Annotated in this window: 42 protein-coding genes and 1 tRNA gene; 26 read left to right on the forward strand and 17 right to left on the reverse strand. The window is 69.9% G+C overall.

Translation table 11 applies throughout. The features are described from left to right. The 6 genes from CKO43_RS13510 to CKO43_RS13535 form a co-directional block, all read left to right on the forward strand. Nucleotides 1-818, forward strand: an 818-nt coding sequence (locus CKO43_RS13510) for a FecR family protein (protein ID WP_242481166.1), incomplete at its 5' end; no start/stop codon positions are given. A 115-nt stretch (nucleotides 819-933) separates the two neighbouring features. Beyond that, a complete protein-coding gene (locus tag CKO43_RS13515) occupies nucleotides 934-3,339 on the forward strand; it encodes a TonB-dependent receptor (RefSeq protein WP_200378967.1) in 2,406 nt (801 codons plus the stop codon). Between the two features lie 5 nt (nucleotides 3,340-3,344). Beyond that, nucleotides 3,345-4,283 carry an alpha/beta hydrolase-fold protein gene (locus tag CKO43_RS13520; protein WP_200378968.1) on the forward strand — a complete coding sequence of 313 codons (939 nt, stop codon included), beginning with the start codon at nucleotides 3,345-3,347 and terminating at the stop codon, nucleotides 4,281-4,283. Continuing rightward, nucleotides 4,280-4,564: a hypothetical protein gene (locus tag CKO43_RS13525; protein ID WP_200378969.1), complete on the forward strand. Its 285-nt coding sequence runs from the start codon at nucleotides 4,280-4,282 to the stop codon at nucleotides 4,562-4,564. Before CKO43_RS13520 ends, CKO43_RS13525 begins: the two co-directional genes overlap by 4 nt. Continuing rightward, entirely contained in the window at nucleotides 4,551-4,841 is a 291-nt protein-coding gene (locus tag CKO43_RS13530) for a hypothetical protein (RefSeq protein ID WP_200378970.1), read from the forward strand. Before CKO43_RS13525 ends, CKO43_RS13530 begins: the two co-directional genes overlap by 14 nt. Nucleotides 4,842-4,849: 8 nt before the next feature. Beyond that, nucleotides 4,850-6,484, forward strand: a complete 1,635-nt coding sequence (locus tag CKO43_RS13535; protein WP_200378971.1) for a PepSY-associated TM helix domain-containing protein — start codon at nucleotides 4,850-4,852, stop codon at nucleotides 6,482-6,484. A 90-nt stretch (nucleotides 6,485-6,574) separates the two neighbouring features. Here CKO43_RS13535 and CKO43_RS13540 read toward each other — a convergent pair whose 3' ends face one another. Continuing rightward, complete coding sequence (locus CKO43_RS13540; protein WP_200378972.1) at nucleotides 6,575-6,934, reverse strand: hypothetical protein; 360 nt, start codon at nucleotides 6,932-6,934, stop codon at nucleotides 6,575-6,577. A gap of 193 nt (nucleotides 6,935-7,127) precedes the next feature. On the opposite strand from CKO43_RS13540, the gene CKO43_RS13545 reads away from it, so the two are divergent. Beyond that, the gene (locus CKO43_RS13545) at nucleotides 7,128-8,420 is read left to right on the forward strand and encodes a lytic murein transglycosylase (RefSeq protein WP_200378973.1); all 1,293 of its coding nucleotides are present in this window, start codon (nucleotides 7,128-7,130) and stop codon (nucleotides 8,418-8,420) included. Between the two features lie 392 nt (nucleotides 8,421-8,812). Here the strand turns inward: CKO43_RS13545 and CKO43_RS13550 are convergent, their stop codons facing one another. Further along, on the reverse strand, nucleotides 8,813-9,076 hold the full coding sequence (locus tag CKO43_RS13550) for a helix-turn-helix domain-containing protein (RefSeq protein ID WP_200378974.1): 264 nt from the start codon (nucleotides 9,074-9,076) through the stop codon (nucleotides 8,813-8,815). Nucleotides 9,077-9,143: 67 nt separating this feature from the next. Next, nucleotides 9,144-9,767, reverse strand: coding sequence for a TetR/AcrR family transcriptional regulator (locus CKO43_RS13555; RefSeq protein ID WP_200378975.1), 624 nt, complete (start codon nucleotides 9,765-9,767; stop codon nucleotides 9,144-9,146). Nucleotides 9,768-9,874: 107 nt separating this feature from the next. Between CKO43_RS13555 and CKO43_RS13560 the strand changes: the two genes are divergently transcribed. The 3 genes from CKO43_RS13560 to CKO43_RS13570 all read left to right on the forward strand — a co-directional run bounded on the left by CKO43_RS13560 (nucleotide 9,875) and on the right by CKO43_RS13570 (nucleotide 13,873). After that, nucleotides 9,875-11,662: an MBL fold metallo-hydrolase gene (locus CKO43_RS13560; protein WP_200378976.1), complete on the forward strand. Its 1,788-nt coding sequence runs from the start codon at nucleotides 9,875-9,877 to the stop codon at nucleotides 11,660-11,662. A gap of 104 nt (nucleotides 11,663-11,766) precedes the next feature. Next, nucleotides 11,767-12,855 carry an alkene reductase gene (locus CKO43_RS13565; protein ID WP_200378977.1) on the forward strand — a complete coding sequence of 363 codons (1,089 nt, stop codon included), beginning with the start codon at nucleotides 11,767-11,769 and terminating at the stop codon, nucleotides 12,853-12,855. Nucleotides 12,856-13,369: 514 nt separating this feature from the next. Then, complete coding sequence (locus tag CKO43_RS13570; protein WP_200230552.1) at nucleotides 13,370-13,873, forward strand: endonuclease V; 504 nt, start codon at nucleotides 13,370-13,372, stop codon at nucleotides 13,871-13,873. A gap of 169 nt (nucleotides 13,874-14,042) precedes the next feature. On the opposite strand, the gene CKO43_RS13575 is transcribed toward CKO43_RS13570, so the two are convergent. The 4 genes from CKO43_RS13575 to CKO43_RS13590 form a co-directional block, all read right to left on the reverse strand. After that, nucleotides 14,043-14,117: transfer RNA gene (locus tag CKO43_RS13575), tRNA-Val, on the reverse strand. Nucleotides 14,118-14,166: 49 nt separating this feature from the next. Then, nucleotides 14,167-14,871, reverse strand: a complete 705-nt coding sequence (dnaQ, locus tag CKO43_RS13580) for a DNA polymerase III subunit epsilon (RefSeq protein WP_200378978.1) — start codon at nucleotides 14,869-14,871, stop codon at nucleotides 14,167-14,169. Beyond that, nucleotides 14,868-15,674, reverse strand: coding sequence for a prolipoprotein diacylglyceryl transferase (gene lgt, locus CKO43_RS13585; protein ID WP_200378979.1), 807 nt, complete (start codon nucleotides 15,672-15,674; stop codon nucleotides 14,868-14,870). Before lgt ends, dnaQ begins: the two co-directional genes overlap by 4 nt. Before the next feature lie 263 nt (nucleotides 15,675-15,937). After that, nucleotides 15,938-16,237, reverse strand: a complete 300-nt coding sequence (locus CKO43_RS13590) for a TIGR04438 family Trp-rich protein (RefSeq protein WP_200230546.1) — start codon at nucleotides 16,235-16,237, stop codon at nucleotides 15,938-15,940. 62 nt (nucleotides 16,238-16,299) lie between these two features. On the opposite strand from CKO43_RS13590, the gene CKO43_RS13595 reads away from it, so the two are divergent. Then, nucleotides 16,300-16,608 (forward strand): c-type cytochrome, encoded by a 309-nt coding sequence (locus CKO43_RS13595; protein WP_200230545.1) that lies wholly within the window; start codon nucleotides 16,300-16,302, stop codon nucleotides 16,606-16,608. Between the two features lie 183 nt (nucleotides 16,609-16,791). Here the strand turns inward: CKO43_RS13595 and acs are convergent, their stop codons facing one another. Further along, the gene (acs, locus tag CKO43_RS13600) at nucleotides 16,792-18,774 is read right to left on the reverse strand and encodes an acetate--CoA ligase (RefSeq protein ID WP_200230544.1); all 1,983 of its coding nucleotides are present in this window, start codon (nucleotides 18,772-18,774) and stop codon (nucleotides 16,792-16,794) included. A gap of 172 nt (nucleotides 18,775-18,946) precedes the next feature. Between acs and CKO43_RS13605 the strand changes: the two genes are divergently transcribed. Genes CKO43_RS13605 through CKO43_RS13615 form a run of 3 tightly spaced genes read left to right on the forward strand, consistent with a single transcriptional unit; the run spans nucleotide 18,947 to nucleotide 21,734 of the window. Continuing rightward, nucleotides 18,947-19,549, forward strand: a complete 603-nt coding sequence (locus tag CKO43_RS13605) for a YqhA family protein (protein WP_200230543.1) — start codon at nucleotides 18,947-18,949, stop codon at nucleotides 19,547-19,549. A 19-nt stretch (nucleotides 19,550-19,568) separates the two neighbouring features. Then, entirely contained in the window at nucleotides 19,569-21,095 is a 1,527-nt protein-coding gene (locus tag CKO43_RS13610) for a fumarate hydratase (RefSeq protein WP_200230542.1), read from the forward strand. 15 nt (nucleotides 21,096-21,110) lie between these two features. Then, nucleotides 21,111-21,734, forward strand: coding sequence for an L-threonylcarbamoyladenylate synthase (locus CKO43_RS13615; RefSeq protein ID WP_200378980.1), 624 nt, complete (start codon nucleotides 21,111-21,113; stop codon nucleotides 21,732-21,734). 46 nt (nucleotides 21,735-21,780) lie between these two features. Here the strand turns inward: CKO43_RS13615 and CKO43_RS13620 are convergent, their stop codons facing one another. The 3 genes from CKO43_RS13620 to plsY all read right to left on the reverse strand — a co-directional run bounded on the left by CKO43_RS13620 (nucleotide 21,781) and on the right by plsY (nucleotide 24,131). After that, entirely contained in the window at nucleotides 21,781-23,007 is a 1,227-nt protein-coding gene (locus CKO43_RS13620; RefSeq protein ID WP_200378981.1) for a hypothetical protein, read from the reverse strand. Between the two features lie 87 nt (nucleotides 23,008-23,094). Continuing rightward, a complete protein-coding gene (locus tag CKO43_RS13625; RefSeq protein WP_200230536.1) occupies nucleotides 23,095-23,439 on the reverse strand; it encodes a RidA family protein in 345 nt (114 codons plus the stop codon). Then, nucleotides 23,436-24,131 carry a glycerol-3-phosphate 1-O-acyltransferase PlsY gene (gene plsY / locus CKO43_RS13630; protein ID WP_200378982.1) on the reverse strand — a complete coding sequence of 232 codons (696 nt, stop codon included), beginning with the start codon at nucleotides 24,129-24,131 and terminating at the stop codon, nucleotides 23,436-23,438. Before plsY ends, CKO43_RS13625 begins: the two co-directional genes overlap by 4 nt. A 262-nt stretch (nucleotides 24,132-24,393) precedes the next feature. On the opposite strand from plsY, the gene CKO43_RS13635 reads away from it, so the two are divergent. Further along, entirely contained in the window at nucleotides 24,394-24,945 is a 552-nt protein-coding gene (locus tag CKO43_RS13635; RefSeq protein WP_200230529.1) for an excisionase family DNA-binding protein, read from the forward strand. On the opposite strand, the gene ybaK is transcribed toward CKO43_RS13635, so the two are convergent. Then, the gene (ybaK, locus tag CKO43_RS13640) at nucleotides 24,946-25,440 is read right to left on the reverse strand and encodes a Cys-tRNA(Pro) deacylase (RefSeq protein WP_200230526.1); all 495 of its coding nucleotides are present in this window, start codon (nucleotides 25,438-25,440) and stop codon (nucleotides 24,946-24,948) included. A 10-nt stretch (nucleotides 25,441-25,450) separates the two neighbouring features. Further along, nucleotides 25,451-26,512, reverse strand: coding sequence for an aldo/keto reductase (locus CKO43_RS13645; RefSeq protein ID WP_200378983.1), 1,062 nt, complete (start codon nucleotides 26,510-26,512; stop codon nucleotides 25,451-25,453). 58 nt (nucleotides 26,513-26,570) lie between these two features. Here CKO43_RS13645 and CKO43_RS13650 point away from each other — a divergent pair, with 58 nt between their 5' ends. Genes CKO43_RS13650 through CKO43_RS13660 form a run of 3 tightly spaced genes read left to right on the forward strand, consistent with a single transcriptional unit; the run spans nucleotide 26,571 to nucleotide 27,911 of the window. Then, a complete protein-coding gene (locus CKO43_RS13650) occupies nucleotides 26,571-27,125 on the forward strand; it encodes a DUF2975 domain-containing protein (protein WP_200230521.1) in 555 nt (184 codons plus the stop codon). A gap of 2 nt (nucleotides 27,126-27,127) precedes the next feature. After that, a complete protein-coding gene (locus CKO43_RS13655; protein WP_200230519.1) occupies nucleotides 27,128-27,355 on the forward strand; it encodes a helix-turn-helix domain-containing protein in 228 nt (75 codons plus the stop codon). After that, entirely contained in the window at nucleotides 27,345-27,911 is a 567-nt protein-coding gene (locus CKO43_RS13660) for a hypothetical protein (protein ID WP_200378984.1), read from the forward strand. The genes CKO43_RS13655 and CKO43_RS13660 overlap by 11 nt, the downstream gene beginning before the upstream one ends. Here the strand turns inward: CKO43_RS13660 and CKO43_RS13665 are convergent. Continuing rightward, a complete protein-coding gene (locus CKO43_RS13665) occupies nucleotides 27,902-29,620 on the reverse strand; it encodes an acyl-CoA synthetase (protein WP_200378985.1) in 1,719 nt (572 codons plus the stop codon). The genes CKO43_RS13660 and CKO43_RS13665 overlap by 10 nt on opposite strands. A gap of 138 nt (nucleotides 29,621-29,758) precedes the next feature. Here CKO43_RS13665 and CKO43_RS13670 point away from each other — a divergent pair, with 138 nt between their 5' ends. Beyond that, nucleotides 29,759-30,880: an HD-GYP domain-containing protein gene (locus CKO43_RS13670; protein ID WP_200378986.1), complete on the forward strand. Its 1,122-nt coding sequence runs from the start codon at nucleotides 29,759-29,761 to the stop codon at nucleotides 30,878-30,880. Here the strand turns inward: CKO43_RS13670 and CKO43_RS13675 are convergent, their stop codons facing one another. Then, nucleotides 30,881-31,369 (reverse strand): GNAT family N-acetyltransferase, encoded by a 489-nt coding sequence (locus CKO43_RS13675; protein WP_200378987.1) that lies wholly within the window; start codon nucleotides 31,367-31,369, stop codon nucleotides 30,881-30,883. Nucleotides 31,370-31,429: 60 nt separating this feature from the next. Between CKO43_RS13675 and CKO43_RS13680 the strand changes: the two genes are divergently transcribed. The 6 genes from CKO43_RS13680 to CKO43_RS13705 all read left to right on the forward strand — a co-directional run bounded on the left by CKO43_RS13680 (nucleotide 31,430) and on the right by CKO43_RS13705 (nucleotide 38,663). Beyond that, complete coding sequence (locus CKO43_RS13680; protein WP_200230508.1) at nucleotides 31,430-32,350, forward strand: alpha/beta fold hydrolase; 921 nt, start codon at nucleotides 31,430-31,432, stop codon at nucleotides 32,348-32,350. A 107-nt stretch (nucleotides 32,351-32,457) separates the two neighbouring features. Beyond that, nucleotides 32,458-33,562 (forward strand): peptide chain release factor 2 gene (gene prfB / locus CKO43_RS13685; protein WP_200230506.1). Its coding sequence is split into 2 segments (ribosomal slippage): nucleotides 32,458-32,538 and nucleotides 32,540-33,562, totalling 1,104 coding nucleotides; the frame shifts between segments, so codons are not numbered across the junction. Continuing rightward, nucleotides 33,562-34,236: an HAD family hydrolase gene (locus tag CKO43_RS13690; RefSeq protein ID WP_200378988.1), complete on the forward strand. Its 675-nt coding sequence runs from the start codon at nucleotides 33,562-33,564 to the stop codon at nucleotides 34,234-34,236. The genes prfB and CKO43_RS13690 overlap by 1 nt, the downstream gene beginning before the upstream one ends. Beyond that, nucleotides 34,229-36,886 (forward strand): aminopeptidase N, encoded by a 2,658-nt coding sequence (pepN, locus tag CKO43_RS13695; protein ID WP_200378989.1) that lies wholly within the window; start codon nucleotides 34,229-34,231, stop codon nucleotides 36,884-36,886. Before CKO43_RS13690 ends, pepN begins: the two co-directional genes overlap by 8 nt. Continuing rightward, entirely contained in the window at nucleotides 36,883-37,893 is a 1,011-nt protein-coding gene (locus tag CKO43_RS13700; protein WP_200230499.1) for a class 1 fructose-bisphosphatase, read from the forward strand. The genes pepN and CKO43_RS13700 overlap by 4 nt, the downstream gene beginning before the upstream one ends. An 83-nt stretch (nucleotides 37,894-37,976) precedes the next feature. After that, nucleotides 37,977-38,663, forward strand: a complete 687-nt coding sequence (locus CKO43_RS13705; protein WP_200230497.1) for a response regulator transcription factor — start codon at nucleotides 37,977-37,979, stop codon at nucleotides 38,661-38,663. A gap of 10 nt (nucleotides 38,664-38,673) precedes the next feature. On the opposite strand, the gene CKO43_RS13710 is transcribed toward CKO43_RS13705, so the two are convergent. Both CKO43_RS13710 and CKO43_RS13715 read right to left on the reverse strand, forming a co-directional pair. Further along, complete coding sequence (locus CKO43_RS13710) at nucleotides 38,674-40,080, reverse strand: sensor histidine kinase (RefSeq protein WP_200378990.1); 1,407 nt, start codon at nucleotides 40,078-40,080, stop codon at nucleotides 38,674-38,676. A 299-nt stretch (nucleotides 40,081-40,379) separates the two neighbouring features. Beyond that, on the reverse strand, nucleotides 40,380-41,024 hold the full coding sequence (locus CKO43_RS13715; protein ID WP_346728255.1) for a TetR/AcrR family transcriptional regulator: 645 nt from the start codon (nucleotides 41,022-41,024) through the stop codon (nucleotides 40,380-40,382). 84 nt (nucleotides 41,025-41,108) lie between these two features. Between CKO43_RS13715 and CKO43_RS13720 the strand changes: the two genes are divergently transcribed. After that, the coding region (locus CKO43_RS13720) for a TolC family protein (protein WP_200378991.1) at nucleotides 41,109-41,937 on the forward strand (829 nt) is incomplete at its 3' end.

Raw genomic sequence — 41,937 nt, forward strand, 5'->3', positions numbered from 1 at the left:
CACGCGCCAGGCCGCGCGCGGCCTGGCGCGTGCAGCGCACGCTGGGCGCGGTGCTCGCGCTGGCCGCGCTGGGCGTGGGCTGGACGGCCTGGGACCGGTGGTCGATGCAGCCGCGTTTCGAGCAGCACTACGCCACGCAGCGCGGCCAGCAGCTCGCCGTGACGCTGCCCGACGCCGCCGCCGACGGCAGCCGCGTGCGCCTGGACACCGCGACGCGGCTGGACGTGCGCCTGTACCGCGACCGGCGCGAACTGCGGCTGCACGAGGGCCGCGCGTCCTTCGCCGTGCACGCCGACGCCCAGCGCCCGTTCCATGTGATCGCCGGCACGCTGGACGTGGTCGTCACCGGCACACGCTTCTCGGTGCGCCACACGCGCGAGGGCCTGGACGCCGGGCGCACCGTGGTCGAGGTCGAAGAAGGCCGGGTGCGTGTCGCGCCGCAGGCCGCTGACGGCGCCGGGCAGACCGCCACCGTGGAACTGCACGCCGGCCAGATGTTGAGCTCGTTGGCCGACGGCGCCCCGGGCCCGGTGCACCCGCTGCGCAGCGCGGGTGCGGCCGCCTGGCGCGAAGGCCGCATCGCCTTCGAAGGCGTGCCGCTGGCCCAGGCGCTGGCGGAGTTCGAGCGCTACGGCCGCACCGGCGTCGTCGTGCGCGACCCGGCGGTCGGCGCGCTGCCGGTCGGTGGCAGCTGGCGTGTCGGCGACGCGCAGCACTTCGCCGCGACGCTGCCCGAACTGCTGCCGGTGCGGCTGCAGCTGCGCGACGGCGTGCTCGAGATCGTCGCGCGGCCGCCGCCGGCGGGTCACGCGAAATAACGCGAAAAATTCTCATTCGCGACGTGAGGGTTGGGTGCTGCCGTGCGTCTGCATCGGCAGGAGCGGGGCGGCCACCGGGTGTCCCGCGATCGAGAACCGACCGAGGACTGTTGCGATGCGCCGAGCGCGATTCACCCCTGCCCCCCTGGCCCTGGCGGCTGCTGCCGTCGTCCTGAACCTGGCGACCACCCTGCCCGTGCAGGCCCAGGCCAGCACCACCGCGGCCGCGCCGCTGACGCTGGATCTGCCGGCGCAGCCGCTGGGCCAGGCCCTCAACGAACTGGCCCGCCGCGCCGACCTGCAGCTGAGCTTCGCGGCCGAAGCCGTCGCCGGCAAGACCGCGCCGGCCGTCTCCGGCCGCCTGACGCCCGCGCAGGCGCTGGACCGGCTGCTCGCCGGCAGCGGCCTGGCCGCCACCGTCGACGGCCAGCGCGTCGTCGTCAAGCCGGCCGACGCGTCGCGCGAGCAGGCGCTGCCGGCGGTCAAGGCCAGCGCCGGTGCGCTCCCTGGCGATCTGCCGGCGGCGCACGCCGGCGGCCAGGTGGCGCGCGGCGCACGCGTCGGTGCACTCGGCAACCTGTCGGTGATGGACACGCCGTTCAGCACCGTCGCCTACACCGCCGAGCTGATCGCGCAGCAGCAGGCGCGCACCGTGGCCGAGGTGCTGGTCAACGACCCGGCGACACGCTTCACGACCTCGGCCGGCCACGCCTACGAAAACTTCCGCGTGCGCGGCTTCGACGTCAACGCCGGCGACCTGGCGATCGAAGGCCTGTACGGCCTGGCACCGGTCGGCCACTCGCCGGTGGAGTATCTGGAGCGTGTCGAGCTGCTGAAGGGCCCGAGCGCGCTGTTCAGCGGCATGCCGCCGGGCGGCGGCGTCGGCGGCGTCGTCAACCTGGTGCCCAAGCGCGCCGGCGACGATCCGCTGACCCGCGTCACCTTCGGCCTGCAGTCGGAGTCGCAGGCCGAGCTCGCGCTCGACCTGGGCCGGCGTTTCGGCGACCAGAAGCAGTGGGGGCTGCGCGTCAACACCGCCTACGCCGACGGCGACACGACGCTGGACGAGCAGAGCAAGAAGCGCGAGTTCCTGTCGGCCGCGCTGGACTACCGCGGCGAGGCGCTGACCGCCACGCTGGACGCCTACACCAGCACCGAGAAGTTCGACGGCGGCACGCCGGCGATGTACTGGTTCGCCACGACCGACATCCCGGGCGCGCCGGACCCGAGCACCAACCAGTTCCGCAACGGCTGGGGCGAGCTCGAGAGCAAGGCCGTCATCGCCCGCGCCGAGTACGCGATCAACACCCAGCTCGACGCCTTCGCCGGCATCGGCAAGCGCGACCACGACTACGCCGGCTTCATCAACGGCACGCACGCGCGCCAGATCGACGCCGACGGCAACTACACCGGCCGCATGGTCGGCCAGCGCGGTTACAGCGACGCGAGCTCGGCCGAGGCCGGGCTGCGCGGGCGCTTCGCCACGGCCGGCGTCAAACACGAACTGGTGCTGCACGCCACGCGGCTGAAGCAGGAGGAAGGCTCGGCGGTCAACATGGGCAGCTTCAGCTCCAACATCTACGACCCGGTGACGCCGACGATGGTGGCCGTGCCGGGCACGGCGCCCAAGACCGGCGAGACCACGCTGAAGAGCCTGGCGCTGGTCGACACCCTGTCCTTCCTGGACGACCGCCTGCGCTTGACGCTGGGCGCGCGCCACCAGGGCGTGGAGACGAAGAGCTTCAGCACCGCCGGCGCGGTGACGGCGCACTACGACGAGAGCGCGCTGACGCCGGCCGTCGCGGTCGTCGCCAAGCCCTGGGGCAAGGACGTCTCGCTGTACGCCAACTACGTGCAGGGGCTGAGCAAGGGCGACACCGTCAGCGCGGCCCTCAACAACGGCGTCGAGAAGACTTTCGCGCCGTACAAGACCGAGCAGAAGGAGCTCGGCGTGAAGTGGACGACGGGCAGCTTCACCAACACCGTGAGCCTGTTCGAGATCGGCAAGCCGGTGCTGGTGACCACCGGCGACTCCGACAACCCGACCTACAGCGACGACGGCGAGAAACGCGTGCGCGGCGTCGAGTGGAGCAGCTTCGGCGAACTGGTGCGGGGCGTGCGCGTGCTCGGCGGCATCAGCTACAACCAGGGCAAGCTCACCAAGACCGCTTACGGCCAGGACGACGGCAACGACGCCGTCGGCGCGCCGCGCTGGCAGGGCAACCTGGGCGCCGAATGGGACACGCCCTGGCTGCAGGGCCTGACGCTGAGCACCCGCCTCAGCGCGACCGGCAAGCAGTACCTGGATGCGGCCAACACCCAGCAGATCCCCGGCTGGAGCCAGATCGACGTCGGCGCGCGCTACGCCACCGAGCTGATGGGGCGGCAGACGCAGTGGCGCCTGGGCGTCAACAACCTGTTCGACCGCCACTACTACGCGGGCAGCTTCAGCGACAGCACGCCGATCGCCACGCTGGGCCCCAAGCGCAGTGTCGCGGCCTCGGTGACGGTGGACTTCTGAGCGCCGTGCGCGCGACGACGTTGAGGCGCGCGCTCGCCGGCCTGGCACTGGCCCTGGCCGCCGGCGCCGCGCCGGCGGCCGACGCGCCGGTGCAACTGCCCGGCGCGCGCCAGTTCGACATCACGTCACAGGCGACCGGGCAGCGCTACCGCATCTTCGTCTCGGAGCCCGACGCGCCGCCGCCGGCGGCGGGCTACCCGATGCTGGTCGTGCTCGACGGCAACGCCGCCTTCCCGGTGGCGGCCTTCCTGGCGCGTTCGGTGGCCTCGCGGCGTGAGCGCACCGGCCACCCGCCGGTGCTGGTCGTCGGCGTCGGCTATCCGGGCGAGGCCGACTTCGACGTGTCGGCGCGGCGGCGCGATTACACCGTCGGCGTCAGCGCGCCGGGCGAAGAAGGCCAGGAGGGCGGCGCCGAGCGTTTCCTGGACTTCGTCGAACGCGAGCTCAGACCCCGTCTGGCTGCGCGCTACCGGCTCGACGCCAGCCGCCAGGCGCTGTTCGGCCACTCCTTCGGCGGCCTGCTGGTGCTGCATGCGGCGCTCACGCGGCCGGCGAGCTTCTCGACCTATGTCGCGTCCAGCCCGTCGATCTGGTGGAACGGCCGGCGTGTGCTCGACGGCCTGGACCGTGCACTGGCGCTGCCGCCGGCGGCGGTGCCGCGGCTGCAGATCAGCGTCGGCGCGCTGGAGGACGAGCCACCGCCCGGGCGGCTGCCGCCGCAGACGCTGGCGATGCTCGCGCAGCGGCCGATGGTCAGCGAGGCGCGTGCACTCGCCGCGCGGCTGCAGGCCCAGCCGGCCTGGCACGAACGCGTCGCCTTCCACGAGTTCGCAGGCGAGAACCACGGCTGGGTCTGGCTGCCGGCGCTGTCGCGCGGGATGCAGTTCTTCCTCGATCAACCCGAAGCGCCGGCGGCCGCCGGGCGCGACAAGGACCCCTCATGAGCTTCACGCTCCTCGGCCTTCTCTCGACGCTGGCCGGCAGCGCCTGCCTGTACCTGGCCTCGCCGCACCAGCGCTGGCGCGCGCGCGCCTGGCCGGCACGGCCGGCACGCGCCGCCGCCGGGCTGCTGTGGGCCACGGCCGTCGCGCTGTTCGGCCAGGGCCTGCAGCCGCTGGCCGCAGCTTTCTGCTTCGCCACCGCGCTGATGCTGACGCTGGCGCTGCTGCCTTATGCGGGCGCGCTGCTCACGGTGCTCAGGGGAGCCGACGATGGCGCGCGCTGAAGCGATCCGCCGCGACTGGCTGGCCAAGACGCTGGCCGGCAGCCTGCTCGGGCTGACGCTGGGCCTGGGCTGCAGCGCCGTCTTCAGCGTGCTGGCGACCGGCCTGCCGCTGGCCGTGCGCGCCCAGCTCGCGATGTGGATGGTGGCGCCGATCTGGCTCGGCACGCTGTCGGGCTGCTTCTTCTTCGCCGACGGCTGGCGGGCGTGGCGGGGCCTCGGCCTGGCCAACCTCGTCGTCTTCGGCGCCTGGGCGCTGCTGCGCTCATTTGTTTCCTGAGTGCTGCCATGCGTGCCGACGTCCTGCGCATCTACAAGTCGGTCCACACCTGGACCGGCATCGTCTCCGGCATGGCGCTGTTCATCGCCTTCTACGCCGGCGCCCTCACCGTCTTCAAGGAGCCGCTGGAACGCTGGGCCAGCCCGCCGGCCCAGCAGGCCGCACTGCCGCTGGAGCAGGCCCAGGCGCTGATCGTGCGCACGCTGCAGGCCGAGCCCGCTGCGGCACGCGACTTCACGCTGCACCTGCACGACGCCGAGAACGTGCCCGGCCGGCTGAGCTGGCAGGTCCGTGACCCCGAGGCCGACGACCACGACGCCCGCCATGTGCGCCACTTCGTCGCCACGCTGGACGCCGAGGGCCGCGCCCGCGCCCAGCCGGCGGCGCCGACACAGCTCGGCGACTTCATCGACGTGCTGCACCGCGTCGTCGGCCTGCCGGTGGACAACGACCCCAACCGCTGGGTGATGGGCGTGATCTCGGCGCTGTACGCGCTGGCGCTGGTGTCCGGCGTCATCGTGCTGCTGCCCTCGCTGGTGAAGGACTTCTTCGCGCTGCGCGTGGGGCCCAACCTCAAGCGCATGTGGCTGGACGCGCACAACGTCGTGGGCCTCGTCAGCCTGCCTTTCCACGTCGTGATGGCGCTGACCGCGGTGGTCTTCGCCTTCCACGACGGCATCTACGGGCTGCAGGACCGGCTGCTGCATGAAGGCCGGCTCGCCAGCGCCTTCCAGCGCCCGGCCGCGACTGCCGGCGCGGCGCCGCGCGACCCGGCGGCGATGCGCCCGCCGGCCGAGCTGCTGGCCGCGGTGCGCGCCATCGCGCCCAGCTTCGAGCCGACCGCGATGCAGTACGTGCAGGCCACCGGCCCACGCGCCGCGGTGCGCGTCTGGGGCCAGGACGAGCATGCGGTGGCGCCGCGCGCGCGTGGCGGCTTCGTCGTCGTCGACCCGTACAGCGCACGCGTCGTCAACCACGACTCGCTGCCCGGCCAGCAGTCGACGCCCAACGTCGTCATCAGCAGCTTCTTCGCGCTGCACATGGCCTCGTTCGCTGGCGACCCGGTGAAGTGGATGTACTTCGTGCTCGGGCTGGCGGGCGCCTGGCTGTTCTACAGCGGCAACCTGCTGTGGATCGAGAGCCGGCGCAAACGCGGCGCCGAGCCGCCGCGGCGCACGCGCTGGATGGCCGCCGGCACCATCGGCGTGTGCCTGGGCAGCGTCTGCGGGATATCGGCGACCGTCGCCGCGGCCAAGTGGCTGCCCGCGCTGGTCGACGACGTCGGCGCCGGCCACCGCTGGCTGTATTACGCGGTGTTCTTCGCCGCGATCGGCTGGGCCTTCTGGCGCGGCAGCGCGCGCGCCTCGGTGCAGCTGCTGTGGGCTGCGGCGGCGCTGACCGCGGCGATACCGGCCAGTTCGCTGCTGGGCGTGCTGGCGCCGGATGCTGGCCCGTGGGCGTCGGCGTCGGGCGCGGCACTGGCCGTGGACCTGACGGCCGCGGTCGCCGCGGCGCTGCTGGCGTGGATGGCGCGCGCGACGGCGCGGCGCGTGCGGCACGGGCCGTCGCCCAGCGTCTGGGCCGCGCCGCGGCCCGAAACCGCGACGGGCCCGGTTGCGGCCGAAGGCGTGGCCGAGCGCTGACCGGCGCTGCGTCAGCGGCCGTCGCGATGCGGGGTGCACGATCGGTGCTGCCCGATCGCACGCGGCGGCATCGGCTTGATGAACCGCGCCTCAGGCCTGCCAGACGCCATAACCCACCTCGCGCAGCGCGATGGCCAGCTCCACCTCCATTTCGCGGGCGGCCTGGTAAGGCATCGGGTTGTAGACCTCGTAGAGCGCCGGCAGCAGGCACAGGCCGTACTCGAAGACGAAGCGGTTCGCCTGGATGCCCGCCTTGTGTTTGTCGAAACGCAGGTCAGGGTCGAGCCCGGTCATGCCGACGTAGACGAAGGGCCTGCCCAGCTGGTGCTCGGGGTTGGCCTTGCGGAAGCGGGCCTCGTTCCACACGCGGTCGTCCAGCTTGACGACGTAGACATGGTGGTGATGACGCTGCCGGGGCCGCGACGCGGCTTTCCGGGCTGGCGCGGGCACCCGGCCTTCAGCCACGCCGCGCCGGCAGCGCGACGCAGCGCGCGGCTGCAGACCGCCACCTCATGGCCGGGTCCGCGCCGCAGCTGCGCGGAGCCGGCCCGGTCGTCAGCTGGATTGACATGGTTCGCCCTCCTTTCAGGCGGTGGCAGAGCGGGCACGAGCGGCGCCCGGCCCCGTGGGGACAATCAGGAGCATGCACCAACCCTCGTTTTCGTCGGCACGCGGCCGGTCCTTCGCCTGCGCCGCCATCGTGCTGGCCGTGGTGGCGGGCTGCGCAACGGTTCCGCCCGCCGGGCCGGCTGCGCCCGCCGCCACGACCGCCGCCGCTGAAGAAATCCGCCCGCCCGGACGGCCAGAACAGCCTGAGCAGGACTTCGCACGCTGGGTCGAGGCCTTCGCCGCGACGGCGCGCGAGGCGGGCATTGGCGAAGAGACGCTGCACGCCGCCTTCGACGACGTGCGCTTGATGCCGCGCGTAGTCGACCTGGACCGGCGCCAGCCCGAGTTCACGCAGACGGTGTGGGACTACCTCGAGCGCGCGGTGTCGGATCAGCGTGTGGCGCGCGGCCGCCAGAAGCTGGCGGAGTTCAGCGCCGAGGCCGGGGCCGCCGCCGCGCGTCATGGCGTGCCCGCGTCGGTGCTGGTGGCCATCTGGGGCCTGGAGAGCGCTTATGGCGCCAACTACGGCAACACCTCTGTCATCGACGCGCTCGCCACCCTGGGTTTCGAGGGGCGGCGCGAAGCCTGGGCGCGCGGGCAACTGCTGGCGGCGCTGAAGATCCTGCAAAGCGGCGACATAGCCCGCGCGCACATGCTCGGCTCCTGGGCCGGCGCCATGGGCCAGACGCAGTTCCTGCCTTCGGCTTTCCTGGCCTACGCGGTCGACGCCGATGGCGACGGCCGGCGCGACATCTGGGGCAGCATGGCCGACGTGATGGCCTCCACCGCCAACTTCATGGCGCAGGCCGGCTGGTTGCGCGGCCAGCCCTGGGGCGTCGAGGTCAGGCTGCCGCCGGGCTTCGACCACGGCCGCGCAGACGCCGGCCTGCGCCAGCCCAGCGCCGCCTGGGCGGCCGAGGGCGTGCTGCTGGCAACGGGCGCCGCGCTGCCCGAGCTGAGCGACGCCGCGGTGTTGCTGCCGGCGGGAGCGCGCGGCCCGGCCTTCCTGGTCGGGGCCAACTTCCGCGCCATCCTTCGCTACAACAACTCCACCAGCTACGCGCTCGCTGTCGGCCTGCTGTCGGACGCGATTGCCGGCGGCACCGGCGTGCAATCGCCCTGGCCGCGCGACCTGAGGGCGTTGTCGCGCAGCCAGTTGCTGACGCTGCAGCAGGCGCTGAATGAACGCGGTTTCGCGAGCGGCGCGCCCGACGGGACGCTGGGGCCCGCCACGCGCGACGGCATTCGCCAGTACCAGCGCAGCCTGGGGCTGCCGGCGGACGGTTATCCCACCGTCGACTTGCTGGAGCGGCTGGTGCGGCCGTAGGGCGGGCGCTGCCGAGCCGCTGTGTCAGCGCATGGGGCAGCGGGCGGCGGCCGATGGCGACGGCAGCCGGCTCGAGCACCGTGGCGTGGGGCCGATCTCGGCTGTTCATCCGCCGCCGCTGGACGGTCTGCTATCGACCAACGCCGCCATTCAACATTGCTCGCCATGAGCGGCGCTTTCCGGAATTGAGCGGCGGCTCACTCATGCGCACTGCTCGACAAGAGATTGCTCATCGATCGGGTACCAACTTGAATCAAGCCGCGTAGCGGATTGGCTCGTGCTCGAATCACTGTCGAGCACACTCGGGCCACCGCTGCACGTGCAGGCGCGGTTGTCCGGCACGAGGAAGACCTTCGTCTTGTCGCCGCGCACGAGCCGTCGCACGCAGTCGATCAGTTGGCGGCGGCGAGTGCGCCGCCAAAGATCTTCCAGCGCATCCCGCACGATCTCGTCTCTGTGGAATTGATCCACGAGCCGTGCCCGAGCCACTTCTTGGACGCCGCAGGCGACTGCTCGCAGGCCTTCTTCGTCGGCATTTGCAGCGTGCAGCCCCAACGCCCGAGCCGCACGACCACGCCGCGCATCGACAGTTTGATGCCGGAACTGCGCTCGATGAACCCGCCCACCGCCGCGCGCATCCACTGCGCACACGGCATCGTCAGTAGCTCCAGCGTTCAGCCGACTGTTAAATCAGCTTCCTGAACCGAGCCAATGCACATTCACCTATGACTTTGAAACCAGCTCGACAACGTAACGGATTCGTGCCGCAAGACTGTTTCGTTCTTGATGCGCCGAGATGTCCTCACCGACCAGAGCCCTGAGTTGAAGATCGGCAATCGCGGCACCGAATGTAATCGAGGCGATCAACTCGAGGTCATCGCCGCCTTGGTGTTTGCCGATCGAGCGGCCGATGCTGTCGCGAATCAAACGTCGACCACGTTCAATGGCTTCCTCCCGGAACTGCCTGGCAAGTTCGGGCACGGCAAGCGATTCAGCAATCACGAGGCGAGTCAGTCCGATCTGACGTGGCGCCAAGACCCAGCCCGCGAGCTTCAGCAATGCGTCGTACAGGCTCTCAGCAGAGTCTGTGGCGGCCGAAGCCACCAGTGGCTCATCCTCATGACGCTGAACATCACACACCAGGGCAGCGAGGAGCGCTTCCTTGCTATCAAACGCCTGGTAGAGGGTCTTCTTCGACATGCCGCAGCGCAGCGCGATCTTCTCCATGTTGGTCGAGCCGTAGCCGTCTTCGATAAAGAGCCCCCCTGCGGTCTCGAGAATTTTTGCACGGCGGTCCTTCGCAGATATCGCCTGTGGACGGCCAGGCCCACGCTTCTTTGCTTCCATGTGTACTTTGCCCGCAAGAAGGGGTTGACATTAGGAAACGCTTCGGTTCCAATACACGGATACCGATCGGTTTCCCAATTGCATTATACACAGTCCAAGGCTCACTTTTGCGTACCATCGCGCCCGCCGCGCCATCGCTGCGCAGTCTCTGCCTGAAATACGCCGCCGCAATCGGATTTCAGGCGGCAAGCGCGGTCGACGGGTCATTCAAAATCAGACACAAGACTGTCGAGGCGAGCATCCGTTGTTCCATGCAACCCCAGACACCCAATATTCATCGAGCAAAGGCAGACCCCATGAAGACAAAGTCGCTGAATTTGGCAATTGCCGCCACCGCCTTCGTCGCCGTGATGCCATCGCAATCATTTGCGGAGCGTACAGAGACCGCAGCCCAGGCACTCGTCAACCGGGCGGCAACGGCATTGGGCGGGGCGGAAAATATTCGCAATGTTCATACTCTGCAGTTGAAAGGTTATGCCCTGACAGCGTACATGTGGGGCACTGGCGGCACCATTACCGCAGACCTGGACGCACCCCTAAAGTGGCAGGCAAACAATGCCCTCTCGTATTCATGGGACTTTGACAACAAGCGCTATCAGACAAAATATCGCAGCAACTTTCTCTTTCCCTTCGCGGCGGCGTTTGGGCATGCCTATTATCTCGACAACCGGATCGTTGATGGCGATATTGCCTACAACCTGACCGAGGATGGCAAGGCATTCCGTGTGGGCTATAGCACGCCCGGGCCGCTTGAAACCGATGGCGCGTATGACCGCAGAATGTGGTCGCTGACGAATCCGCTCAGTGCGCTGCGCGCCGCTTTGACCGGGGCCGTCAAGGCCTCGAATTATCGAATAGCCGGACGCCATGAACTCATTGACCTTGAGGAAAAGGCAGGCCGACTGACGCTTGCCGTCGACAGGACCAGCGGGCTTCCCCACCACATTCAATGGACCACGATCCAGTCGAATTTGGGGAAAGTCACCTATACAACGACCTTCACAGGCTACACGCCGGTCAATACGCTACTCCTGCCGTTGGCCGCGAAAACCACGCTTAACTGGCGCAATACGGTCTATCGCAACCTGTATGTGGATGGCTACATCATCAACGGCGAAATCGATCCGCTGGCTGCGCCGGAGAGTGTGCGGAGCGCGGCATTGCCTGATGCCTTGGCGCCAACACTCAGCGTTGAGAAGGTGGCAGATCGTGTGTGGCGCATCAGCAGCGGCACGACTGTTTTGGAATTCGCCGACCACATGACGCTCTTTGAGCTGTATGGCAATCAGGCACTAGCCCAGGCGACGCTGCAGCTGGCCAGAACAATCAAACCCGGCAAGCCGGTCACTGAATTGATTGTCTCGCACCACCACTTTGATCACACAGGCGGCTTCCGCGTTGCTGTTGCGGCTGGCTTGCGCGTGATCTCGCAGCGCAATAACGAGGCGATTCTTCGCGAGCTGGCAAGCCGCAAGGCACCTGGCGTGCCGGATGCTCTGCCGGCAGGGGGAACCTTCAAGTTCGTGGGTGTCGATGAACATCTCACCCTTAGCGACAGCGCGTACCAACTCGAGCTCTATCGTGTTGTCGGCAACAACCACATGACGGATGCAATCTTTGCCTACGACCCGAAAAGCCACGTCATGATCGAAGGTGATATTGGCACTGCCGCCGAAGACTGGCAGTTCTGGGCGGACAGCTATCAGGACAATATCGAAAAGTATGGCCTGACGGTATCCAAGATCTCACCCGTTCACGAAAGAGTCTTCACTCACGACGAGCTCATCGAATTTATCCGGGGCGGCGCCAAACGCGTAGCGAACCGTTGCGCGAAGTATGCCGAAGCAGCAAATTATCTGCCTGGCTGCCCCGCATTCATGCACCGGGCATGGTGATTCCAGGCGCTGGACCTTGAACATCTTCGCCAAATCCGGAGACGCCTTCGTGGCTGGCGCAGCAATACCCAATTGAGCCATACAAGCAGCAACCGAAATACCCCATGAGCAACCTGTTCGACAGCTATAACCTAAAGGGCATCCTGCTCTCCAACAGGATCGTGATGGCACCGATGACGCGCACACGGGCCACCGAAGATGGCGTACCGACCGACATGATGGTCGACTACTATGTCCAACGCGCATCCGCTGGCCTGATTATCACCGAATGCACTCAGGTATCAGATCAGGGGCATGGCATCATCCGTGCGCCGGGCATTCACCGTGCTGACCAGATCGCAGCATGGCGCCGGATTACCGATGCGGTACACGCAGCCGGCGGGCACATCTACTGCCAGATCTGGCATTGCGGGCGAGCAGCGCACCCGGCCATACGAAACGGCGAGCAGCCGGTCGGGCCGTCGCCCATCGCTGCGACGGGCGAATTTTATCTGCCCAGTGGGCGCGTTGCCTTACCGGTGCCGCGCGAACTGCGCACCGATGAAATTCCCAACATCATTGCGGATTTTGCGCGCGCCACGAAGAACGCCCGCGCGGCTGGATTCGACGGCGTCGAATTGCACGGCGCCAACGGCTACCTGCAAGATCAGTTCCTGCAAGATGGCAGCAACCAGCGCACTGATCGTTACGGCGGCTCCGTTGAAAACCGAGCGCGCTTGATGATCGAAACAACCGAGGCCATGATTCAGGCCTGGAGCGCCGACCGCGTTGGCGTCCGGCTGTCCCCCTCAAGCTGGCTGTCCGGCATCGACGACAGCAACAAGCTGGAGACGTTTGGCTACGTCGTTCGCGCGCTGGACAAGCTCAATATTGGCTACCTCTGCCTGCGCGAGCCCAGTGCGGCTGATGTTGCGCGGGGCGTTCAGATTGAGCATGTGGTAGAAACATTTCGCCCCATGACGTCGACCGCTATTATGGCGAACACGGGGTTCGACAAGGTATCGGCCAATGCCCTGCTGGCGCGCGGCGGTGCCGAGATGGTTGCGTTTGGCACCCCGTTTATTGCCAACCCCGATCTCGTTGAACGCTTCCGAGACGATATTCCGATCAGCACGCCTGACGCGCCGAGCACGTTCTATGGCGCAGGCAAGGAAGGCTACACCGATTATCCGGCAGCGCCTGCCCGAGATTAACAACCCGGACTCCACTGGCCCCATTCGGCCGCAGGCGACGTGGCGCGAGAACTCTTCAGACCTCGTACTCGGCCCGAGTCTTGCGACAGTGTCCGCCTTGCGGCGGCACCGAGGTCACCGCACGGTCGACGTAGATCTCGGACCGCAGCGGCCAGCTCCGGTCCGCGTCAAACAGGCCGGGCACCAGCTCGTAGCGGCTTGGCTCGCCGCCTTCCTCGGCGTCGCTGAACCACAGGCGCGAGCCGCAGCACGGACGGCAGGCACGCGCGGGGCGAACGTCGACTCGGGATAGCGCGTGACGTCGCCATGCACCGTGACGGCGGACGCTTCGGCCTCGAAACACGGGAACAGCCCACCCGACCAGCGCAGGCACATCCAGCAGCGACAGGCGGCGATGCTCGGGTGGTGCGCGCCGTTCACCACGCCGGACCGGCCGGAGGCCGCGTCACGGGGCCTTGCGCTACGATGGCTGCCACACCATTCCGGACGCCGCCATGTCGACGCACGTTTCACCATGAAGCTCGTCGTCGGCCAGCACGACCTCGACGGCGGCGCCATCGTCTGCGCTGTGGCCTTCGACGAATGGGATGCGGCCGAAGCGTCCCGCACCTTCACGTCACGCGTCGCCCCGGTCGACCCGCCGGTGCGCAGCCCGCGGGGTGCAGCCGAACTGGCTGGCGTGTTGCAGCTGCTGCGCGAGCACGCGCTGGAACCCGAACTCATTGTCATCGACGGTCCGGTACACCTTGACGCGGCGGAGACGCCGGCATGGGGCCGCCAGCTGTTCGACGCGCTCGGCGGACGCAGCGCCGTCGTCGGCATTTCGACGCGCGCAATGCCAAACCTGCCGGCGCAGTTCGAAGTGTGGCGCGACGAAGAGGCGCGGCCGCTGATCGTCACCTGCATCGGCATCGATCTGGGAGCGGCGAAGGTGCGCGTGCGCACGATGCACGGCCGGCGGCGCGTGCCCACCCTGATGAAGCTGGCGGCCCGGCTGGCGCGCGGCGGCGCGGGCTGAGCCTGGCGGCCGGTCAGCACCTCGGAACTGACGTGTTGGCAGATGCGCTTCGCTTGGCTCGCCGCGGCCAGCCCGGCCGGGACTCGCACCCCGAAGATCGCGCCCACGCCGGGCACAAACGAAAACGCCACCCGAAGGTGGCGCAAGTCGTTGATACAGCTGATGTTCTTGGTGGGCGGTGCAGGGTTCGAACCTGCGACCCCTGCCGTGTGAAGGCAGTGCTCTACCGCTGAGCTAACCGCCCGGCTGGCCTGAAGGTTTGCAAAAAACCGTCAGCGCCGGTGAGCCTCGCATTATGCCATGACTTCGCGCCAAATGGTGCGGCCTTTGCTCGCTTTGTCGAGATCGGCCAGCACGGCCTCGTGCGCGGCCTGCTCGTCGGCGCTCGCCGCGATCACCGGCAACTCGAAGCCAGCCAGGTCGATGGCGGCCACTTCCAGCGTCGAGCCGCCCTCTTCCGAGACTTCGATGACCAGGGAGTCCTGGCCCCGCGTCATGCGGATGTAGACCTCGGCCAGCAGCCCGGCGTCGAGCAGCGCGCCGTGCAGCGCGCGGTTGCTGTTGTCCACCTCCAGCCGCTTGCACAGCGCGTCCAGCGAGTTCGCCTTGCCCGGGAACTGCTCGCGCGCCATCAGCAGGCTGTCGGTGATCGTGCAGCCGTGCGCCGCCAGGGGCGGCTTGCCCAGGCGGGCCAGTTCGGCGTCGATGAAGCCGACGTCGAATGAGGCGTTGTGGGCGATCAGTTCGGCGTCGGCGACGAACTCGAGGAACTCGTCGACGACGGCGGCGAACAGCGGCTTGTCGGCCAGGAACTCGTCGGTCAGCCCGTGCACGCGCACGGCATCCGGGTGGCTGGAGCGCTGCGGGTTCAGGTAGTGGTGCAGATGCCGGCCGGACAGGCGCCGGTTCAGCATCTCGATGCAGCCGATCTCGACCAGGCGGTCGCCGTCGGCGGCCGACAGGCCGGTGGTTTCGGTGTCGAGGAAGATCTGTCTCATCGCGCCGATGCTACCCGGCGCCCGGACCACAGCCACAGCCCGATGCCGGCCAGCACCATCGGCACGCACAGCCACTGGCCCATGCTCATGTTCAGCGCCAGCAGGCCGAGGAAGCTGTCGGGCTCGCGGAAGTACTCGGCGGCAAAACGCAGCGTGCCGTAGCCGATCAGGAAGGCGCCCGAGACACGCCCCGTCGGCCGCGGATGACGCGAATACAGCCACAGCACGACGAAGAGCAGCAGCCCCTCCAGCGCGAACTGGTAGAGCTGCGACGGGTGCCGCGGCGTCAGGCTGCCGCTCTGCGGGAACACCATCGCCCAGGGCAGCGAGGGGTCGGCCGCGCGGCCCCAGAGCTCGCCGTTGATGAAGTTGCCGATGCGCCCGCTCGCCAGCCCCGTGGGCACGCAGGGCGCGACCAGGTCGGTCACCTGCAGAAAGGGCCGGCCCTTGCGCCGCGCGAAGAAGGCCATCGCCGCGAGCACGCCCAGCAGCCCGCCGTGGAAAGACATGCCGCCCTTCCACACCTGCAGGATCTCCAGCGGATGGGCGAGGTAGTCGCCCGGTTTGTAGAAGAGCGCGTAGCCCAGGCGGCCGCCGACGATGACGCCGACGACGCCGAAAAACAGCAGGTCCTCGACGTCCTGGCGCGTCCAGCCGGCCTGCACGAACTGCGGCTGCGCCGCACGCAGCCGCGCCAGCAGCAGGAACAGGCCGAAGGCGACCAGATAGGTCAGCCCGTACCAGTGGATCTGAATCGGTCCGAGCGCGACCGCGATCGGGTCGAATTGCGGATGCACCAGCATCGGGGGCGGCCTTTCGTTGTTCTGCTGCGGGCGGGAGCGGCGATTGTGCCGCCGCCGCCCGACGCCCCGCCCCGCATGGGCCCAGCGGTGGGCCGATCGTGGCCGCGGCGGGGCCCGGCACGGCCTCGAGGCCGGCAACGACAGGAGCTGCGATCGAAACGGGGCAAGCGGAACGAAGGTCGAGGGCCGGCACTGCTGCACCGGCCCTCGCCTCCTGCGGATACCGTCACACGCGTGACGGCCGTTCGCCCCTCATCAACTGTTCAGCGCGGGCCGCGCTCCTTGGCGCTGCCCGGGTCGCTCTTGTGCAGTTCGTGCACCCGTTTTTGCTGCTGCGGGTTGAGCCCGAGCGCGTCGATGTCGCGCTGGCGCCGGGCGCGCTTGCGATCTTCGATTTTCTTCTCGGCGCGCCGGCGTGTCAGCCCGGAGCTGTCGGCAAAAGTCCACCAGGCGGCGGCGGCGCCGAACGGCAGCGCGATCCACAGCCAGTGCCAGCTCGCGACAGGCTCGATCCCGGCCAGATACAGCCCCAGCAGCACCAGCCCGACGATCAGAAACCACATGCTTTCGCTCTCCGGCGACCCGCTACCATCGTTTTGTTCACTGTAGCCTAAGGCCAGCCCCGATGAGAGCCGTTGCGACGACGCTTTGTGCAATCGTGCTGTCGGCAGCGCTGCCGGCGGCGGCCGACACCGAGCTGGCGCGCCAGCGCATCTGCATGGGCTGCCACGACATCGTGCAAAAGCGCGTCGGCCCGCCGTTCCAGGTGATCGCGGCGCGTTATGCCGGGCAGAAGGACGCGGCGCCGCGGCTGGCGCTCGCGATCCGCCAAGGCAGCGTCAACGTCTGGGGGCCGGTGCCGATGCCGGCCAACCCCAAGGTCACGCCCGACGAAGCCAGGCGGCTGGCCGCCTGGGTGCTGTCGCTACGCTGAGCGCGAAATGGAAAAGGGGCTCCGAGGAGCCCCTTTGACCGCGCGCCGTCTCGATCAGTTCGTCTGCGACAAGTGATCCAGGATCGCGGGATTCTGGTGACCGCTCACGTCGCTGCGCGACATGAGCGTTCCCCAAACCCGTCGACGGCGCTGGCGCGCCGCCGCGCTCGCGCGCGGTCTCGATCAGTTCGTCTGCGACAACTGGTCGAGAATCGCCGGGTTCTCCAAGGTCGAGGTGTCCTGGGTGATGGCCTCGCCGCGGGCGATCGAGCGCAGCAGGCGGCGCATGATCTTGCCCGAGCGCGTCTTCGGCAGGTTCTCGCCGAAGCGGATGTCCTTGGGCTTGGCGATCGGGCCGATCTCCTTGGCCACCCAGTTGCGCAGCTCGGCCGCCAGCTTCTTGGCTTCGTCGCCGGTCGGGCGCGGGCGCTTCAACACGACGAAGGCGCAGATCGCCTCGCCGGTGGTGTCGTCCGGACGGCCGACGACCGCGGCTTCGGCCACCAGCTCGGTGTGGCTGACCAGCGCCGACTCGATCTCCATCGTGCCCATGCGGTGCCCCGAGACGTTGAGCACGTCGTCGATGCGGCCGGTGATCGTGAAGTAGCCGGTCTTCGGGTCACGGATCGCGCCGTCGCCCGCCAGGTAGTACTTGCCGTGGAAGTCGGCCGGGTAGTAGCTCTTCTTGAAGCGCTCCGGGTCGCCCCAGATCGTGCGGATCATGCTCGGCCACGGCTTCTTGACGACCAGGATGCCGCCCTGGCCCCAGGGCACGTCCTTGCCGGTCTCGTCGACGACGGCGGCCTGGATGCCCGGGAAGGGCAGCGTGCACGAGCCCGGCACCAGCGTCGTCACGCCCGGCAGCGGCGTGATCATGTGGCCGCCGGTCTCCGTCTGCCAGAAGGTGTCGACGATCGGGCAGCGGCCGCCGCCGACGTGTTTGTGGTACCACTCCCAGGCGGCAGGGTTGATCGGCTCGCCGACCGAACCCAGGATGCGCAGCGAGGACAGGTCGTAGTTCTTCGGGTGCACCGACTCGGTCGCCTCGGCGGCCTTGATCAGCGAACGGATCGCCGTCGGCGCGGTGTAGAAGATGCTGACCTTGTGGTCCTGGATCATCTTCCAGAAGCGGCCGGCGTCGGGGAAGGTCGGCACGCCTTCGAACACGATCTCGGTGCCGCCGAGTGCCAGCGGGCCATAGGTGATGTAGGTGTGGCCGGTGACCCAGCCGATGTCGGCGGTGCACCAGAAGACGTCGTCGTCCTTCAGGTCGAAGGTCCACTTGGTGGTCAGCGCCGCGTGCAGCAGGTAGCCGCCGGTGCTGTGCTGCACGCCCTTGGGCTTGCCGGTGGAGCCGCTGGTGTAGAGCAGGAACAGCGGGTGTTCGGCCTCGACCCACTCGGGCTCGCAGACCTCGCTCTGGCCGGCCACGAGGTCGGCCAGCCACAGATCGCGCGAGGCGTCGAACGGGATGTCGGCGCCGGTGCGCTTGTGCACCAGCACGTGCTTGACGCTGCCGCAGCCGCCGAGCGCGATCGCTTCGTCGACGATGGTCTTCAGCGGCAGCGCCTTGCCGCCGCGCTGCTGCTGGTCGGCGGTGATCACGGCCACCGCGCCGGTGTCCTCGATGCGGTCGCGCAAGGACTGCGCCGAGAAGCCGCCGAAGACCACCGAGTGCGTCGCGCCGATGCGCGCGCAGGCCTGCATCGCGGCCACGCCCTCGATGCCCATCGACAGGTAGATGATGACGCGGTCGCCCTTCTGGACGCCCAGCGACTTCAGGCCGTTGGCCATCTTGTTGACGATGGCCAGCAGCTCCTTGTAGCTGACGCGCCGCACCTCGCCGCCGTCGGCTTCGAAGATGATCGCCGTCTTGTCGCCCAGGCCGCGCTCGATGTTGCGGTCCAGGCAGTTGTACGAGGCGTTCAGCGTACCGTCGGCGAACCACTTGAAGAACGGCGCGTTCGACTCGTCGAGCACCTGCGTGAACGGTGTCTTCCAGCTGATCAGCTCGCGCGCCAGACGTGCCCAGTACCCGGCGTAGTCGGCCTCGGCCTCGGCGCAGAGTGCGTCGTAGGCGGCCTGGCCGGAGACATGCGCATGCGCGACGGCGTCGGCCGGCGGCGGATAAAGGGAGTACTCGGTGGGAGCGTCGTGGCTCGACATGTGCTTGTCTCCTTGGATGGCTCGGTTCGTAGTCGACCGATGGCGCGGACAGTAGAAGGACGCTCTTACGAACCCCTTACTCCCCGGACGGCAGGCCCGGCGGGCGTCTGCTCCCGCTCAAGCCACGTTCTACAATTTACGCCATCGCGCATTCGCGCCCTTCCCCCCTCTCATGAAGCCAGAAACCACCGGCGCGGTCCCGAAGCTGGGGACGCTGTCTGCGCTGATCTTCTCCAGCCGCTGGCTGCAGCTGCCGCTGTACCTGGGGCTGATCCTCGCCCAGGCGGTCTACGTCTTCAATTTCTGGGTCGAACTGGTCCACCTGATCGAGGCCGCCTTCGGCGACCAGCACGCGCTCGAACTGCTGGTGAAGAACGTCGGCTACCAGAGCAAGGCCGAGATCACCGGGCTCAACGAGACGATCATCATGCTGGTCGTGCTGGCGCTGATCGACGTCGTGATGATCAGCAACCTGCTGATCATGGTGATCATCGGCGGCTACGAGACCTTCGTCTCGCGCCTGGGCCTCGAAGGCCACCCCGACCAGCCGGAATGGCTGAGCCACGTGAACGCCTCGGTGCTGAAGGTCAAGCTCGCCACCGCGATCATCGGCATCAGCTCGATCCACCTGCTGAAGTCCTTCATCAACGCCGCCAACTACGAGCAGCACGTGCTGCTGTGGCAGACGGTGATCCACATCGCCTTCCTGTTCTCGGCGCTGGCGATCGCGCTCGCCGACCGCGTGATGGTGCACGCCCAGCACGCCAACGACTGACCCACCGGACGACACGCCCATGACCACGACGATCCGCCAGGCCGACCTGATCGAGTCGGTCGCCGCCGCGCTGCAGTACATCAGCTACTACCACCCGGCCGACTTCATCGCCCACCTCGCGCGTGCCTACGAACGCGAGCAGAGCCCGGCGGCCAAGGACGCGATCGCCCAGATCCTCACCAACTCGCGCCTGTGCGCCGAAGGCAAGCGCCCGATCTGCCAGGACACCGGCATCGTCAACGTGTTCCTGAAGATCGGCATGGACCTGCGCTGGGAGGGCTTCACCGGCTCGATCCAGGACGCCGTCGACGAAGGCGTGCGCCGCGGCTACCTGAACCCCGACAACAAGCTGCGCGCGTCGGTGCTGGCCGACCCGATCTTCGAGCGCAGGAACACGCGCGACAACACGCCGGCGGTCGTCTTCATGGACCTGGTGCCGGGCGACAAGCTCGAGGTGACGGTGGCGGCCAAGGGCGGCGGCAGCGAAAACAAGAGCAAGGTCTACATGCTCAACCCCAGCGACTCGATCGTCGACTGGGTGCTCAAGACCGTGCCGACGATGGGCGCCGGCTGGTGCCCGCCGGGCATGCTGGGCATCGGCGTCGGTGGCACCGTCGAGAAGGCGGCGCTGCTGGCCAAGGAGTCGCTGATGGACGACATCGACATGTACGAGCTGCTGCAGCGCGGCCCGGCCAACAAGCTCGAAGAGCTGCGCATCGAGCTCTACGAGAAGGTCAACGCGCTGGGCATAGGCGCGCAGGGCCTGGGCGGGCTGACGACGGTGCTGGACGTCAAGATCAAGACCTGGCCGACGCACGCCGCGAGCAAGCCGATCGCGATGGTGCCCAACTGCGCCGCGACGCGCCACGCGCACTTCGTGCTCGACGGCTCGGGCCCGGCCTTCCTCGAGCCGCCCAGCCTGGACCTGTGGCCCGACGTGAACTGGGCGCCCGACTACAACAAGAGCCAGCGCATCGACCTGAACACGCTGACCAAGGAGCAGGTGGCGAGCTGGAAGCCGGGGCAGACGCTGCTGCTGAACGGCCGCATGCTCACCGGCCGCGACGCCGCGCACAAACGCATCCAGGACATGCTGGCGCGCGGCGAGCCGCTGCCGGTGGACTTCACCAACCGCGTCATCTACTACGTCGGCCCGGTCGACCCGGTGCGCGACGAAGTCGTCGGCCCGGCGGGCCCGACGACGGCCACGCGCATGGACAAGTTCACCCGCATGATGCTCGAGCAGACCGGCCTGATCGCGATGGTCGGCAAGGCCGAGCGCGGCCCGACGGCGATCGAGGCGATCAAGGACAACCGCAGCGCCTACCTGATGGCCGTCGGCGGCGCCGCCTACCTGGTGTCCAAGGCGATCAAGGCGGCCAAGGTCGTCGGTTTCGCCGACCTGGGCATGGAGGCGATCTACGAGTTCGACGTCGTCGACATGCCGGTGACGGTGGCGGTCGACGCCGGCGGCACCAGCGCCCACGTCACCGGGCCGCGCGAGTGGCAGGCGAAGATCGGCAAGATCCCCGTCGCCGTGGCCTGAACACAAGGAGAGCCGGTGTCGCTGCGTTTCGAGGTCCACCCGCAGAACCCGCAGCCGCGCCTGCTCAAGCAGGCCGCCGACCTGCTGCGCGGCGGCGACGTGCTCGCCGTTCCGACCGACTCGAGCTACGCGCTCGTCTGCCGGCTCGACGACAAGGCCGCCGCCGAGCAGCTGCGCCGGCTGCGCGGCATCGACGAGAAGCACTTGCTGACGCTGCTGTGCCGCGACCTGTCGGAGCTGGCGAACTACGCGCGCGTCGACAACCGCCAGTACCGGCTGCTCAAGCTCGGCACGCCCGGGCCCTACACCTTCATCCTCGACGCGACCAAGGAAGTGCCGCGCCGCGTCTCGCACCCGTCGCGGCGCACGATAGGCCTGCGCGTGCCCGACCACCAGGTCACGCAGGACCTGCTGGCCCAGTTCGGCGAGCCGCTGCTGGCGACGACGCTGATCGCGCCCGGCGACACGCTGCCGATGAACGACGTCGACGAGATCCTCGAGCGCTTCGGCAAGCTGCTGCCCGGCATCATCGACGCCGGCGCCTGCCCGATGGAGCCGACGACCGTGCTCGACATGACCGACGACGAGCCGGTGCTGCTACGCCAGGGCCGCGGCGAACTCTCGCGCCTGGGGCTGTAGAAACGCCAACGGCCCCGTCGCCGGGGCCGCGCGGGCGGCAAGCGCCTTACTTCGCGACGCCGCTGGCCCAGGCCGAGCGGATCAGCCGGCCGCAGTTGACCGAACCGAGCGCGCCGTTGGTCGCGACGCGGGCGACGACGCCGTAGTAGGTCTTGCTCGAGTCGATCCACGGATAGAAGCCGAAGGCACCGGGGCTGCTGAACGCGCCGTCGCCGACCTTGGGGTCGTCCTCAACCCAGTGCCCGACCGAGTAGTGCCAGCTCTCGCTGGCCGGCAGCGGCGCGAAAGCGGCGGTGCTGCAGGTCAGCGGGTTGGTGCAGACCGCGCCGCTGCCCAGCAGCGAGCCGATCTGCAGCTTGCCGGCGAGCACCTTGCGCAGGAAGAGCGTGAAGGCGTCGCTCGAGATCACCGCCCCGCCGGCCAGCAGCGGCTGCGAGTACGACAGCGCGATGTCGGTGCCGAGCTTGGCCTTGACCTCGGTCGCCAGTGCCTTGGTCGACAGCGCACCCAGCCCCATCAGGTTGGCGTGTTTTTCCATGTGGCCGCCGTCGTACTTGAAGACGCCGTCGTAGCCCGAGGAGTAGACACCGTTGCTGCCGGTCTTCAGGCAGTTGTCGACGCTGGTCGTGCCGCTGCAGGTGGACAGCGAGACGTAGCCGGCGCCCATCGCGAGGTACTTGCGGTCGCTGCTGCTGAGCACGCCGGCGCGGCTTTGCGCGACGTAGGCGCCGTAGAGCCACTTGGAGGCCGAGGCGATGGTGATCGGCGCCGAGGGCTTGACCGCCGCCGAGCCCGAGTTCGCGACCGAGCCGCTGCCGAGCTTGCCGCCAGCGCTGCCCACTTCCCAGTAGAAGGGCCGGACCTGAGCGCAGGCGTTGCTGGTGCTCAGCGCCGTCGCGCTGGCGGCGGCGATGCGCTGGGCATCGCTCGGCACCGCAGTAACCGGAGTCGGCGTCGCCGGAGTCGGAGTCGGGGTCGGGGTCGTCTTCTTGCGTGTCGCCGCGGCCGTGACCGTCAGCGTGTCGACGCTGGCATCGGTGGCCGTGGTGGACGTGGTGGACGTGCCTTCGGCATCGAGCCAGGACGCGTCGTCGGCCTGCGTGTCCAGCAGCGCCGAGGACTTGGCCAGGTCGCTGTCAGCGACATCGGCCGCGGCCGTCTCGTCGGCGGTGGCAGCGGCGGTGTCGTCGCTGCCGGAGCCACCACCGCAGGCGGCGAGTGCGAGCAGGCAGGCGAGGCTGACGAGGTGAAGAGGGGTCTTGATCGGGCTCATGCCCCGATCTACGACCTCAGGCCGAAACGCTTAAGTCGCAATCCTCATGATGATCTGCAAGCAGATGTGAGCGGCATCTTTGCCGGCTCACAGCGCCGCGGTGACCACCATCTCGACTTTCCAGCCCGGGCGCGCCAGCGCGGCCTGCACCGTGGCGCGCGGCGGCGCGTCGCCCTCGGGAAGCCAGGCCTCCCAGACCTCGTTCATCGCCGGGAAGTCGGCGAGGTCGGCGATGAAGATCTGCACCATCAGCAGGCGCGACTTGTCGCTGCCGGCGCGGGCGAGCAAGGCGTCGATCGCGGCCAGCACCTGGCGCGTCTGGCCGGCGATGTCCTGGCTGTCGTCGGCGGCCACCTGGCCGGCGAGGTAGCAGACGCCGTTGTGAACGGCCATCTCGGACAGGCGCGTGCCGACGTCGAAACGCTGGATCATTTCCGGTGTCCCTTGCGGCCGTGGCCGCTCTTGTGGTGAGGATGGTGGGGCTGGGGATGCGGCGCCGGGCCCTTGGCCGCGGCGGCCTTGTGGCCGATGCGCGACTCGGTCCCGGCGAGCAGCTTGCGGATGTTGCCCTCGTGGCGCCAGACCAGCAGCAGGCTCATGCCGGCGACGGCCAGCAGCGACGGGTCCACGCCCCAGATCAGCGCCTGGTAGAACGGCGCGAAGGCCGCCGCCGCCAGCGACGCCAGCGACGAGTAGCGGAAGAAAGCCGCGACCAGCAGCCAGGTGGCCAGCGTCGCGACACCGAGCAGCGGGTTGAGCCCAAGCAGCACGCCGGCCGCGGTCGCGACACCCTTGCCGCCCTGGAAGCGGAAGAACACCGGCCACAGGTGGCCGACGAAGGCCGCCAGGCCGACGAAGGCGGCGACCGTCGCGTCCAGCCCCCAGCGCGCACCGAAGAGCACGACCAGCAGCACCGGCACGTAGCCCTTCGCCGCATCGAAGAGCAGCGTCATCAGCGCCGCCTTCTTGTTGCCCGAGCGCAGGACGTTGGTTGCGCCGGGATTGCCCGAGCCGTAGCTGCGCGGGTCGGCCAGACCCATGCTGCGGCTCACGAGCACGGCGAAAGACAAGGAACCGATCAGGTAGGCAGCCAGGATCGCGGCCGCCGCAGGGAGCGAAAACATGGGGCGCAAGTGTAAGGGGCGGCCGCACCCGAGCCTGGGGGGCCCCGGCGCCAAGGAGACAGCCACACGACAGCCGTCACCGCTACAGTGGCAGTGGACCTGCACACCCGCACCGCCGGCCGTCCAGGTCATTCGTGAGATGATTCACGCGTGACCTGCGAAGAAATGACGGCGCGCTGGGGACTGCCGCCCCCCGGGGGACGCGCCGTCGAGCAGGTCGGTGGGGCAGGGAGCCCTTCAGACGACAACCCGGCAGTGCTGCATGCAACGAAAAACAATCACGACAGCCCAAGCGGCGGAACGCCTGGGTGTTTCTCCGCAGACGATCCAGAAGTGGGTCGACGCCGGCCACCTGCCGGCCTGGAAGACGATGGGCGGCCACCGCCGTCTCGACGCCGAAGCCGTCGAGCGCATGGTGGCCGAGCGCCGCTCCCGCATCGAAGCGGCCGACGGTGTCGAATCGATCATGCTCGTCGAGGATGACCCGGTCACCTCGGCGCTGATCGAATCCCAGCTGCTGGACCTGCGGCCCCAGGCGCGCCTGCGTGTCTTCGGCGACGGCTTCACCGCGCTGCTGGACGCCGGCCGCGACGTGCCCGACTGGCTGATCACGGACATCGACCTGCCCGGCCTCGACGGCCTGCAGATGATCCGCAAGCTGCGCGAGAACCCGGCGACGCAGAAGATGCGCATCGTGCTCGCCACCAGCCACAGCGGCCCCGCGCTCGAGCGTTTCGGGCCGCTGCCCGAGGGCATCCCGCTGCTGTTCAAGCCGCTGACGCCCGAGGCGCTGGCGGCGGCGATGGGCGGCTGATCAGGCCGCGAGCGCGCAGTTCACTGCCTGCGCGCCCACCGCCTGCGGCAGCACGCGCGGGTCGATGCCGACCAGGAACCCGCGGCGCCCGCCGTTGATCAGGATGCGCGGCAGCTCGAGCACGCTCGCCTCGACGTAGACCGGCATGGCCTTCTTCGTGCCGAAGGGCGAGGTGCCGCCGACGAGGTAGCCGCTGTGGCGCTGCGCGACATCCGGCTTGCACGGTTCGACCGACTTCACGCCGATCTCGCGCGCCAGGTTCTTGGTGCTGACCTGGCGGTCGCCGTGCATCAGCACCACCAGCGGCTGGGTGCGTTCATCCTGCATCACCAGCGTTTTCACGACCTCGTGCTCGGGCACGCCGAGCTGGCGCGCCGACTCGGCGGTGCCGCCGTGGTCGACGTAGTCGTAGACGTGTTCGCTGAACTCGATGCCGGCGCGGCGCAGGAACTGCGTCGCCGGGGTTTCGCTGACGTGGTGGTTCTTCTTCGCCATGGTCTCGTCTTCACTGGGCGGGGTCGCGGTGGCGCCAGCGGATGGCGTCGATCCCGGCCAGCAGTTCGGGCGTCAGCTGGACGGCCCAGGCGGCCACGTCCTCCTCGAGCTGCGCGATGCTGGTGACGCCGATGATGGTGCTGGCGACACGCCAGTTGCGATAGCAGAAAGCCAGCGCCAGCTGCGCCGGCGTCAGCCCGTGGCGGCGGGCGAGCGCGTTGTACTCGCGCGCCGCGGCCAGCGCCTCGTCGCGCGCCCATCGCTGCAGCCGCATGCTGGCGAACTGCGCCAGGCGCCCGGTGGCCGCCGGCGCGGCATCGAAGCCGCTGGCGTCGTACTTGCCGGTGAGCGCGCCGAAACCCAGCGGCGAATACGCCAGCAGCCCGACGCCGCTGCGGTGCAGCGCCTCGTCCAGGCCGTTGTCGACCGAGCGGTTCACCAGCGCGTACGGGTTCTGCACGCTGACGACACGCGGCAGGCCGTGCTGCTCGGCCAGGCGCACGAACTCCAGCAGCCCCCACGGCGTCTCGTTGGACAGGCCGATGTGCCGCACCTTGCCGGCCTTGACCAGGCCGGCAAGGGCGTCCAGCTGCTCGCGGATGCCGGTCTGCTCGCGGTCCTTGGCCGGGTCGAAGTACAGGCCGCCGAACATCGGCGCGTTGCGGTTCGGCCAGTGGATCTGGTAGAGGTCGATGACGTCCGTCTGCAGCCGCGCCAGGCTGGCGTCGCAGGCGCCGACGATGTCGGACGGCGCCAGGTCGGCCGCGCCGCCGCGGATCCAGTCCATGTTGCGCGACGGCCCGGCGACCTTGCTCGCGACGACGAGGCGCTGGCGCAGCCCGGGGCGCGCGGCCAGCCAGTTGCCGATGATGGTCTCGGTCGCGCCCTGCGTTTCGCGCCGCGCCGGCACCGGGTACATCTCGGCGGCGTCGAGGAAATCGATGCCGAGTTCGACGGCTCGGTCGAGGATGGCGTGGGCGTCGGCTTGCCCGACCTGCTCGCCGAAGGTCATCGTGCCCAGGCAGATGCGCGAGACGCGCGGGCCGTCCAGGCCCAGAGTCGTGGTGTCCATGATGGAAGTGTGCCGCAGCCGGCTTGCCATCGATAACTTATCGTTTTACGATAATTAGATGCCATCCGACGATATTGAACCGAGGTCGCGGCGTTTGCGCCGGCTTTGCCGCTTCGTGCGCGGCGCGGTGTTGCTGGCGGCCGTGGTGCTGCTCGCCTGGCCCTTGGTGCTGGCGGCCAGGCCGGAACTGCTGGCGGAGATCGGGCGCCAATCGGCCGGGCTGCAGGAGCATCCGCTGACGCTGGACGCACGCGGCCAGGCGCTGGCGATCGCGGCGATGCTGCCGCCGACGGCCCTGGGCCTGCTGCTGTGCAGCCTGCTGTGGCGGCTATTCGGCGCCTACCAGCGCGGGCAGGCGCTGAGCGCCGGGGCGCAGCGTCGGCTGCAGCAGGTGGGCGCGACACTGCTCGCGCTGGCGCTGGTGCAGCCGCTGTCCGACGCCGCGCTGTCGGTGGCGCTGACGATAGGCAACCCGCCGGGCCAGCGCCTGCTGACGCTGGGCTTCGACAGCGGCGACTACCTGCTGGTCGTCGTCGCGGTGACGATCCTCGCAGTGGCCACCGCGATGCACGAGGCGGTACGTGCCGCCGAAGAGAACCGCGGCTTCGTCTGACGATGGCGATCGTCGTGCACCTGGACCTGATGCTGGCGCGCCGCAAGATGCGCTCGCGCGAACTGGCCGAGCGCATCGGCATCACCGAGGCCAACGTCTCGCTGCTCAAGAGCGGCAAGGTGCGCGGCGTGCGCTTCGAGACGCTGTCGCGCATCTGCGAGGTGCTCGAGTGCCAGCCCGGCGACCTGCTCGCCTGGGTACCGGGCGACGAGCCGGGCGGTGAAGACTGAGCGCCGCGCCGCCGCGGCGGCGGTGCTCGCGGCGCACGCGCTGCTGCTGGCCGGCCTGGCGAGCCTGCTGCCGCCGCGGGAGCGTCAAGTCGCCGCACCGGCTTCGGTCAGCTGGTTGCGCCTGCTGACGGACAGCCCGAAGCCGCAGCCGGACGCGCCGCCGGGACGCGAGCGCCCGCGTTTGCCCGCGGCGCCGGCGCGCAGCGCCCAACTCGCGCTGCAGGCGCCGGCTGCCGCCGCCCTGCCCTCGGCCGCCACGCCGGCAGCCGAGCCTGCGGCACCGGCGCCGCTGCTGCTGACGCTGCCGCGTGGCGGCGCGGCCCGTGTCGAACGTTCGCCGGCGCTGGACGATGCGCGTGCCAACACCCCACGCCCGAACCTGGAGACACGCATCGCGAAGACGCTGGAGAAGGACTGGACCGAGGAACTGCTGCCCGACGGTAGCCGGCGCTACCGCCGCGGCACCGACTGCGTCGTCGTCAAGGACTCGCGCATCGCCGTGCTCGACCCGTTCAGCCTGGTGGCGCGCAACGCCCGCATGGCTGGCTATTGCTGAAGCCGGGCGCGCGCCCGATCCTCCTCCTGCAGCCGCAGCACGCGGCGCTGCAGCTTGCCGGTGGTCGTCATCGGCAGCGCCTCGATGAACTCGATCTCCTTCGGGTACTCGTAGGGCGCCAGGCGCGCGCGCACGTGCTGCTGCAGCTCGCCCACGAGTGCCTCGTCGCCCTGCACGCCCGCGGCCAGCACGACGTAGGCCTTGACCACGGCGCCGCGTTCGGCGTCGGGCTTGGGCACGACGGCGGCGTTGGCCACCGCCGGGTGCTTGACCAGGCAGTTCTCGATCTCGCTCGGGCCGATGCGGTAGCCGGCGGCCTTGAAGACGTCGTCGCTGCGGCCCTGGTACCAGAGGTAGCCGTCGGCATCCATGACCGCGGTGTCGCCGCTGCGGCACCAGCTCGCGGCCGGGTCGCCGGTGTACTTGGCGCGTGTGGCAGCCTCGTTGCGCCAGTAGCCGAGGAAGAAGACCGGGTCCGGGTCGCCGTGGCGGTCCAGCCGGTGCAGCGCGACGTCGCCGGGCACGCCGGGCGCGCATTCGCGGCCTTCGTCGTCGAGCACGGCGATGCGGTGGCCGGGGTAGGCGCGGCCCATGCTGCCAGGCCGCGCCGGCCAGCCCGGCACGACGCGGCCGTCGGCGTCGACGCTGAGCGCGCAGTTGCCGACGATGTAGTTCATCTCGGTCTGACCGAACATCTCGTTGACCGGCACGCCCAGCGCGTCGCGGCACCAGCCGAAGACGGCGTCGCCGACGGCTTCGCCGGCGCTCATCAGCGCCTGCAGCTTCAGCTCGTAACGCGAGCGCGGCTCGGGCACCGCTTTCATCATCGCCTTGAGCGCCGTCGGGAACAGAAAGCTGTGCGTGACGCCGTGGCGCTGCATCAGCTCGAAGGCACGCTCGGGCTGGAAGCGGCCGCGAAAGCCGACGATCTCGCGGCCGAAGTACAGCGTCGGCAGCAGCGCGTCCATCAGGCCGCCGGTCCAGGCCCAGTCGGCCGGGCTCCAGAACACCGCGTCGCCGGCGAAGCCGTTCTGGCTGCAGACGAAACCCGGCAGGTTGCCCAGCAGCGCCCGGTGCGGGATCAGCGCGCCCTTGGGCGGGCCGGTGGTGCCGCTGGTGTAGATCAGCAGCGCCGCGTCGTCGGCTGTGGTGTCCACCGGCGCGAAACCTGGCAGGCCGTCGGCCAGCAGCGCGCGCCAGCCGAGATCGGCGGCGCTTTCGGCCGCGCCGACACCGACGATCAGCGCCAGCGCCGGGCAGTCGCCGCGCAGTGCCAGCAGCTGCGCGATCGTGGCGTCGTCGGCGACGGCGGCGACGGCGCCGCTGTCGGCCAGGCGCCAGACCAGCGCCTCGGGCCCGAACAGCACCGACAGCGGCATCGCCACCGCGCCCAGCATCGCGCAGCCCATCAGCGCGACCGCGGTCTCGGGCCGCTGCGCCAGCACGATGGCGACACGCTCGCCACGCTGCACGCCGCGACGCGCCAGCGCGGCGGCGAAAGCACGCGCCTGGGCGTCGAGCCCGGCATAGCTCAGGCGGCCGGATGCGCCGGCCTCGTCCTCCCAGCGGATCGCGTTGCGGCCGCTCGCCGCCCAGCGCGTGCAGCAGGCGTGGGCGAGGTTGAAGTCGGGCGGTACCTGCCAGCGCCAGGCCTGGTGCAGTTGTTCGTGGGCGTCGCGGCCATCGTTGCCGCCGGGGTCGGTTTGCATCGTCCCAGCTTATGGGCAGGTGCTGCGCTCGTGCACCGGGGGCTTCACCGAGACCGTCAAGTTCCGCCGCCAGGCGCCGAAATGACTGCGGTGCAGGCAGCAGCACTGGTGCCGCTGCCGACGTCGAAGACAGGGCCCATGTCCTACACCGCGCTTTCCGCCGTCGCCCATCGCATCCAGGTCGGTCAACCGTTGCCGTTCAACGTGCGCAACGCCGACCGCACGCTGCTGCTCGCCCGCGGCCACCGCGTCGCCGACGCCGGGCAGCTGCAGGCGCTGATGGACCGCGGCGCGCTCGTCGACCTGTCCGAACTGCTGGGCGAGCGTGAACGCCTGGGCCAGCTCGCACGCGAGCAGCTGCCGGGCCTGTGGCGCGAGGGCCTGGGCCGCGTCGCCGACGCGCTGCAGCGGGCGCCGCAGGAGGGCCTGGACGAGGCGCTGACCGAAGCCAGCCAGCCGGTGCTGGCGCTGATCGAACGCGACCCCGACCTGGCGATCTTCCAGGTGCTGCGCCAGGAAGGCGGCGAACGGGCCGCCTACGGCGTGCGGCGCTCGTTCGGCGCCGCCATCGCCGCCTACCTCGTCGCGCGGCGCCTGTGCTGGGACGGCGACACGCTGGAACGTGTGTTCAAGGCCGGGCTGACGATGAACCTGGCGATGCTCGAGCTGCAAGGCGAACTCGCCGAGCAGCGCGGGCCGATGACGCCGGCGCAGTACGCCACCGTGCTGCGCCATCCCAGGCGCGGGCGCGAGATGCTCGAGCTCGCCGGCATAGACGACCGCGACTGGCTGCTCGCCGTCGAGCGCCACCACGAGGTCGAGGACGGCAGCGGCTACCCGACCGGCACCAGCGAGGTCGGCGAGATCGCCTCGCTGCTGCGGCGCGTCGACACCTACACCGCCAAGCTGGCGGCACGCGGCCACCGCGCCGCGCTCGCCGCCGACGTCGCCGGGCGCCAGATGTTCATGCAGGACCCCGGCCACCCGATGACCGCGGCGCTGATCAAGGAGTTCGGCATCTACCCGCCGGGCTGCTTCGTGCGCCTGGTGTCGGGCGCGCTGGGCGTCGTCGTCGGCCGCGGGCCGACCGTGGCCTGCCCCATCGTCGCCTGCCTGATCGGCCCCGGCGGCCGGCCGCTGCCGGCACCGCTGCGTGTGGACACCTCGGAGCACCGGCACACGGTCTCGGGTGTCGTCGGCGACCACGCCTTCGGCCGCGAGTTCACGGCCGGCGAGCTGATGCAGCTGGCGCTGGCCTGATCAGCGCGCGAACCGCGCCAGCGCCTCGCCGCTGACGCGGCAGATGCGCCAGTCGGGCAGCACGCTCGCGCCCATGCGGCGGTAAAAGCCGATCGCGGCCTCGTTCCAGTCGAGCACGCTCCACTCGAAACGGCCGCAGCCGCGTTCGACCGCGAGCGCGCCCAGGTGTTCCAGCAGCGCCTGGCCGACGCCATGGCCGCGCCAGGCCGGCTGCACGTACAGGTCTTCCAGGTAGAGCCCGGGTTTGGCGAGGAAGGTCGAGAAGTTGGTGAAGAAAAGCGCGAAGCCGATCACCACGCCCTCGGCTTCGGCGACGACGGCCTCGGCGACCGGGCGCGCGCCGAACAGCTGCGGCTCCAGCGCCGCGGGCGTGGCTTCGCAGACGTGGGAGAGCTGCTCGAACGCGGCCAGCTCGTGGATCAGGCCGGCGATGGCCAGCAGGTCGCGGCGTTCGGCCGCGCGCAAGGCGTACGGGGCGGGCGTGGTCATGGGGGGCATTGTCTCGTGCCGGACAAGCAGACCCGGCCGCCGCCGCCTAGCATCGGGGGCATGAACGCCGCCGTATACCGCCCCCGCCGCCCCGCGCAGCACGAGTTCGTCGCCCTTCGCGGCCTGCGCTACCACGTGCGCCGCTGGGGCGACAGCGCGCCCGAAGGCACGCGCCCGCTGGTGATGCTGCACGGCTGGATGGATTGCGGCGCCTCGTTCCAGTTCGTCGTCGACGCGCTCGCCGAGGCCGAGGGCCGGCAGCGCCTGGTGCTGGCGCCCGACTGGCGCGGTTTCGGCCTGACCGAGGTGCCCGCGGCCGACAGCTACTGGTTCCCGGACTACCTGGCCGACCTGGACGCGCTGCTGGACACGCTGGCGCCCGACGGCGCCGTCGACCTGCTGGGCCACAGCATGGGCGGCAACATCGTCATGGCCTACGCCGGCGTGCGCCCGCAACGTGTGCGCCGCATCGTCAACGTCGAGGGTTACGGCCTGCCGGCGACCACGCCCGAGGAGGCGCCGGCGCGCCTGGCGCAGTGGCTGGACGAGCTGAAGACGCCGCAGCGGCTGCGCGACTACGCCGGTCTGGCCGAAGTGGCGCAGCGGCTGATGAAGAACAACCCGCTGCTGCCGCCGGACAAGGCGGCCTGGCTGGCGGGGCACTGGTCGGTGCCGATCGGCGATGGCCGCCGGCGGCTGCTCGCCGACCCGGCGCACAAACGCGTCAACCCGGTGCTCTACCGGCGCGACGAGGCCGTCGCCACCTGGCGCCAGGTCGCCGCGCCGCTGCTCTTCGTCGAAGGCGACCGCGGCGAGTTCGAGACCTGGTGGGGCCACCGCTACGCACGCTCCGACTTCGAGGCCCGGCTGGCGGTGGTGGCGCAGTGCGAACGCGAGCGGCTCGCGCCCTGCGGCCACATGGTGCACCACGACCAGCCCGAGGCGCTGGCGCGGCGGCTGGCGGCTTTCCTCGCGGCCTGAGCCGCGGCGCGCGGCCGGCACGGCGGCGCGGACAATCCACGGACACGCGGCGCATGCATGAGAAAATGCGCGTTTTCGCCCACGCGGCGTCGAGACCAGGCCCACACATGGACATCGAACACATCAACTCGATCGGCACGCTGCTCGCCGACCTGAGCGCCCGCACCGAGCAGCTCCGGGGGTATCTTTGACTACGACCGCAAAGCGCTGCGGCTGAACGAAGTCAATGCCGCGCTGGAGAATCCCAGCGTCTGGAACGAACCCAAGCGCGCCCAGGAACTGGGGCGCGAGAAGAAGTCGCTCGAGGACGTGGTCGGCACCATCGACCACCTCGCGCGCAACCTCGCCGACAACCTCGAACTCTTCGAGATGTCCAAGGCCGACGAGGACTTCGACGGCATCGCCGCGATCGAGGCCGAAGCACACGTGCTGCGCGAGACCGTCGAGCGGCTCGAGTTCCGCCGCATGTTCAGCAACCCGGCCGACCCGGGCAACTGCTTCGTCGACATCCAGGCCGGCGCCGGTGGCACCGAGGCCTGCGACTGGGCGAACATGCTGCTGCGCCAGTACCTGAAGTACTGCGAGAAGAAGGGCTTCAAGGCCGAGGTCATGGAAGAGACCGAGGGCGACGTCGCCGGCATCCGCAGCGCGACGCTGAAGATCGAGGGCGACTACGCCTTCGGCCATCTGCGCACCGAGACCGGCGTGCACCGCCTGGTGCGCAAGAGCCCGTTCGACTCCTCGGGCGGGCGCCACACCAGCTTCGCCAGCCTCTTCGTCTACCCCGAGGTCGACGACTCGATCGAGATCGACATCAACCCGGCCGACGTGCGCACCGACACCTTCCGCGCCTCGGGCGCGGGCGGCCAGCACATCAACAAGACCGACTCGGCGGTGCGCCTGACGCACATCCCGACCGGCATCGTCGTGCAGTGCCAGAACGACCGTTCGCAGCACCGCAACCGCGACGAGGCCTGGCAGATGCTGCGCAGCCGGCTCTACGAGCACGAGATGCGCAAGCAGATGGAAGCGCAGCAGAAGCTCGAGGACAGCAAGACCGACGTCGGCTGGGGTCACCAGATCCGCAGCTACGTGCTCGACCAGAGCCGCATCAAGGACCTGCGCACCGGCGTCGAGATCAGCAACACGCAGAAGGTCCTCGACGGCGACCTCGATCCGTTCATCGAGGCCAGCCTGAAGCAAGGCCTGTGATGGCGCGCCCGGCCGCCCTGCTCTTCGACCTGGACGGCACGCTGATCGACAGCATGCCGATCCACCACGAGGCCTGGCGGCGCTGGCACGCCGAACTCGGCCTGCCCTTCGACGACGGCGGCTTCTTCGTCGCCACCGCCGGACGCGTCAATGACGAGATCCTGCGCGAGCTGTTCCCGGCCATGCCCGACGCCGAGCGCGCCCGCCTGGCCGAGCGCAAGGAAGCGCTGTACCGCGAAGCCGCGGCCGGCACGCTGGCGCTGGTGCCGGGCGCGCGCGAACTGCTGGTCGCGGCACGCGCCGCGGGCTTCAAGCTCGCGGTCTGCACCGCCTCGCCGCTGGCCAACGTGCAGGTGGCGTTCGAGCGCTTCGCGCTGGACAGCCTCGTCGACACGCTCACCAGCCCGGCCGACGGGCTGCGTGGCAAGCCGCACCCGGACATCTTTCTCGAAGCCGCGCGGCGCCTGGGCGTTGCCGCGGACGACTGCCTCGTCTTCGAGGACGCCCCGCTGGGTGTCGAAGCAGCAGGCCGCGCCGGCATGGACGCCGTCGCGCTGACCACCACCCTGCCGGCGAGCGCGTTCGCCGGCTACCCCAATCTCCGAGCCGCGATCCCCGATTTCGCCGGTTTCGACCCGACCACACTTACCCCGCGAGAAACCCGCCATGCGTGAAGGCCCCGCCACCGTCGTGCACCGCCAGGACTACGCCGCTCCGGCGTTCTGGATCCGCCAGGTCGAACTCTGCTTCGACCTGGACCCGGTCAAGACCATCGTCTCGAGCAAGCTGCACATCGAGCGCAACCCCGCGGCCGAGCCGCAGCCGCTGAAGCTGCACGGCGAGGACATCAGCGTGCTGCGCGTGATGTCCGGCGGCGAAAGCCTGTCCTTCCGCCACGAGGACAAGCTGCTCGTCATCGACAACCCGCCGGCGGACGCGCAGTTCGTGCTCGAGATCCGCAACACCTGCAGCCCCGAGAAGAACACCCACCTGTCGGGCCTGTACACCTCGGGCGGCGGCTTCTTCACGCAGTGCGAGGCCGAGGGCTTCCGCCGCATCACCTACTTCCTCGACCGCCCCGACGTGATGGCGGTCTACACGGTGACGCTGCGCGCCGACAAGGCGAAGTACCCGGTGCTGCTGTCCAACGGCAACCTGGTCGAGCAGGGCGAACTGGACAACGGCCGCCACTTCGCCGTCTGGCACGACCCCTTCCCCAAGCCTTGCTACCTGTTCGCGCTGGTCGGTGCCGACCTGGTGTGCCGCGAGCAGAAGATCCGCACCCGCGCCGGCAAGGAGCACCTGCTGCAGGTCTTCGTGCGCCGCGGCGACCTGGGCAAGACCGAACACGCGATGGCCTCGCTGGTGGCCTCGGTCGTCTGGGACGAAGCCCGCTTCGGCCTGCCGCTGGACCTCGAACGCTTCATGATCGTCGCGGTCGAGGACTTCAACATGGGCGCGATGGAGAACAAGGGCCTGAACATCTTCAATACGAAGTACGTTCTGGCCAGCCCCGCCACCGCGACCGACGTCGACTTCGCCGGCATCGAGAGCGTCGTCGGCCATGAGTACTTCCACAACTGGACCGGCAACCGCATCACCTGCCGCGACTGGTTCCAGCTGTCGCTGAAGGAAGGCCTGACGGTGTTCCGCGACCAGGAGTTCTCGATGGACATGGCCGGCGGCGCTTCGGCGCGTGCGGTCAAACGCATCGAGGACGTGCGCGGGCTGCGCGCGGCGCAGTTCCCCGAGGACGCCGGCGCGATGGCGCACCCGGTGCGCCCCGACAGCTACGCCGCGATCGACAACTTCTACACCGCCACCGTCTACGAAAAGGGCGCCGAAGTCGTGCGCATGATGCAGACGCTGGTCGGCCGCGAAGGCTTCGAGCGCGGCATCACGCTGTACTTCGAGCGCCACGACGGCCAGGCCGTGACCTGCGACGACTTCGCGCAAGCCATCGCCGACGCCAACCCCGGCAGTGAACTCGCCGCCCGGCTGGAGACCTTCAAGCGCTGGTACGCCCAGGCCGGCACGCCGCGGCTGAAGGCGCGCGGCGCCTACGACGCCGAGGCGCGCCGCTACACGCTGACGCTGACGCAAAGTGCCGAGCCCTCGCCCGGCCAGCCGACGAAGGAGCCCTTCGTGATCCCGGTGCTGGCGGCGCTGATCGGCCGCGACGGCGGCACGCTCGCCGGCGAACGCCTGCTGGTGCTGGACACGCCCGAGCAGCAGTTCGTCTTCGAGGACGTCGCGGCCGAGCCGGTGCCGTCGCTGCTGCGCGGCTTCAGCGCGCCGGTGATCCTGGACGACGGCCTGGGCGACGCCGAGCTGCTGACGCTGCTGGCGCACGACAGCGACCCGTTCAACCGCTGGGAAGCCGGCCAGCGCCTGGCGCTGGCGCGCCTGCTGGCGGCAGTGCAGGCGCCGACGACCGAGGCGCTGGACACCCCCTTCGTCGACGCGATGCGTGCCGTGCTGCGCCATCCGGCGCTGGACCCGGCCTTCAAGGAGCTGGTGCTGACGCTGCCCAGCGAAGGCTATGTCGCCGAGCAGCTGGCGAGCTTCGACCCGCAGCGCATCCACGCGGTGCGCGAGAACTTCCGCGAGCAGCTCGCCGCGGCGCTGCAGACCGACTGGGCCGAGGCCTTCGAAGCCAACCTGGTGCAGGAAGGCTACGCGCCGACGCCGGCGCAGGCCGGCCGGCGCGCGCTCGCCAACCTGGCGCTGGCGATGCTGTGCCTGCACGCGGTGCGCAGCGGCGACGCCGTCTGGCCGGGCCGCGCCTACCAGCGTGTCAAGGACGCGAGCAACATGACCGACCGCATCGGCGCGCTCGCGGCGCTGGTGCACTCGCACTCCGAGCTGGCCGAACCGGCGCTGGCTCGTTTCCACGCGATCGCCGGCGGCGAGCCGCTGGTGGTCGACAAGTGGTTCGCGCTCCAGGCCCAGGCCAGCGAGCCGGTGGGTGCCGGCCACGGCCGCGCGTTCGCCCGCGCCAAGGCGCTGCTCAAGCACCCGGACTTTTCGCTGAAGAACCCGAACCGCGCGCGCAGCCTGGTCTTCCAGCTGTGCATGAACAACCCGGCGGCCTTCCACCGCGCCGACGCCGCCGGCTACGTGTTCTGGGCCGAGCGCCTGCTCGAGATCGACCCGATCAACCCGCAGCTGGCCGCACGCCTGGCGCGTGTGATGGACCGCTGGACGGCGCTGGCCGAGCCCTACCGCAGCGCGGCGCGCGAGGCGCTGGCGCGTGTCGCCGCCAAGCCCGACCTGAGCGACGACGTGCGCGAGGTGCTCGGCCGCGCGCTGGAGGCGCAATGATGAGGCGCGTCAGCCTGACCCAGTACCTGGTCGAGCAGCAGCGCGAGCACGGCCTGATCCCGGCGCAGCTGCGCCTCTTGATCGAGGTCGTCGCCCGTGCCTGCAAGCGCATCGCGATCGCGGTCAACAAGGGCGCGCTCGGCGACGTGCTCGGCAGCGCCGGCAGCGAGAACGTGCAGGGCGAGGTGCAGAAGAAGCTGGACATCATCAGCAACGAGGTGCTGATCGAGGCCAACGAGTGGGGCGGCCACCTCGCGGCCATGGCCAGCGAAGAGATGGACTCGATCCACGTCGTGCCCAACCGCTACCCGCAGGGCGAGTACATGCTGCTGTTCGACCCGCTGGACGGCTCGAGCAACATCGACGTCAACGTCTCGATCGGCACCATCTTCAGCGTGCTGCGCAAGGTGGGCCACACGCGCGGCGTCAGCGAGGACGACTTCCTGCAGCCCGGCAAGCACCAGGCAGCGGCCGGCTACTGCATCTACGGCCCGCAGACCATGCTGGTGCTGACGGTGGGCAACGGCGTCGTCGCCTTCACGCTGGACCGCGAGACCGGCTCCTGGGTGCTGACGCAGTCGGACATCCGCATTCCCGAGGACACGAAGGAATTCGCGATCAACATGTCCAACATGCGCCACTGGGCGCCGCCGATGCGCCGCTACGTCGACGAATGCCTGGCCGGCAAGACCGGCGAACGCGGCAAGGACTACAACATGCGCTGGGTCGCGAGCATGGTCACCGACGTGCACCGCATCCTGATGCGCGGCGGCATCTTCATGTACCCCTGGGACCAGCGAGAGCCCGACAAGCCGGGCAAGCTGCGCCTGATGTACGAGGCCAACCCGATGGCCTTCCTGGTCGAGCAGGCCGGCGGCGCGGCGACCAACGGCCACGAGCGCATCCTCGACATCGTGCCGGCCAAGCTGCACGAACGGGTGGCGGTGATGCTGGGCTCGCGCAACGAGGTCCAGCGTGTGACCGACTACCATTCCGAGGAAACGTAACGAGTTGCAATCCCGCATTCAGGTGTCGACGGCGCCCGGGCACTAGACTTGCCGGGATTCATACCCGGCCTGCCTCCGACACCATGCTTCCGAAGACGATTGCGCTGATCGACGACGACCTCGACTTCACCGATGCGTTCGCCTCCTTCCTGCGCGGGCAGGGTGTCGAGGTTCAGGTGTTCGGCGACAGCAGCGACCTGCTGGCGAGCGAATCGCCCTTCGGCTGGGACTTCTACGTCGTCGACCTGATGCTGCCGGGCGTGGTCGGCGACGAGTTGATCCGCATCCTGCGCCGGCGCACCGACGCCGGCGTGCTGGTGGTCTCGGGCAAGGTCGGTTCCTCGACCTTCGCCTCGGTCGTCGACGCTGGCGCCGACATGTACCTCGAGAAGCCGGTCTCGATGGAGCAGATCCTGCTGGTGATCCGCGCGCTGCAACGGCGCGCGGTGCTGCGCGGGCAGCGTGACCAGAGCTGGATCGTCGACCTGCGAGCGGCCCAGCTGCAGGCGCCCGACGGCGCCAAGGTCGACCTGAGCGAAGCCGATCTGGCGCTGCTGCGCTGTTTCCTCGAAGCCGACGGCGCCGTCGTCCGGCGCGACACCTTGATCGAGCGCCTGGGCCGCGACCAGTCGAACACGCTGGACAACACGCTGCACGCGACGATCTACCGGCTGCGCCGGCGCATCGAGAAGTCCTCGACCAGCCTGGTGCCGCTGCAGTCCGAGCCGCGTGTCGGCTACGTCTTCCGGGCGCCGCTGAAGTCGCTCTGACGCGCCGGCTTCAGGTGGGCTCGCGCCCCTGAGGCAGCATCAGCGTGAAGGTGCTGCCGGCTGCGCTGCTGCGGGCCTCGACGGTGCCGCCCTGCAGGCGCATCGCCTGGCGCACGATGTACAGCCCCAGGCCCTGGCCGTGCACGTCGTGGCGGCCGCGCACGCCGCGTTCGAACAGCCGCGGCAGCAGCGTCGGCGCGATGCCCGGCCCGTCGTCGCAGACTTCGAAGATCAAGGCCAGCGGCTCGTCGCTGTCGGCCAGGCGCAGCGTGATGGTGCTGCCGGGCGTGGCGTAGGCGAGCGCGTTGCTCAGCAGGTTGCGCAGCGCCAGGCGCATCAGCGCCACGTCGAGCGCTGCGGTGCGCACCGCGCTGTCGCGCTGCACGCGCACGCGCCCGCGGCCCTCGTCGGGCAGGTCGCCGAGCGCCAGCTCGAGCAGCATGTCCAGGTCGGTGTCGCGCAGCGGCGGCGGCTGCGCCTGGATCAGCCGGGTCGACACCGCCAGCGTGTTGTCCAGCGAACGCGTGATCTCGCGCAGCACGCTGCGCGCCCGCTCCAGCGCGGCGACGGGCGCCGCGCCGTGCAGTGCGTCGGCCGCGCCCTTGAGCACCGCCTGCGCGTTGTGCAGCGGCTGGCGCACCTCGTGCGAGATCACGCGCAGCAGTTCCTGGCGCTCCTCGGACAAGGTCTTCAGCTCGGCCGCCTGGCGTTCGGCCAGCTCGCGCCCCTCGGTCGCCGCGGCCAGCTCGACGCTGCGCACCCGCGCGCGGCGTTCGGCCATCTCGATGGCGAAGCCGACGTAACCCAGGTTGGCCCAGAGCGCGGCCAGCATCCAGGCGAGCAGGATCAGCTCGGTGTCGATGGCCGGCGCGGCGGGCGCGCCGCCACCGAGCAGCAGCGAGGCCAGCCGCAGGAACAGCACCAGCGCCACCACGCCGTAGCTCCAGCCAACCATGCGCGCGCTGCGGCTGGCGCGCACCCGGCCCAGCGCCTGGGCCTCGACACACAGCGCCAGCGACGCGAGCATGTTGAAACACACGTTGCCCAGCACGCGCCACTGCGGGCCCACGGCGTCCAGCAGCGGCACCGCGGTGCTGGCGCCCAGCACCGCCAAGCCCAGCACCGCCAGCGGCAGCGTCTGCTCGCGTTCGCTGCGCAGCGCCGCCCAACGCAGCGCGAAGCCGGCATAACCGCAGACGTTGGCGACGACGATCATCGGCACGTGAGGCAGCAGCCCGCGCGCGGCGTAGAGCAGCATCATCAGCCCCGCCAGCGCCGAGCCCGAGCACCACAGCAGCGTGCTGCGGCGGCTGTGGCGTCCGGTGAGCACGGTCCAGACCGCGGCCGCCAGCGCCAGATGCAGCAGCCCGATCAGGAACCAGGAGGTCGTGGCGTCTAAGGGCAGGGGTCGCAGCATGGCGGCGGAGCATAGCCGCGCCGCCGGCGCTCAGAAGGTGTGACAGAACCCGGCGTGCCCGCGACGGGGTGCAGCCGGGAGTCGGGCAAGGCGCGTCGCGCAGCCGGTACTCGATGTACCGGCAAGCGGCGCAACGCCGTCCGGCGCCCGGATGTGCCCCGTCCCGCAGGGGCGAGCCGACGAGCGACCCCGAGGCGATGCCGGGCGCGCTGCGATCAGCGCCGAGACGGCGTCGCGCCGTCGCGCGTTCGGGGTCGCTGGCGGATCGACGCGGGCGTGGCGGGTTCTGTCACACCTTCTCAGCCGGCCAGGCGTGTGGCCGGGTCGAGCAGCTCGACCAGCAGGTCCTCGTGCGCCCGGCGCCAGCGCGCGAGTTCGGCCGCGTCGGGCTCGCCGAGCAGCAGTTCGCGCGTCGCCATGTGCACCAGCGGCGACAGCGCCAGCCAGGGCGCACGCGACAGCACGCTGGGCGTCGCGCCGGCCGCCACGCGCGCGGCCAGCGCACGCTGCAGCAAGGCCTCGTACGGCCCCAGCACCTGGCGGTCCCAGAACTCGAGCAGGTGGCCCACCCGTTCGCGCTCGGCGATCATCAGCCACAGCATGCGCAGCCCCGACGGTTCGGCGAACTGGCCGTACAGGCGTTCGACCAGCCAGGCGGCGAACTCGCGCGAGGGCACGCGGGCGTCGGGCTCGGGCATGCCTTCCAGCGACGGCGGCGTCAGCGAGCGCCGCAGCAGCGCCTCGAAGACCGCGTCCTTGCTGCCGAAGTGCGCATACAGCCCGCCTTTGGAAAGGCCAGCCCGGCGCGCAATCTCGTCCATGCGAGTATCGGCATAACCGCGCTCGCAGAACTCGACCAGTGCGGCGTCGAGGATCTGCTGCATGCGTACCGCCGGCGACAGCCGGCGCCGCGGTGTGCCGTTGGAGTCCTTGTCTGCGTCCACGCCGCGATGTTAGCTCGGCACCACGAGGGGGGTTCACTACCGACTCACCGGTCGTTAAGATGCGGACTGACGGAAGGACCTTGCATGACCCGAAGACAGGCGCAGGCCGTGGCCCGCGGCGAGACGCGCGCGACAGCCCCCGGGCCGATCGCCGGCCGCACGGCGCTGCGGCTGACGACCCCGATCGTGATCGCCGTCCTGGCCGCCGCCTGCGCGGCGCCGGCGGACCGCGGCGCCCCGCCCTCGCCCGGCGAGCCGCCGCCGACGCTCGGCGCAGCGGCCGACGCCGCGGCCCGGGTGCCGGGCTGGCGCGGCTACTTCGCCGACCCGGCACTGCAGCAGCTGATCGCCCAGGCGCTGGAGAACAACCGCGACCTGCGCATCGCCGCGCGCCGCGTCGACGAGGCGCGTGCCGGCTACGGCCTGCAGCGTGCCGACGAAGGCCCGACCATCGGCCTGCAGTCGCGCGGCATCCGCTACCACACGCCGGCCGACCTGAGCCTGACGCGCCAGGAGAGCACCGGCGGCGCGCAGAGCGCGGGCCTGGGTTTCTCGAGCTGGGAGCTCGACCTCTTCGGCCGCCTGCGCGCCCAGAGCGACAGTGCGCGCGAACGCTGGCTCGCCAGCGAAGCGGCGCAGCGTGCCGTCGCGCTGCAGCTCGTCGCCCAGGTCGCCGACGGCTACTACACGCTGTGCGAACTCGACGAGCGCCTGGCGCTGGCCGACGAGACCGTCGCCAGCCGCAGCGAGAGCCTGCGCATCACACGCCGCCGCGTCGAGGTCGGCTCGAGCTCGAAGCTGACGCTGCTGCAGGTGCAGACGCTGCTGACGCAGGCGCAGTCGCTGGCGGCGCAGCTGCAGCGCGAACGCGCGGCCCAGGTCGAGGCGCTGGCGCTGCTGGCCGGTGCCCGCC

It is taken from the genome of Rubrivivax gelatinosus, from assembly GCF_016583785.1.
GTDB classification, from domain to species: Bacteria; Pseudomonadota; Gammaproteobacteria; order Burkholderiales; family Burkholderiaceae_C; genus Rubrivivax; species Rubrivivax gelatinosus_B.

Excerpts from the sequence above, each read along its gene's own strand:
- CKO43_RS13515 (WP_200378967.1), top strand. The coding sequence starts at position 934 with ATGCGCCGAGCGCGATTCACCCCTGCCCCCCTGGCCCTGGCGGCTGCT.
- CKO43_RS13525 (WP_200378969.1), top strand. The coding sequence starts at position 4,280 with ATGAGCTTCACGCTCCTCGGCCTTCTCTCGACGCTGGCCGGCAGCGCC.
- CKO43_RS13530 (WP_200378970.1), top strand. The coding sequence starts at position 4,551 with ATGGCGCGCGCTGAAGCGATCCGCCGCGACTGGCTGGCCAAGACGCTG.
- CKO43_RS13535 (WP_200378971.1), top strand. The coding sequence starts at position 4,850 with ATGCGTGCCGACGTCCTGCGCATCTACAAGTCGGTCCACACCTGGACC.
- CKO43_RS13545 (WP_200378973.1), top strand. The coding sequence starts at position 7,128 with ATGCACCAACCCTCGTTTTCGTCGGCACGCGGCCGGTCCTTCGCCTGC.
- CKO43_RS13550 (WP_200378974.1), bottom strand. The coding sequence starts at position 9,076 with ATGCCGTGTGCGCAGTGGATGCGCGCGGCGGTGGGCGGGTTCATCGAG.
- CKO43_RS13555 (WP_200378975.1), bottom strand. The coding sequence starts at position 9,767 with ATGGAAGCAAAGAAGCGTGGGCCTGGCCGTCCACAGGCGATATCTGCG.
- CKO43_RS13565 (WP_200378977.1), top strand. The coding sequence starts at position 11,767 with ATGAGCAACCTGTTCGACAGCTATAACCTAAAGGGCATCCTGCTCTCC.
- CKO43_RS13570 (WP_200230552.1), top strand. The coding sequence starts at position 13,370 with ATGAAGCTCGTCGTCGGCCAGCACGACCTCGACGGCGGCGCCATCGTC.
- dnaQ (WP_200378978.1), bottom strand. The coding sequence starts at position 14,871 with ATGAGACAGATCTTCCTCGACACCGAAACCACCGGCCTGTCGGCCGCC.
- lgt (WP_200378979.1), bottom strand. The coding sequence starts at position 15,674 with ATGCTGGTGCATCCGCAATTCGACCCGATCGCGGTCGCGCTCGGACCG.
- CKO43_RS13590 (WP_200230546.1), bottom strand. The coding sequence starts at position 16,237 with ATGTGGTTTCTGATCGTCGGGCTGGTGCTGCTGGGGCTGTATCTGGCC.
- CKO43_RS13595 (WP_200230545.1), top strand. The coding sequence starts at position 16,300 with ATGAGAGCCGTTGCGACGACGCTTTGTGCAATCGTGCTGTCGGCAGCG.
- acs (WP_200230544.1), bottom strand. The coding sequence starts at position 18,774 with ATGTCGAGCCACGACGCTCCCACCGAGTACTCCCTTTATCCGCCGCCG.
- CKO43_RS13605 (WP_200230543.1), top strand. The coding sequence starts at position 18,947 with ATGAAGCCAGAAACCACCGGCGCGGTCCCGAAGCTGGGGACGCTGTCT.
- CKO43_RS13610 (WP_200230542.1), top strand. The coding sequence starts at position 19,569 with ATGACCACGACGATCCGCCAGGCCGACCTGATCGAGTCGGTCGCCGCC.
- CKO43_RS13620 (WP_200378981.1), bottom strand. The coding sequence starts at position 23,007 with ATGAGCCCGATCAAGACCCCTCTTCACCTCGTCAGCCTCGCCTGCCTG.
- CKO43_RS13625 (WP_200230536.1), bottom strand. The coding sequence starts at position 23,439 with ATGATCCAGCGTTTCGACGTCGGCACGCGCCTGTCCGAGATGGCCGTT.
- plsY (WP_200378982.1), bottom strand. The coding sequence starts at position 24,131 with ATGTTTTCGCTCCCTGCGGCGGCCGCGATCCTGGCTGCCTACCTGATC.
- CKO43_RS13635 (WP_200230529.1), top strand. The coding sequence starts at position 24,394 with ATGCAACGAAAAACAATCACGACAGCCCAAGCGGCGGAACGCCTGGGT.
- ybaK (WP_200230526.1), bottom strand. The coding sequence starts at position 25,440 with ATGGCGAAGAAGAACCACCACGTCAGCGAAACCCCGGCGACGCAGTTC.
- CKO43_RS13645 (WP_200378983.1), bottom strand. The coding sequence starts at position 26,512 with ATGGACACCACGACTCTGGGCCTGGACGGCCCGCGCGTCTCGCGCATC.
- CKO43_RS13650 (WP_200230521.1), top strand. The coding sequence starts at position 26,571 with ATGCCATCCGACGATATTGAACCGAGGTCGCGGCGTTTGCGCCGGCTT.
- CKO43_RS13655 (WP_200230519.1), top strand. The coding sequence starts at position 27,128 with ATGGCGATCGTCGTGCACCTGGACCTGATGCTGGCGCGCCGCAAGATG.
- CKO43_RS13665 (WP_200378985.1), bottom strand. The coding sequence starts at position 29,620 with ATGCAAACCGACCCCGGCGGCAACGATGGCCGCGACGCCCACGAACAA.
- CKO43_RS13670 (WP_200378986.1), top strand. The coding sequence starts at position 29,759 with ATGTCCTACACCGCGCTTTCCGCCGTCGCCCATCGCATCCAGGTCGGT.
- CKO43_RS13675 (WP_200378987.1), bottom strand. The coding sequence starts at position 31,369 with ATGACCACGCCCGCCCCGTACGCCTTGCGCGCGGCCGAACGCCGCGAC.
- CKO43_RS13680 (WP_200230508.1), top strand. The coding sequence starts at position 31,430 with ATGAACGCCGCCGTATACCGCCCCCGCCGCCCCGCGCAGCACGAGTTC.
- CKO43_RS13690 (WP_200378988.1), top strand. The coding sequence starts at position 33,562 with ATGGCGCGCCCGGCCGCCCTGCTCTTCGACCTGGACGGCACGCTGATC.
- pepN (WP_200378989.1), top strand. The coding sequence starts at position 34,229 with ATGCGTGAAGGCCCCGCCACCGTCGTGCACCGCCAGGACTACGCCGCT.
- CKO43_RS13700 (WP_200230499.1), top strand. The coding sequence starts at position 36,883 with ATGATGAGGCGCGTCAGCCTGACCCAGTACCTGGTCGAGCAGCAGCGC.
- CKO43_RS13705 (WP_200230497.1), top strand. The coding sequence starts at position 37,977 with ATGCTTCCGAAGACGATTGCGCTGATCGACGACGACCTCGACTTCACC.
- CKO43_RS13710 (WP_200378990.1), bottom strand. The coding sequence starts at position 40,080 with ATGCTGCGACCCCTGCCCTTAGACGCCACGACCTCCTGGTTCCTGATC.